Here is a 57,671-nt window from a genome sequence, read left to right as displayed (position 1 = left end):
CAGGAGTTATGTCCATGTCCAAGGCTGAAAGCAGAATCTTTTTGAAAGCCTTAGGAGATTGGCATGCGATTAAACTGGCCAAAGTTACTAAAATAGATTCCTTTTCAGACAGATTGGAATGCTCAAACACTTCCCCATATGCAAAATTATTAAAAATTTCATGAAATTCAGGGTCATTTTTCTTGATTCTTTCAAAATTGGCAAATAATTCTTTCATGAAAATATTTTGAAAAATGAATTATAAAAAAGTTAAGGATATTTTCCATCATGACGGAATTAAATATACTGGACTGATTCAATAAAGAGAAAAGTCAAGAAATTTCTAAAAAAAAATGTGAAAAACAGCCCCATTAAAAATGAGAACTCAGATAGGGGCCATTAATCACACCATATTTTGTCATACGTTTTTATTTTATTTGTAAAATCTTTTTGTGGGAAAATTACAAATAAACAGGCATATGTCCCACCCTCCTGCCCAAAAATTATAATGAAACATTCCTCATCATAATCTAAGCCTAATTATTTGAATATGCAAAGTGTTTCGTCCTTATTCATATCATGATATAACTCCGCCTTATTCTCATCAAAGTCTATGACTTGTATCATAGAATAAATTTCATCATTCAGGTTAGGGTTTATGTCTTTGAGGATATTCGGATAATCATAGACCATTTCTTTGTTAAACTCTATTTTTTTCTCGTTTTCAAACAATGCCCCGTAATATATTTCAGCTTCCACTAAATCCTGGAACATGTGGCTTCCGAAAGATAATTCCGGCATATAGCCCACTTCACTATAGGACTCCTCCAGTATTGCTGAAAAGTGGCTGATGTCCGCAAATACCACGGGGATACCCAATTCCGGAGAAGACGTACCTATTCTTCCGGGAACTATTAAAATAGCTGTTTTATCATTGTTTTTACAATAGGTATTCACGTCACTGATTACACGGGATATTGAACTTTTTTGAGCATAAGGATATTCATAATATTTATGCGGATCAACATAACAGATAGTGTCAATTGTATTCTTTCGTGACATTCCCATGGAGGATTCCTTAATGTGGAAGAAAACGTTTTTATCCTCAGGCATTTCAATGGCTTCATTGTTTATTGAGACCTGAAGAGGGCGGCACTGCAGCAGGTTTATGTTATATGAATTGTCCTCCCCAACATTGACAGTATACTCAATGTCAACAGGATAGTCATATGCTGTTTGCAATGTTTTTAAAATCTCTTTCATCTCATCAATGAACTTATGATTCTTTACAATGCCCTCACAGTTTACAAAGACTATTTCACGGCGTTGGCCACGATCGCGAAACATTCTTTCGGCTTCACGGTCATGTTCGACAAGAACCCTTTTAGCATGCCTTGGAATTATATCCAGACCGTCATCGACAGGAATGTCGTGCAGACTGATGTTCTTTAAATCAATGACATCCAGATAATGCTGTGAGTACCTGTGTTTCTCTTTTATATCCTTGGTCAGGGTCACTTCAGGCTTGTCGAGATTGATGATTCTTGGATAATCCTTTTTGGTTCTGTCAACAGCTTTTGTACCCAGACCCATTACAAGCCTTAACATTCCTTTGCTGTTGTCCATGTCCGGGAGCGGGGAATATGGACTGTATGAAAATCCTACTCCAGCTGCGGTCGGGAAGAAATAGTCTCCATAGTAGGAACCTGAGACCCTTTGAACCAAAAGAGCCATCTGCTCATCAGTATCATCCAAATCATTTATTTTACGATATTCCAAAGCGGAAATGTTCATAGTACTTGAATATACTGTTTTTACCGCATCCTCAAAAGCGGCCAAACGCTCTTCAAGAGTTCCCCTGTTTACGCAGAACACTGATTCATATTTTCCCGCAAATGCATTTCCGTATCCGTCTTCAAGGAAACTGCTTGACCTGACGATGATAGGATTTTGCCCAAAATAATCCAATAGGTGAATGAATTCCTTTTTAATCGCATCTGAGAATGTACCCTTTTTAAGAGCCTCTTCGAGTTCCTTTCCATATTTATAATAACCCTCTTTGGTTCTTTGCTTTACCCTAAGGTCCCACAAGTCATTTGAAACAATATAGGTATAAAAAAGATCGGAACCTATGTAAAATGAATCATCGGGTTCAAAACTGTAATTGTATATGTCCGGACAATTCTTTTCGATTATTTTTCTAGCAAGCAGCATTCCGCAGGATTTACCTCCCACCAATCCGCTGCCGATACGGCGATCATAAATTGTGATATAATCCTCAAAAGTGAAGTATTCCTTGATTTTGGAAAGCATCCTTTCGTCTTTTGTCATCATCAGCTCACAGATCTTATCGCAATCCTCATCGATGTTTTTTCCTTCCTCATACTTCATTCTTACCTGAAGCATATACCTTTCCCAGCTGTCCAAAGTCTGGCCGTTCTGATATTTGTCCGAATCGTTGATTGTCTTGTAATATTTGCTGACTTCCTGACCATCCTTCAAAACTTTGACAAGACCCGTTTGAGGGTTGAACTTGTGTCCCAGAAACATTGTTTGGGAATATCTGTTCCATACCTTCAACGGGGAAACATATACTTCCTCCGGGGAATTTGAGTATACGTTAAGAAATAGCTGAGTGGTTTCACGGATTTTGGCAATGGCATCATATGAATGTCTTCCACGAATGATTGGGAAAAATGCCACAGTATCCAATTGGAACAGGAACGGGCAAGTAACCTTAAAGAAATTGCCCATCATCAAATCCGTTGACCAAACCGCCTGAAGGTCACTTAAACAGTCGAAAACATAGAACGCATCAAAGCCTTCCTTTTCTATAATCCTATGGACTTCCAATGTGAATGTCTCAAATTGGTTGTACGGATTCACTTGATATATCTTAATGCCGTCACGCTCTATCATGCAAAATTCCGTTTCAGGATTGTTCTCTTCTTGTTCAAGCAGTTTAAAATCTTCATCAGTCATCTCTATTAAAGGAGGATGATTAGCAAATCGAATGTAGATTAGGTTTCTGTTATCCTCTTTTGCCTGCTTTACATAAGGATTGACGAAGTAAGAAAATTCATTGAGATTAGTAACGTTCCATACTACATTATCCCCTAAACGAATGTTGTCCAAAGCCTTATCAAGGCCGGGAATTCCTGATTTAACTCTATCGAATGCTGCCATAATAATATCTCCTGATATCTGTTCTTTATTTTTTTAATACCTCACGTTCATCTCGAATTTAATATGTAACATATTTAATTTGATAGATTACCACTCCACATTCACTAATAATGCTTGCTCATCGGCACTCCTGTTAACTGTGAAGCTTCCATAGTCAATGCAACAAGATCCTGACGCTCAAGATTTTCTATATCGGTATTTCCTGCTTGTTGAGTTAATGATGTTACTTCCTGAGTCATTGCTTCAATATAATTTGCAACTTGCTGACCTTTTCTTACAGGGTCCAGTCTTCTTCTAAGCACCCTGTCCTGTGTTGCGATTCCTTTCGGACAGATTCCTTCAGAACAGCTTTGACAGACTTTACATCCTATGGATATTAATGCGGATGTAGCGATGTAGACTGCATCAGCACCTAAGGCTATTGCCTTTGCCACGTCAGCCCCTGATCTTATTCCTCCGGCAGCCACAAGGCTTACTTCGCTTCTTAAGTTTATATCCTTAAGAGCATCATCAGCCTTTACAATGGCTTCTATAGTAGGAATACCAGCATGTTCTGTAACCACTTCAGGTCCTGCACCTGTTCCTCCCTGCATACCATCAACGACAATTATGTCAGCACCGGCTTTTGCAGCAATTTTGACATCCTGCTCCACTCTTCCGGAAGCGAATTTTACGATGATCGGTATTTTCCAGTCAGTGATTTCCCTAAGCTGATTGATTTTCATTCCTAAGTCTTCCGGTCCGACAATATCCATGTGCCTGGCAGGACTTAATGCTGATGTTCCTTCAGGGATGTTTCTAACCCTGGCCACCTCTGCAGTCACTTTGTGTGAAAGCAAATGTCCTCCCATACCGGATTTTGCACCCTGGCCTATTTTTATTTCAACAGCTTCTGCATTGTTGAGATAGCTGGCTGAGACTCCGAAACGGCCTGATGCATATTGGGCAATCAATTTGTCGGCATAATGCCTCTCTTCCGGAAGCATACCTCCCTCACCGGTGTTGGTTATTGTACCTACCTTACTGCTTCCAATAGCTAATGCTATTTTTGCCTCTTTACTTAATGCACCGAAAGACATTGCTCCAATCATGATAGGAGTGTCTATTTCAATAGGATTTTCAGCAAACCTGTCTCCCAGAACCACAGATGTTTTGCATGTTTCCCTATATGAATCTATTGGAGGTCTTGACACCTGTGCAGGCAATATGCTTAAATCATCGAATGAAGGAATCTTTCTGGTTAAACCACAACCACGCACTTTATATGCTCCGGTTTGGCTTTTACGTTTGATTTCAACCATTGTTGAATTTGACCATACGCCCCGGCCTTCATCAGCAAGAGGCCTGACATATATAGCGTGTGTCGGGCACATCTCTTCACAGATTTTGCATCCTACACAATTTTCCTGACGTATCGGCAGAGGTTCATCATTGATTACTTCATAAACGTTATGAGGGCAATTTGAGTAACAGCTGTAACAGTTTTTACATGCTGACTGTTTAGGATGGTCGCATAAATACCAGCAGCATCCTGGCCTATCATTATTCTGTTTACATATCTCTATTTTCCTTTCAACAGTGAATGACATCTAATTTACCCCCTCTTCCATATCCATTAACGGTTTGAATACCGGACAGACTGAATATTTTGTTCCTCCGGATTTGACAACCGCATCAATTTCACTGGTTAGCTTTGCATAAGGTTTCCAGGCCAAATGATCCTGCTTATCCACAATAAGGGCTTCAGTTATAATCTTGTTGGTCAGCAGATAGTCCAATAATGTTGTAACAATGGAACCGTCCTGACCCTGACTGTGTTTCAAGGATTTGACGGACAACACTTTAATGAAGTCTCCGATTGCTTTGGAATTGTCATTGCGCAAATCTTCAGGTATGAAAGTTCTTGGACAGACTGTAAAGCATGCATGACAATCTTCAGAGCATTCTCCTTTCATCCTTGGTTTTGTATCATCAATTGTTATCAGATTATCCGGACAGGCATATTCACATGCTCCGCAGAGCACACATGCCCCTACATCAATAACGTTTGACCTTAAATCCAGGAATTGGGACTGTGAAATTTCATTATTGATTGATTCGTCGGATTTGTTTCTTTGGTATAAAACCGGACGCGCCAAGAATTCTCTTTTTTCAATTTCTTCAAGATTTTTGTTGATTTTGGTTTCGGCAATTTTGGTAAGCAATTTAAATTGTGATTCGGTGAGCTCTTTTGCCTCGATGAACTCCTGTTTAATTGCTCCGTTGACTATCTCCTCGCCTTTTTCAGTTCTGATAATTAATGTTGACCATCCGTCATCTGACCCTATGGACCCTATTGAGATGTCAGATGTTTCGGATGTCAGTTCAACGCAAATGTTACAGTTTTTTCTGATGATCCTCTTAGCTACAGATAGAGGTATTTTAACTGTTTCTTTAGTTTTCAATAATAAGGATACGAATCCTTTGTCAATTTGGAATTTTTCAATATCATCCATTTTCAAATCGTACTCTTTCAAGAGATTTACGAAGTATTTATATGAAAAATTCTCCATACAAAATAAGCCCAGCTTAACATCAATAGGGCTATCTGTATAATACTGCAGTTTGGATGCTGCCATTATCTCACATGGTGTTCCAACCATAGCTATTCTATGTTCGCTCATTTTTTTAGCTCCTATTGCATATTAACGATTTTTTTAAAATTTGCATAATCTACATCAGTCAGTTCAAAACCATATTTTGTTAGGATTTCTTTCAGATCTCTTTGATCTTCAGGAGTGGTTTTTTCCATAACAGCATTCTTTCCTAAGCTTTTTACATCACCAAGAACATAAATGCTTCCCCTCATAATTGATTCGCCGACATCATCGGTTACATCACCAAGTATTATGAGTTTACCTCCCATCATGAGCAATCCTGTCATGTATCCGCTGTTTCCGCCAATGATAACAGTTCCGCCTTTCATGATTTCTCCGGTTCTTGAACCTGTGCTTCCTTTTACAATTACTGTTCCGCCATAGATTCCCTGTCCTGCACCATCACCGGCAGTACCTTCTATAATCAATTCGCCTTCTGTCATATTATCTCCGGCAAACCATCCTGCATTACCTTTGATGTGTATCCTTGGTCCGTTGACCATTGTTCCTACAAAATAACCTGCAGAACCGTTGATTTCTATCTCCACATCTTCAGTTAAACCTGCACAGATATTGTGTCTGGATTCGGGATTATCAATAATGAGCTTATCATGAGATAGAGCCTGTTCTTTTATGGTGCGATTCAATTCTTTACCATCTATACTTTTTGCATCAATAACACATTCTTTCATCGATGAACCCCCTAATCAGATGGTGTAAGACCTTGTTTCGCCAGGTGCGATTTGCTCTATCTGGTCGGAATCAATTACATTATGCAATGCCATCTCTTCTGAGGCTATTGCAAAAATCTCATCAGTTTCCACCATTACACCTGGTCTAAGGCCAAGTTTGTCCTTTGCAATTCCAATTCCGTTAGGTGTTCCCACCAATATTGAAAACGGACCATCCAAATCAATTACAGCCTGGTCTAAAGCCTCTTCCAATTTATAGCCTTGATTAAGTTTATCTGCCATATAATGAACAATGCACTCTGTATCGTTAAATGATTCGAAAGTGTGTCCTTTTCTCTCTAAAGGATCCCTTATTTTCCAGTAATTGGTGATTTGCCCATTATGAACCACAGTTATATCAGGTATTATGTAACTTTGATATGGGTGTGCGTGATAACGGTCGACACCACTTTCAGTCGCAAAACGGGTATGTCCTATCCCATGTGTACCCATCCTGCTTTGAACATCAAATCTTTTTGCAATATCTTTTACTTTTCCGGTGTCCTTTATCATTTCAAATGAATGTGAACCGTTGATGACCCTTACATTTTCCAATTCGTCGATTTCTCTTATAAATGGGTGTAGACGGGAAAATTCGTCCAATGCTATTTTACATTTATATACATCGGAGTCGCCTACAGACTCAATCAACTCTTCTTCAAATATTGGACTTATCTGAGTTAATAATGATTTTAAATTGTCTAATGCTCCACGTCTTCTTTTTACTTCAATGTTTAATTGATAATAATTTTCAGGAAAATTTAAACTGCCGTAGATTGCATAACCTGCTGAATCAGGTCCCCTGTGCTGCAGTGATTCCAACATTGCAGTCAAGGTTTCACCTACGGGGTGAGTTTTTTTATCTTTGTATATTACGCCTGCTATTCCACACATTTTCTGCCTCCAAATAAAATAATTGGTAAAACGTATCAAAATATTTCTGATCTTGGTTGATTTTATTGAATCTGTATTTTCAGTTTTGATTCATCCATATGCCTAACAACCAATATCTCAAAATTACCATATGCCTTAAAAAAATAATAAAATCTTGATTTTAAACTTACAATATGCCTGCTAACTGTATCTTAAAATTACCATATGCCTTAAAAAAATAATTTTAAAATTTAATTCAACATCACTTCGATTAAATTCATACCTCCAAAAAATTTTAGATTGATCGGTGGCCAATTCAAAGAGAGGATTTCAGATTTGACCACCAATAAAGGAAACTTTATACGTTTAAATACTCATCTCTTTCATAATCGAATACTTGTATTCTATAAGCATCCCATTCGGCTCTTTTTATGTTATAGAATTGATTGAACACTTTTTCTCCGATAGCGTTTTTGATTACCTCATCCTCTTCTAAGGAGTGATATGCTTCCCATAAGCTTGTTGGCAGATTTGCAATTCCCCTTTGGTTGATTTCATCTTCGGTTAATGCGAATAAGTTTTCTTCGGTAGGTTCTCCAGGGTCGATTTTATTGTCCATACCGTCTAAACCTGCTTCAAGCAATGATGCAAATGCCAAGTATGGGTTACATGATGGGTCAGCTGATCTGCATTCGATTCTTGTACCTAATCCACGAGATGCAGGAATCCTTAATAATGTTGACCTGTTTTTAAAACCGTAAGCAATGTAACATGGTGCTTCGTAACCCGGCACTAAACGTTTATAAGAGTTAACTGTAGGTGATAAAATTGCTGATAAAGCCTGTGCATGTTTCAGCAATCCTCCAATGAAGTATAATGCATCCTGTGATATTTGATTTTCAGTGTCAGGGTCATAGAAAATGTTTTCTCCATTTTTGAATAAGCTCTGATTACAATGCATTCCGCTACCGTTAATTCCCAGGAACGGTTTTGGCATGAATGTTGCTTTAAATCCTAATTTGTTGACTAATGCTTTAACTGCCTCTTTGAAAGTTATTACAGCATCAGCTGTTTTTAAAGCGTCTGCATATTTGAAGTCCACTTCATGTTGGCCTGCTGCCACTTCGTGGTGACTGACTTCCACATTGAAATCCAATTTTTCCAAACCTAATACTATTTCCCTTCTAATGTCGGTACCTTGGTCTAATGGCTCTACGTCAAAGTATTCAGCATCATCTGCAGGTACGTAATTTCCATCTTCATCTTTTTTGATAATGAAGAATTCAGGTTCGGGACCCATATTGAATTGGTATCCTCTTTTTTCTGCTAATTGTAATGATTTTTTAAGTACACCCCTTGGATCGCCGTCATAAGGTTTTCCTTCTGTAGTGAAAATATCACATATGAATCTGCTTGTACCTTTTACTTCAGGTCTCCATGGAATTGTTGAGAAGGTGTCGATATCAGGTTTTGCAAGTAAATCACTGTCATTAATTGAAGCCAATCCTGCTACTGATGATCCGTCGAACAGTAATCCGTCGTTTACTATGTCTTCTACATCACTAGCTTTTTTAAGAGGTACTGCCATACTTTTTGGTAATCCATGTATGTCTGAGAACTCTAATTTCAAAAATTTTATATCATTTGCTTCAATTGTTTTAATTATTTGGTCTAATTTGTTATCTTCTGCTGACATTTTCTCACATCATTTTTGAGTATATTATCCACTTAGTTGAATAATATTGAAAGTGGAAACCCTTTGACTAAAGGAATTTTAAAAAAAATACCTAGTCGGAAGGACACTATCGGAAGGAATGTTCCTTCCGACTAATAAGTTTATCATTATTAATATATAAATATTTTGAATGACAGGGAAAATGAAAACTAAACTTAATCCGTTATTTTTATGAGTTTACAATCAAATCATAGAACATTTGCGGATTTGACATATCTCTTACGGTAGAAAGTAAATCTAAAATAAATCAGATGAAATTAAACTGAAAAAAGCAAGCATCAATCAAATCTAAAAGTAGAATAATACATGAAAAAATCGGTTAGTGCTAAAATCTTTCCCTTTCCTGATTGAAGGCATAAAGTTGAAAATTTAAAAAAAAAATAAAAAAAAGGAGTTATATTTAATAACTCTTAATTATCTCATTTGATTAACAAAGGAAATCAAATAATAAGGATTTAAGAATTTAATCTCCTTTATTCCAGTTTACAATACCATAAACAATACATAAAAGTGTGGATAATATAATTCCAAGATAAACTCCCCAAATCAATGGGTCCTCAATTCCTAAAATTCCCATTATGCATCACTTCCTTTTGTATCAATGTTTTCAAACGCTTTATCAATAACCTCATCTGCAGGAGGTTTGGTAAGTAAACTTACAACTATTGTGAATAAAGCTGAAACTGGAACCGCTATCAACATAACATCAATGAATGGCCATGGTGCAGTCGGCAGCAATGTTTCCACACCACAAACAAACTTACATATTCCAAGCCCTACTGCAGTCTTTTTGAATACGAAAGTCAGCCAGAATAAGCTGACAAAGGTTCCAGAAAGAATTCCAGCAATAGCACCAAGTCTGGTAATGCCTTTCCAGTAAAGTGCACCTAAAAATACCGGCAAGAATGCTGCTGCACAGATTTCAAAGAACAGGCTTGTTCCGAGTGCAACTACACTTCCAGGCAGTGAGTATGCCATTACCAATGCCAAGATGATAGCTATCAAAATACCTACTCTTGATATGCTTATCTGATCTAATTTCTGTTTGGATTTTTCTCTTATTGTACCGTAGATATCCACACCGAATGCAGTACCCTGTGTGTGCAGTTGTGAGGATATTGTTGACATTGCCGCTGCAATCAGGGACAACAAGAAGATGTATACAAACCATTCAGGCAGTGCCATTGTAATGAATGTTGGAATAACCTTATCAATGTTTCCTCCAACAACATCAACAGCAATCTTACCCAATTTGTCATAGAAATATACGTTTGAAAGTGATCCCACGATATATGCTGTGGTCGGCATGATTGCAATGAATATACCTCCGATTAAAACTGACCTATTCAATTCCTTATCGGATTTGACAGTCATGAATCTTACGATTAATGAAGGCTGTGCGAGCACTCCGATACCTACACCGATTAATGTGGATGATACAAGTGACCACCAGAATGGTGTTCCAAACTGTGGGAAGGCCGTCCATCCCGTACCGCCCGTTGCAAGCGCATCGGCAGGATATAAATTAACCATGTTTGTCAATGCAGTGTTTGCAGTATCGATTCCTCCAAGCAACCAATATACATACACAAGCAGGAATACCATTGCAACAACCATAATTGTTCCCTGGAGAGCATCTGTATACATTACACCACGTATACCACCAAACAATACATAGAATGTGATGATAATGGATAAAATAAGCAAAGCAATACTGAAATCAATCAATAAAGATGATTCTAAAAATCTTGCTGCCCCGATTAAAACTACAGCAGCATATAAAGGCATTGCACAGAAGATTATCAAACCTGAGAAATAATGGATGAATTTTGAGTCGAAACGTTTACCTAAAAACTCCGGAAAAGTTAAAGAATCCAAAGCATGTCCCATCCTACGGGTCCGTTTTCCTAAAAATACAAAGGCGATGAACACACCAATAATGATATTCAAGAAAGCCAACCATAAAACACTCATACCATATTCACTAGCAACTCCCCCAAAACCAACAATAGCCGCTGTCGAAATAAAAGTAGCCCCATAACTCATTGCCATAATAAATGGGTGTGTATCTTTACCAGCAATCATAAAGTCTTCAGAGGAATTAGTTTTTTTGTATGCATAATAACCTACAAATACAAGAGCGAATATGTAAATTATAAATACAATTGCTAAAATCATTACGTTCATAAATAATTACCTCTAAATATTAAAAATTATTAATATTACAATTATATATTATTAAAATGAATATATATAAATATTTTCACATAAATATACATTAATGTACTTTTAAGTACATTATGTCCAGTTTAATTTTAGTCGCTGAAAATGATATGCAATAAAAAATTAGCTGAAAAAAATAATAAATTTTTATAATATCAAAAGCAAATAATTAAACAGTATTAGAAAATTTGATAGAATAGGGATAAAATGTTTTGGAATGAAGAAACTGAATGTATGAACAAAGAAGAAAAGGAAAAACTGCAGCTTGAAAGACTTAAGAAAACTGTAAAGCTTGCATATGAAAATGTTGAATTTTACAAAAGAAGATTCGATGAAATCGGTTTAAAGCCGGAAGACATCCAAACTCTAAAAGACATTGAAAAGATTCCATTTACAACAAAAAGTGATTTAAGGGAAGCTTACCCATTAGGATTACTTGCAGTTCCTCGTGAAGAAATTGTAGAAGTGCACGCATCATCCGGAACAACCGGAAAACCAACTGTTACCGCATACACCCAAAATGATTTGGACATATGGGGAGAATGCATTGCACGTGGACTCAAGATGGCAGGAGCTGAAAAAGAATACATCATTCAAAACGCTTATGGATATGGATTGTTCACTGGTGGTTTTGGTATTCACCACGGTGGAAACAGAATGGGAGCGATTACCATCCCGATTTCTGCCGGAAATACTCAAAGGCAACTTGACACAATGGTCGATTTCCAAAGCGACATTTTAACATGTACCCCATCATATGCAATGTATCTTGGAGAATCAAGAGAAAAGGCAGGAATTTCACTTGAAGACATTAACTTAAAAGCCGGAATCCACGGTGCAGAAATGTGGACCGATGAAATGAGAAAAAGAATAGAATCCTCCTTAGGAATTAAAACCCACAACATATATGGTTTGACAGAAGTTATGGGGCCTGGTGTTGCACAGGAATGTCGCGAACAAAACGGAATGCATATCCAAGATGACCATTTCTACCCTGAAATCATTAATTCCGAAACTGGTGAAACTTTAGACTACGGTGAGAAAGGAGAACTTGTATTAACATCCCTAACAAAAACTGGAATGCCTATATTAAGATTTAGAACCAAAGATTTGACTTCACTCATTTCTGAAAAATGCGAATGTGGAAGAACAACCGTAAGAATGACAAGAATCACCGGAAGAAGCGACGACATGCTAAAAATCAAAGGTGTTATGGTATTCCCTTCACAAATCGAAAAGGCATTGCTTAAAATCGAAGGAATCAGCCCTAATTATATGATTCATGTAACAAGACCTGACATCCTGGATGAAGTGGAAGTGAAAGTTGAAGCTTCAAAAGAATTATTCTTTGATGAGATGAAAGAAATGGAAAGGGTTGAAAAACAAATTCAGGCATCCATCAGATCAGAAACCGGTCTTAGAGTTGATGTTACCATTTGTGAACCTGAAACACTTCCAAGAAGCGAAGGTAAAGCTGTACGTGTAATTGATGAGAGGAATTTTGAATAGGTGGTAAAATGGCAGTTAAACAAATTTCAATTTTCGTAGAAAACAAAGAAGGAAGAATAAAAAAAGCTATTGATACATTAGCAAGAGCAAATATTAATATTCGAGCCCTTTCAATAGCTGATACATCAAAATATGGAATTTTAAGATTAATCGTTTCCGATAATGAAAAATCTATCGAAGCGCTTGAAAAGGATGGATTTATTGTAAAAGAAAACGAGGTCATAATTTTAGCAGTTCCAGATGAACCAAACGGATTAAACTCAACATTAGCTGTTTTCGATGAAAAAGGCATTAACTTGGAATACCTTTATGCATTCGTTAGCAGCAAAACTGATGAAGCCATTGTTGTTATGAGATTGGAAAATATGGAAAAAGCTATTGGAGCTCTTAAAGATAGCAACGTTAAAATATTAGACGAAAACGACATTAAAGATTTATAGAAAAGAATTATCTCTTTTCTACAAATTATTTTTATTTTTTATTTCAACTATTTTTTCCAAGGACACTTCAGTCTTATATGCAATACTGCTCAATGCCCTGCTCAATTTCCTCATCTTTACCAACATTATACATATTTTCACCATATTCATGAATTAAACTCATCCTACCACCTAACAAATCACAAGTAACATTTCTTTCCAAAGTATCCTCAACAAACTTATCTGTTGTTAACCACACTTTTATTACAGAAACAAAGTTTAAAAAGTTTAATATTAGAATTAAAGGATAATTATTTAAATAAAATGGTTTTTTGAAGTAAATATTATGAAATTAAATCAATAAATTAAAATGAAAGCAATTTAACAAAAAATAGTGAAAATTTTAAAAAAAAATTATAAAAAAGTAAAGAAAAAAAGCTAAAATTCTTTTAGTAATTTAGCAATGTCTTCTCTTGAATATCCTAAACGGACAAATAGGCTTTTAAGTGGTTCATTATCAGGAATAGAACCTAACTCTTTCCAAGTTTTGAAATCGTTTTTCATGATTCCATTGATTAAAAGTTGAATAGTAATCAAATCTTCACTTTTAACTGCAATAAATGCATCTACATCCCCAAAAACATTTTCCGGATCAATTAATGTTAATTTTCCATTCCTATCTTTTTTTATAATAGCATTGTCAATTTTGTAAGCCATGATAACCACTCTTTATATATCTATTAAATTATTTGTTTAAATAGTATTTAAATTTTTAACCTTTAATTGAATTGTACCCACTTTCAATAGCTTTTAAATTCATCTCATGGAATTTAGGTTTTAAATTATTTTTCATTGCATCGATTACAGACTCTTTTGTCAATGGAAACTTATCATCAGCAGTGACAGCACCTAAAAGAACCATGTTTAAAGCCAATACGCTTCCAGCATCAATAGCCAATTTTGTACCGTCGATTGGAAGCACATGTTCAAAATTCTCTTTCAAGATTTTTGTTATGCTTTCCACACTAGGATAGGCCTTATCTGATGAAGAAGGAACAATCGGATGAGTATTATAAACGATTTTAGTATTGGCGTTTACCTTATCCAAACCCCTTATTGTTTCGATTGGTTCAAAGGAAAGCAACATGTCCGCACCTTGTTTAGGAATAATTGATGAATTGTATCCTCCAATCTTAAGTTCTGTGGAAACGGATCCTCCCCTTTGGGACATTCCATGAATTTCACTCATTACCACATCCAATCCCTGATTCATTGCAGCTTCTCCAATGATTGTGGATGTTTTAATAATTCCTTGGCCTCCTACGCCACAAATATAAATGTTATAATGATTATCCATATTATCACCTGCCTGCCTCTAAAGCGCCATACTTACAAACCTGAATACAAACATTGCACCCGTCACATTGTGACTTGTCGATAGTGATTTTTCCATTGATTTTTGAAATGGCAGGGCATGCCAATTCATTTACACATTTATCACAATAATTACAGTTTCCTTCAATGAAGTTGACCGGTGGCTTTTTGGTTAAGCCTTTAATTAATGTACATGGTGCTTTTGAAATAATAACGGCAGTATCATCTCTTTCAAATGCTTCCTTATATGTTTTTACTACCTGATCCAAATTAAACGGATTGATTACACGCACATAGTCACATCCGCAGGCCAGAGCCAATTTACGAACTGAAACTTCAGGAGCCTCATCCCCCATTCCATCAACTGGGATTCCAGGGTTAGGCTGACCTCCAGTCATTGCAGTGATTCTGTTGTCCAGCACTGTCAAAACAAAATTATGCTTATTGTGCACCGCGTTGATTAACGGGGAAATTCCGCTGTGGAAAAATGTTGAATCTCCAATGAAACTGGCCACCTTCTGGTCTGTTGAAACTGAAAATCCGCATCCGTCACCTACGCTTGAACCCATTGACAGGAGGTAATCCGCAGCATTATATGGCGGATTGATACCCAAAGTGTAACATCCGATATCTGAAGCGAATATCACATCGGAAGTCTTCAAGCCCAATTCATCAATCGCTAAGTTAATTCCATAATACATTGCCCTGTGAGGGCATCCTGCACATAAAACAGGAGCTCTTGACGGAATATCCTCACATAATTTTTCCAAATTGGAAGAATAGCTAATATCAGTTTCCTCTTTAAAGCTCAATATTTTATTTAATCCTTCTGCAACTACATCGGAATTGAATTCATGATAAAGCGGGAAAGTTCCATCCAGTTTACCATGGACCTGCACATCAAGATTATTTGCTCCTATGCATGCCAAGGTATCCCTTTCTATTATAGGGTCAACTTCCTCAACTATGAAAACTTCATCCAAATCTTTTAAAAATTCATGAACCTTATCCTGAGGGAACGGATATGAAAATCCCAATTTTAGAATGTTGACGTCCAAACCGTTGAATTTTACAACGTCATGGGCATAATTATATGCGCTGCTTGAAGCAATCAAACCATATTTTTTACTCTCGCTTGTGATTTCCCTGTTCAAGTCGCTTTTATTTGTAATTTCTTCAATTTTGTGAATTTTATCCCAAAGCCTTACATGCATATCCCCAGCAAATGCAGGAACTGGAACATATTTTGACGGATCCTTGTTGAAGTGACCCCTCTTCCAGTGGTTATCATTGTTTGATGAGTTATCCCTCACATCACCAAATTCGACAACACCTCTCATGTGAGAGACCCTAGTGGTTGTTCTGACAATGACAGGTATATTGAATTGCTCTGACAAATCAAATGCATATTTAACCATGTCCTTTACTTCTTGACAGTTGGAAGGCTCTAAAATAGGCACATTTGCCAATCTTGCATAATTACGGGTGTCCTGCTCGTTTTGAGATGAAAAAAGTGACGGGTCATCAGCTGACAGGATAACCATTCCGCCGTTGACACCGGAATATGCAGTTGTCATGAAAGAGTCGCTGGCAACATTCATGCCCACATGTTTCATGAATGTGAATGACCTGAGACCTGAAGCCGCGGCAGTTGCAGCAACCTCCATGGCGACTTTTTCATTGGTAGAAAATTCAAAATAAATATTAGCATCCTTAGCTAACACGGATAATACATTTCCAATTTCTGATGAAGGAGTTCCTGGGTATGTCGCTGCAATAGAAACGCCTGCTTCTATAACTCCCCTTACAGCAGCTTCATTACCTAGTAAAAATTGTTTTTCACCAGATACTCCTGTGACTAATTCTTTTAAATTCATTATACTTTCCTCAAAATTATCATTAATACAATATATTATATAATAGTTTAAGATATAAATATTATATTATAATGTTTTATAAACTTTTATAAATGGGGAGAAATGATGATTAAAGTTTATGTTTCAAGATTTAATAGCGAAATCGATGCCGAACAACATTTGGAGTGTTATGAAATCGAACAGACACCCAATATGAAAGTTCTTGATGCTTTGCAAGCTATTAATGAAAAATATGATGCTGATATTAGTTTTAGAAGCTCCTGCAGAGCGGGACAATGCGGTTCCTGCGGCGTTTTATTTAATGGAAACGGAGCTCTAGCCTGTCAAAAGGAAATCAAGGACGGTGCGATTATCGAACCTCTCAAGTTTCCGGTCATTAAAGACTTAATTGTTGATAAATCAAGTATTGAAGCAAAAGTTAAAGATTTGCAATTATCCCTTCAATGCGACCGCGAATGCAATGAACTTGATACAAGCATGACCAAAGAAGACACAAAAGACACCAAAAAGGTAAGAAGCTGCATTGAGTGTTACTCCTGCCTTTCATCATGCCCTGTCGTCAACATTGCAACAGAAGAATTCGGCGGCCCTTATCTGATGAGATACATTGATAAGTTTGAAACCGATCCGAGGGATAGCTTCGATAGGCTTAAGGAAGCGCTGGATGAAGGGCTGTACAAATGTACAAGCTGCGGCAAATGTCTGGCAGTATGTCCTAAAAACATCAATACTTTCGGCGATGCAATAGAGAAAATGAGAGCGATTGCAGTTGCAAACGGTTCAGGACCTCTTCCGGAGCATGTTGCATTCAAAGAAAACATCATGGAAACCGGAAGGTCCGTAAAAACGGATAAGGCTTCATTCATTGAAGAAGTGCAAAATGAAACCGGCTCAAAAGTGGCTTTCTTTACCGGATGTATGGTGGACTATAAATTCCCTGAAATCGGCCATAAATTAGTTAAAATCCTAAAAGAAAATGGAATCGATATTGATGTTCCTGAAGGTCAGGTATGCTGCGGTTCTCCGCTGCTAAGAACTGGCCAAGTAGATATAGTACAGGACCTTGTTGACAAAAACAAGGAAGTCTTTAAGGATTATGATACTGTAATTACAATCTGTTCCGGTTGCGGAGCTACATTAAAAAATAACCACCCTCAATTCGGCTCAAAATTAAATGTGATGGACATCAGCGAGTTTTTAGTGGACAAGCTTGATGAAGAAAAACTCAAAGAAGTCAATATGACCGTCACATACCATGACCCATGCCATTTGGCAAGAGGGCAAGGCATTAAGGACGCCCCTCGGGAAATAATCGAAAAGATACCTGGCGTCGAATTTAAGGAAATGCTATATCCTTGCCAATGCTGCGGTGCCGGAGGAGGAATCAAATCCGGAAAACCGGAAATTGCAATGGAATTATCCAAATCAAAAGCAGAGATGATTAAGGATACCGGTGCTGATGCAGTAATTACAATCTGTCCATTCTGCCAATTGAATCTGCAGGACGGATTGAATGAAATTGGATGTGATGATGTGAAATGCATGCACATTCTCGAATTATTGGATAAGGCTTACGAATAATTGAATTAGGAGTTGATTAAAATAGGAGATACTGCAGTGAGTGAAGAGAAAGTAGTTGAAACTACATCCATGGCTTCACCTGAAAAAAAGGAAGAAAGTGCTCCTGAGAAAAAATCAACATCCACAAAAAAAGCAAAATCCACAAAACAATCCAGAGGGACCGCCAGGTCAAAAATCGTAAGGGAACAGGAGGAAAAAGAGGTAAATCTTTTTAAGGAAAATATTTACATCGTTTTTGTTGAATGTGAAACCCCCGGAAATATCGGTTTTCTTGCAAGGACAATGGCCAACTTCGGATTGAAAAATCTAGTATTGATAAATCCACCAACATTAACAAATGAAGCGTATTATCAGGCAACACACGGAAAGTATATTGTCGAAGATGCGAAAATATTCCCAACATTGGATGATTTTTACCAATCACAAAGAATTGACTTTAAGGTTGCTTCAACAGGAATGGCTGGGGGCAGCTATAACCTCTCAAGAATTCCTCTCAGACCTGAAGAGCTTGGTGAATCCATGAACGTTTCAAATAAAATAGCAATACTCTTTGGAAGAGAGGGAAACGGACTTACAAATAAAGAGATTGAAGACTGCGACATATGCGTTTCCATTCCAACAGATCCGACTTACCCAATCATGAACATTTCACATGCCGCTGCAATAATATTTTACGAACTATTCAAAAATAAGCATGACTACGGAGTTCAAGGCCTTGAAGAAAGCAGCGAACTGGAAAAGGAATATCTTATTAAAGACATGCGCGATCTGATTGATAGTTTAGATATTCCCGACCATAAAAAAAGGAATGGTCTTAAAACATTCAACAACATTATTTCAAGAGCTTTCATTACAGCAAGGGAAGCTCATACATTTAAAGGCATATTAAGACGATTGAAAAACAAAATAGGTGAACAATGAGAAAAATAAGCTTTGCCGACATTAGCATTTTTGTATTGAAATACATCTTCAACTGGAGATTTTGGATAGCAGAGATAACAAAAAAATCCAAAATATATAAAAAAATAATTGACAAGATGCTTTTTGAAGATGATGAAATCATTGTTGTGCCGAATACAATCAACGTAAACAAGAAAATTGAATCAGAAGGTTCTGAATTCCTGCCGACAGACATCATCAAGGAAGTAATCAAACGCAGCGACGACATTGTCATCATGAATTCCTGCCTTTGCAGAACTTCAAACAACTGCGAAGATTATCCTCAGGACATCGGATGCATTTTCCTTGGACCTACCAGCAAAAAGATTCCAAAGAATATTGGAAAGCAGGCTACTGTTGAAGAGGCATTAGCTCAAGTCGATAAAGCTGATGAAGCGGGACTGAGCCATATCATTGGAAGAAATAAAATTGATACAGTATGGATGAATGTAAGGCCCGGAAAAGGGCTTTTAACAATATGCCATTGCTGCCCATGCTGCTGCCTGTGGAAAGTACATCCCAATTTAGACCCTGAAATCAGCGCCAAACTGCAAAAGCTTGACGGTGTTGAAGTGAAACTTCATGAAGACAAATGCAGACTGTGCAAAAAATGCCTTGATGAAGTGTGCATGTTTAAAGCCATCGGCATAAACGATAACAAAATCACAATTAATTATGATAATTGCAGAGGCTGCGGCCTTTGCGTCAATACCTGTAAATTTGATGCCATTACAATTAGCTACACTGATGAAACCATTGAAAATGTAGTTAACAGGATGGATAACTTAATTGAAATTAAAGAATTATAAAAATATTTGCGTGAAAAAATGGCGATTTTAAGCGATAAAACTATAAGAGAATATTTAGAGGAAGGTAAAATTGGTTTTGAACCTCTTTTAAATGAAAAACAAATACAACCATCTTCCGTTGACATGAGATTGGGAGATGAATTTAAAGTATTTAAAGTTATCAGAAAACCTTATATTGACCCTAAAGATGAAGAGGACATTGCATCCTACATGGAATCAACCGTTGTGAATGAAGGTGAAGCATTCATAATTCATCCGAACGAATTCGCATTGGCCACCACATTGGAGTATGTTAAAGTGCCTGATGACCTGGTTGCAAGAGTCGAAGGCCGTTCCAGTATGGGGAGATTAGGTGTTACAATGCATGTTACAGCCGGTTTCATTGATCCTGGCTTTGAAGGCAAAATCACTTTGGAGATATCCAACATCGGTGCAATGCCTGTTGCATTATATCCCGGCCAAAGGGTATGCCAAATAGTGTTTGAAACAATGACAACCCCCTCAGAAACACCATATGGCCATCCTGATAGAAACAGCAAATATATGGGTCAGACCAGACCTGAAAGCAGTAGAGTTAAATTAGATTATGAATTGAAAAAATAATGGAGTTAATACTTATGAATCACGACAAAATGACAAATATTAGTGCAAAAAGAGGTTTTTTATGGCCGTCCTTTGAGATTTACTCCGGAGTATCCGGTTTTACCGATTACGGTCCTCTCGGAGCAAGCCTAAAAAATAACATCATGCAGAAATGGAGAAAACAATACGTTTCCGGTGAAGGATTTTATGAAATTGAAGGCCCTACCGTAATGCCTGAAGAAGTTTTGAAGGCATCAGGACACGTGGACAACTTTACCGATCCTATGTGCAAATGTGAAAGCTGCGGAGAAGTGTTCAGAGCAGACCACATCATTGAGGAAGTTATCGGAGAGGATGTTGAAAGCCTGGAAAATGAAGAGCTTGACCAAATCGTTATTGACAACGACATTGTTTGCCCGGAATGTGGTGGAAAACTCTCAAACATCTGGAATTATAATCTTATGTTTAAAACATCCATCGGTGCAAAAGGGGATAAGGTAGGTTATATGAGACCTGAAACTGCACAGGGAATATTCATTTTATTCAAACGTCTGGAAAGATTTTTCAGAGGAAAATTGCCTTTCGGTGCAGTGCAACTTGGAAAAGCATACAGAAATGAAATTTCACCAAGGCAAGGAGTCATCAGACTCAGGGAATTCACACAGGCCGAAGCTGAAATCTTCCTAAATCCAAAAGATAAAACCCACCCTAAATTTTCACAAATCGAAGATGTCGTTTTGCGCTTAAATTCACAGGAAGTTCAGGAAAATGATTTGGAGCCATTGGAAATCACTGCTCGCGAAGCACTTGATAAAGGAATTGTAGCTAACGAAATGTTGATTTACCAGTTATACTTGGCCCGTAAGTTTTTGACTGAAATTGGAATCCCTGAAGATGTTTTAAGATTCAGACAACACCTTAAAGGAGAAATGGCTCACTATGCACTTGACTGCTGGGATGTTGAAGTCAAAACCGACAAATACGGTTGGGTTGAAATTATCGGAATTGCAGACAGGGGAGACTATGACTTGTCATCACACTCCGAGTACAGTAATGACGATTTGAACGTATTCGTGGAATATGACGAACCTAAAAAGGTTAAAAAAAGCATAGTAAAACCTAATTTATCCAAATTCGGACCTATATTCAAAGGGGATTCACCAAAAGTAAAACAGGCCATTGAAGATACTGACGTTTCTGAAATCAAAGCCGCAATCGAAAAAGACGGTAAATTCACCGTTGAATTGGATAAAACCTACGAAGTGACTGAAGATTTACTTATCTTTGAAGAGGTTGAAGAGGATATAACCGGAGAAAAGATAATTCCCCATGTGATTGAACCTTCATTCGGAATTGACCGTATCACCTACTCCGTATTGTTGCATTCATTTACCGAAACAGATGAAAAGGATTACTTTAAATTCAATAAGTCTGTAGCTCCGGTTCAACTTGGAATCTTCCCGCTTGTCAATAAAGAAGGTCCTCGTGAAATTGCACTGGATTTAACAGAACAGTTAAGGATGGCAGGATTTACTGTTGAATATGATGCAACAGGAACCATCGGAAAAAGATATGCCAGAGCTGATGAAATCGGTATTCCATTAGCGATAACAGTTGACTTTGATACTTTAGAAGACAATCAGGTAACTGTCAGGGACAGGGATACAGAAGCTCAGGAAAGAATTCCAATAGATGAATTGAACGAATATCTTGAAAAATATTACAAATGAGTTTAAAACTCATTTATTTCTTATTTTTAAAATTTTCAAATAGATTATTAGCCCATCTGATTGAATCTTCATCATCTGAAGTTAACAATCTGTTTTGGTCAAAATAGCCATCATCCTTAAACAGTCCCAAAATCATCATTTGATTGGTTACAATCAACAGAAAGTTATTTTTACCGCTGAAGGACTCCAATTTACTAATTTTTGAATTATTTTTAAATGTTTCAAACACCAAATCGGATACAATCAAGTCAATGCTCTTCTTTTCCAAGCACAAGTTATTTAATTTCTCGTTAAATTCCTCATAATAAAAAGGCAGAATGCATTTGACATCATTTGCCGCGTCCAGTGCATCTGCAATATACTTATATGCCCTATATACGTCAAAACCATCTGATTCGATGATATTCGCCTTTTCAAGTAGATTCATCTCTGCAATCGACTTTTCAGGAATCATGCAAACAATGTGCTTATCCAGAATATTGAAAAATTCGTTCAGGACTTTGATGACACCATTCAGCTCCAATACATTTCTAACCTTCAATTTGGTTGAGTTGGACAAGAAATATTTATTCGATTCCCGATACAGGTAGTCTTCGACTTCAAGATCATGCATGTTGCTTGAAATTGAACTGTAGCTGAGCCCGGTCATGTTATTCAACTCTTTCATGTTTAATTCCTGTTCATACAAAGTCGCTAAAATTTTCAGCCTCACCAGGGAGTTGGTTAAATATTTAACCTCTTTTGAAATAGTTTCATAGATTTTTAAAATACTGATATATTCTTCCACATTAATCACCTATGCAGTATTACATATCATAATATTTTTATTACTAAAAATATAAAATCTTGTGAAGTGAACAGATATGATAAATAACACTTGAGAAAACTTTAAATGAAAAAATAATCAGTTATTTTTTTAAAATAAAAAAAACAAAATAACATCAAATAAAACAAGTTCGTGATAATATGATTGATACACATATCCATGCAGATTCAAGAAGCGGAGAAGATTTTAGGGAAATGTTTTTATCCGGAATCGACAAGGCCATAACCTGCAGCTATTATCCCTACAGGATAGATGCAGAAATTATCCTTTTAAATCATTTAAACAGGATTTTGGAGTTTGACACAAGGAGGGCCTTGGAATACGGGATTGATTTGAAAGTGGCATTGGGAATCCATCCTACAAATACAATAGCAAAACCTGAAATAATATACGAAAACATTTATGACTGGATAAGCAATGGCCAGATTGTAGCCATCGGTGAAATAGGTCTTGAAGATTTGACTGAAGATGAAATAGCCATCTTTAAAAAACAGCTTGACATTGCAGATGAAACCGGCTCCAAAGTCATCATCCACACCCCAAGGAAAAACAAACTTGAAGTGCTGAAGGAAATCATGGATATTGTACCTCAACATCTGGATGAAAAGCAGGCCGTTATTGACCACATCAATCATGATGTTATTGGCGAAGTCATTGACAGCGATTATATGCTCGGCCTGACCGTTCAGCCACAGAAACTTGATACAAAAGGCGCAATTGACATTTTAGAAAATTACGGGTTTGACAGATTCCTATTGAACAGCGATATGAGCAACAAACCTTCAGACCCCCTTTCAGTTCCTAAAACAATCCGCGAACTGAAAAGGTTAGGTTTCAAAAATAGCGAAATCGAAAAGATTTCACACAAAAATGCGGAAAAATATTTCAGAATATAAGCTAATGAATTTTAAATGGTTGGAACATGAATCTGATTAAAAAACTCCCGATTCCAATGGCCGGATTGATTTTGGCCATATTGTCTTTGGGTAATCTCCTGCAGGACATTAACCCTCATTTAAGATACCTGTTTGGAGCAATAGGAGTCCTGCTTATTGTTTTAATGATTCTGAAAGTGATTTTATATCCTCAGAACATCAAGAATGACTTCAAAAACCCAGTTATTGCCAGCAGTTCCGGTACCTTTTCAATGAGTTTGATGCTTTTATCTACATACCTCATTGAATTTACGCCTGAAATTGCATGCGCTATATGGATAATTGGAATTAGCTTGCATATTCTGCTAATGATTTACTTCACATATCATTTTATTGTACGAAACTTTGATATTTCAACAGTCTATCCTAGCTACTGGATAGTGTTTGTCGGAATAACTATGGGAGCCATCACTGCAGGCATACATGGACTTGATGAAATTGGATTCATATGCTTTTTAATAGGATTTGCGGCAATGCTTGTGACATTGCCATTGGTAATCTACAGATACATAAGATACCGAAATATTCCTAACATGAATAAGCCTTTAATTTGTATTTTCACTGCATTAATAAGCATACTGATAGTCGGATATCTGAATTCCTCACCATCCCCTTCAAAAGAATTTTTAACCATACTCTATTCGATTGCATGCATATTCTACATTTTTGCATTCTATAAGCTTATCGAATACAGGAACCTGGAATTTTATCCCAGCTTTTCGGCATTCACATTTCCATTTGTAATAAGCGCACTTGCAACAAAAGGAATCTTAAAAATAAATAGTCCAAATTACTTTTTACATTTAATCCTGACTATAGAAACGGCAATAGCCCTGATAATAGTGATTTATGTTTTAATCAGATATGTGAAATTCTTAAAAAAATAGTAAAAGAAGTAGAATTGAATCTACTTAACCCTTATTGACCAGTCTCACTTTTTTAGGAGAAAGGATAATTAAATTTTTCTCTTCTGAACGTGACAACAACAATGCCTGAGCACCATATCTTGCCCTCATTTGTTTAATTTTATCTCCAGCTAATTTGAAGTTAGCAGGACTTTCCTTTTCAAGAAATGACAGATCCAAAATGACAGGATTTTTCTCTTCGATTATCTGGTCAACAACATAGTTAATGTCATCAATGGTTTTTGGCCTTATTAGAATCACTTCATAAAAAGACTGTTCAGGAGTAATCACATAATCATCATCGAAATAATCATACTCAGTGACGTCTTGCTGTGATTTGGACCAGGAGTCATTTTGTGAAGCATTGTTTTGCTGTTGTGCATGGTTATTAGATTTTGTGAAGTTGTTAATAAATTCGGTTAAATTAAAGCCTTCCCTATCTTTTTTCTCACCGGATTCAGTTTCTTCAAAACCTAAACTTCTTTTTAATGTGTCTGTAAAGCTCATTTAAATTACTCCTTCAAATATTCAAGAATCGCATCTAACAATTTAGAAGCTCCATTATTATAAACATCTTCAGCAGGTAAGTTATATTTGGATTCAAAGAATTCTGGGCATAAATCCAATTCAGCATTCTTAAGGTTGATTGATAAACCGACGACTTTGGTAGGTTCAACAGCTTCAATAGCCTTAATCTCTTCAGTAATACCTCTTGGCTCTCTATATGGGTGATTTGGTCTGTGTCCAACAATAACTGCATCAGGAGCAGCACCGATTAAAATGGCTGCAGACAATCCTCTTGGATGAGGATTTCCCTTTTCAGTTAAGCTGGATTGTCCTTCAATAAAAATAATGTCTGGTTGTTTTGTATCTTCAACGTATTTGATTGCAGATAATACTGCTGCCGGAACATCCATGGCAGACAGGCTTCCTGCCCTGAAGTTAAAGTCAGTAGGTTCTTCAAGTCCCATTTCGTCAGTGGATATGATTGCCGGTTTCAAGCCTTTTTCCACACTTGCAAGACCGAGCATTTTGGTTGTGGTTCTTTTACCGCATTCCTGGGAAGTTCCTCCAACGAAAATTACCGGTGCTTTTGGCTTGTATGAAATTTTAGGCAAAACTTCGCATGATTTTTCAGGAGCAACACCTGCAATTTTTTCAACAACATCTAATCTAGGGCCAATTTCTTTAATGACAACATTTTTTGCATCAGCAAATTTCTGTAAGGACAGGTTTTCGCTAACAGATAAAGACCTGAATGATGTGATTACGTTAAGTCCGGCATCAATAGCCTGAACAGCATATTTTAGAGCTGCGCCTTCTGCACCTATCGGCAGCATTATGACCAATGACTTTGCATCAGTTGCCATTTTCAAACAGTTTTCTAGGCTATCTGACACCATTTGGCCACAAAACTCTTTTCCCTGTTTTCTTTCATCATCATCTATGAATCCTACTGTCTCGATACCTTCAAGATTGGAGAATTTTTCTCCTCCGCCTCCGCAGCCCACTACGATAAACGGATTTAAATCCTGAATCTCTTTTACTGAATTTACTGAATACAACAATTTCACCCCTATAACTTATAATTTATAACAACCATGTAAATTTATTATCCTAAGTTTTTTAAAAATAATTTTAAAAAAAATGTTATTATTATTAATTATAATTTTTCACATTAATAAATGTAAATGTTTTTAGGAGATTTATTTTGAAAAAATCAATTAGGTTATGATTATTAAGAAGGCTCTTTTATTTGAATTTTTCTCTTTAAATTTTCGAATTGTGATTTAACTACCTAACTTATGTTTTCTGACAATAATCGGTTGAAAAACTATTCTTCAATCAGATTTGAGATTTTTTCCTTTTCCTTTAAGATTTCATCCTTTGGAAAATTAGGATACTTGCTTAGATATTCATCATATACCTTCAGAGCCTCATCGTATTTTTCCATTAATTCAAGTGACTGGCCATAATATGCGTAATAAACACTGATTAAGTTATAATCATCAAATTTCATTTCAGAAACTCTTTTAAAACCTTCCAACGATTCATTGAATTTGCCCAACTCCGCTAGAATCTTTGATTTTGTGATTTTTATAAATATGTCATGCGGATTATTTTTTAAAATTTCATCTGCATATGCTAATGCATTTTCATAGTCCCCATTAATCATGTGCATCTTACATAACTGGCCTAAAAGCATTACATCTTCAGAATCATATTCCAAAAGTTCTTCTAGGCCCCTTATCGCATCATCATGTTTTCCTAGTTCAAAATAGCAAATATTTTTTTTTGCAAAACCATCATTAAATCATTGTTGTTTTCTAAAGCTCTGTCAAAATAATATAATGCTACATTATAATTCCCCAAAAAGTAATATGCATATCCCTTATTGCTTAAAGCATCAACATTATTCTGATCTTCTTTTAAGAATTTATAAAAACAATCAATTGCAAGTTCATATTCATCCAAATTCATGCATGCCACTCCTTTATAATAATCTATTGCAACATCCTGAAAGACAATTTTCTGAACTTCATCAAAACATTTAAAGGACATTTCTTTGTCATATAATTCCGAATAATAGACCCCATTCCAAAGTATTAAATCAAGATGATTATATTTATCTAGATTCAATATCTTATCGATATAATATATGGCCTCCCTAAATTGAAAATCCTCAGCATAACCTTATGATCTCTTCAAATACTCTTTTATAATCCCTTTGGATATGAATTTATATAATTTATTTTTTATCATGGAGCTCCACTCGTATTATTCGTTGAATTATTTTTTTGTTCATCTTCTTCTAAAAAGTCTATAATGTATAATAAATGTTAGTAATTTCCTATTTTAATCTTCTTTTTTTAGAGAGTCCCATCACATACCAAACCACTAATGTGATGAGAGTCACTGCCAGATATTTTATCCAGGTGTTATTTGTTGTAAATATGCTCCAAAGCATTGGAATGGTTGATAAGTCAGTATTGAATAATATTCTTAAACAAATTTCAGCGACAATAAATGAAATCAAAATTGGAAAAATAACTATGCGGAAATATGAAAATGAAGGCAAGCTAGTACGGTATTCAAGTGAAAGACTTTCAAATTCCTTTCGAATCTCAACAAAAACAAAAAGTATGACAAATGGGAAGAAATCTAAAAATCTGCTTGTATTATAAAATGCAGATAATGATAGGCAGATTACAAATATTCCAATATAAATTAAGAATGAAATGATAATTAATCTATTATTTTTTTCTTTAAAACTCATTAACAAACACTTCCCTGTTACGGATTATTATCTATATAATATGGAAAAATCACATGTTTAAAAAATAAAATTTTCATATGATAATCAATAAATTCTCCTACAGTAGACCAATACATTGTATTGTATACAGATTCGAGTGTTCCATACCTATCAATAGTATGGGAACCATAATCGAGTGCCCCACCATTGGCTTTTGCAAGATTCATTAAATACTTGTCAAAACCTGAATTTACAGATTGTTTTGTAACATGGCGAACTAAACGACCATCTGATAAAACAATACTTCCAACACGTGCTGCCGTACCTTTTAATAGAGATGATACACCTCCAGACGGAATCATTGATGTCCCCACGTCAAATATAAAATGGGTCGCTCGATTATAATTCCAACCTCTGTTTAAATCATCTATATTCTTCTTTAGATACAATATCATCTCATAATAATCTCCTATTTAATTAGTTAAATCAGAAGCAATTAACTTTAATATAAACCAAATAAAACTAGAATCGAAAAATGCTCTTAAAATAATTTCACATAAAACTGCTGATATAATAAAAGGAATCCAGTATACATGGCAATTAACTTTAAATGAACTGAAATTATCATGAAAATATTCCTGATATAAAGCTGTAAAATCTAACTTTAAAATACTCCCGAGATATAATAATAATAATGGAAATGCCATTATAAAACGTCCATCGTTCAAAATAAATGATACTAATAATAAAATTAAAAAAACAGCAATATAAATCACTAGTGTGATTAATTTCAATTTATCCCTTTCTTTTTCAAAAGACATGTTTTTACCTCAGTCAATGAAAATATTATCAATAATTGTTTGTCCAATAACATATTCATAAAAAATATATTTTTTTATATAATCATTTAATTCTTTTTTGGTAGTGCCATACATTGTATTTGAAATTGCTTCTATTGTCCCATATCGTACAATAGTGTATGGATTATACTCAATAGTGCCCCCATTAGATTTTGCAAGGTTCATCAGATATTTATCAAAACCGGAATTCACAGATTTTTTTGTAATATGTCGAACAATATGACCATCAACAGAAATGATTTTCCCAACACGTGCTGCCGTACCTTTTAATAGAGATGATAAAGCTCGGCATAGTATCCGTATCCTATTATTGCAGCTGCAGTGATGAAAAATATTGCAAAGCCTAATATTACCTTTGTTTTTGGTTTCATTTTAATCACTTTCATGTTTTTTAAAGAGTCTGTGTAACATTTAATGGATTACAGTTTCATGTGCGTATATTAATTTACTTTTGTATTTTTTAACTTTGATGAATAACCTCCATCATGGTTTAAAATAATATTTTAAAACCCTTTTGCTATGGTAATTAATATGCTTCCAACAGCCATTAGACATAGGATTACTATGATAAATTTTATAAGGCCAGAAGCGGTTCTTATCTCGAATGGGAAATATTTATTTGCAATATGTGGTGAAACTGCTATATAACAGATTAAAAGTGATAAAATAACACATATAGTAGTGTTTAATAGTGGAATAGTATTGTAAAGAATGGAATCTAAAAAATTATGTAATGCCATGCCTAACATTAACGCAGTCCCCATAAGAGGAACCCAAAAGAAAACAGGATGATACCCTAATACTTTTTTACAATATTTATTTCCAAATATGTCTTCAGATACTAAAATCCGGCTGTTATTATTGAATACATTTGTTCTCCACAATGTCAAAATACCTACAAAAAGAACGGCAAAAGAAAAACCAACAGCGGAGGTAATGCCACTTTCAATCAAACCGAAGCCAAATACTGCAATGGAAAAACCTAAATAAAATGAAAACAGCAGTAGATTTCCGCTTTGATAAGAAGCACCATTAAAATTGGGATCATAAATACCTATTTTTCTATCGACCCAATCTCCTTTATAAATTACAATAGTATAATAAATAGTTAATACAATAATCCCTAATAAAACAAAGAGGCATTTATTAATGTCTTTAAAAAAAATATAAAGGATAATCATAGATATTGGTATACTCGCACCGCATACAAGCAATGTTCTTAAAGCTGACTTTCTTCGTTCCTCTTTAGTGTTAATGTCCCAAGTCATGAATTCACCTCATTTCTAAAAAGATAATTATTAAAGTATACCTAATGATATCTAAATTAATATTAAAATATCTAATGAAAAAAACACCATTATAAGAATATATTTTAATCAAAAAAACACAAAATAATTAACATAAACATAGAGGAGAATCAACATGAGAAAGCCTTATGTTATACTTATCGGAAGCGCATCAGGAATCGGAAAATCAACAATTGCCGCCGAACTTGCCAAAAAACTGAATATAAAGCATTTGATTGAAAGCGATTTTATAAGAGCGGTTGTGCGCGGAATTATCGGCAAAGAGTATGCTCCAGCACTCCATAGCTCATCTTATGATGCTTATAAGCATATCAGAAACAAAAGCAGATACAAAAATTATGACGAACTTGTATCTGCAGGATTTGACGACCATGCATCATATGTGATTCCTGCATTGGAAAAGATCATTCAAAGGGCGATTACCGATTATGACGACATCATTATCGAAGGGGTGCATCTGGTGCCGGGACTGATTAACACCGAACAGTTCGAAGACTATGCAAACATCTACTTTTTCATATTGTGTTCCGATGAGGAAGCGCATAAAGAAAGATTTGTGAAAAGGGCTGTCGAGATTCACAGAGGCGGAAAACAGCTGGATTTCTTCAAGGAAAATAGGATCATTCATGACCACCTGTTATCCCAGGCACGGGCCAATGATGTTAACATAATCCAAACAGAATCAATCGAATCGACCTTGGAAAAGATCCTATCCGTTATCAACAGGTCCTGCACTACGGTCAAACTGATCAATAACATTGACGAGCTGGAGGATGTAATCGACATCATAATCAACAAAAATAAAGGCACCCTGGAGAAAATCACCTACAACATCAAAGGGTTCAGGGAACCTTTAATCAGAAACGTCGGCGTGTCCGATAGTGCATCCGCCAAAATGTTTATAAAAAACATCAATGAAAATAAAGATAAAAAGGAATACTTATCACAATTATACGAATTATCGGAGTATAGGAAAACCACTATCTGTGCTTCAAACCAAGAAAGTTTAGATAAGATCATCAGAGAATTAAAAGTGAAGGAGTATGTTATAGATGAATGAAGATAACCTTGCTGAAATGATTATCAAATGTCCTGCATGCGGAATTGAAGGGGTCGCAAAATCAATAATGAAGGAACTTGACATTCCTCATTTTGGAAAAGTTTTGGAAACAACAATACAATGTCCCAAATGTGGATACAGACACAGCGATGTAATAGCTTTAGAGCAGAATGACCCTGCCAAATATGTCATTGAAATAAATAAGAACAATTTATCCGTTAGGGTCGTCAGGTCACAGTCCGCCACAATTGAAATACCTGAAATTGGCGTTAAAGTCGAACCCGGACCAAAATCCGAAGGATTTGTAACAAACGTAGAGGGCGTTCTTATCCGATTTGAGGATGCAGTTAAAAAAGCTTTGAATTTGTTTGAAGATGCACAGTCACAAGAAAATGCAAAAAACACTCTTAAACAAATTGAAGATCTTAAAAAAGGAAACGGAACCGCCACTTTAATAATGTTGGATCCATTCGGTCAAAGTAATATCGTGAGCGAAAAGGTTGAAGTCTCTGAAATTCCCGAAGAGGAATTGAAACAGTTAAAAACAGGTTTCTACCATATTGAAGAATAAAAAAAAAGAAGAAAAATTATTCTTCTTCTGTTTCTTCATCATCTATAGGTGCCTGGAAGGTGAAAGTGTCGTCTTCCACAACATCTTTTAATTTTAAAGTTTTTTGTACATCCATAGCTAATGCGTTACAGTCAGCTTTGATAGCTTCCAAGTGTAATAAAATTCTTTCTTTTTCTTGATTGATTCTTTCAATGTTAGTGTATGGGTAAGTACATTCCTTAAACATTTCATACTCGATTGTGGTGTATGGGTAATCGTTTAATTGTTTACATACATTTTTTAAGACAGAATAAAGGAAATTGTTCATTTCCACTTTTACCCTTTCCCTAATCATTTTGTCATCATCAAGATTTTCTTTCATTAAACGTACAACTTCGGCTTTAGCGAAAGGTAATTTTTCTTCGTCTTCTTCGACGAATTCTTCAGAATTTGCATCAATCATTTCTTCAGCCATGATTACACCTCATTTATGTTTATTCAATAATATTGATTCACTCTACGAATTTCTAAAAAAAATATCATGTCATCAATATCTAACGATATATTTGACCTAACTTTTATTTAAAGGTTTTGTTTTAATTGAAAAATTGAAGCATTATTTTAGGGTTTTATCACGTACTATATAAAATAATTAATCATGAAATTAATAATTTTGATACTTGCGAAATTTGAAAAAATCGTTTGAAAAAAATAAAAAGAAGTAGCTTAAAAGCTACTTTAAATTCATCTTTTTTTAAGCATATTGTCAGTACTGAAAACAATTGAAAACAATAGAACCATTATTAATAACATTATAGGATTAGCAGTACTGTGTTTTTGGATAACTGGCATTGGAGAATCAATATTTTGAGATTTCACAGGATTATCAGTGATTGATTGATTTTCAATGATTGGTTTATCCTCATCTGTGTCATTAGTGCTGTTTTGAACTACTTTAACAAGGACACCATCCTCATTATCGCTATCATTAGTATCAAAGGCATCACTTGTCACGGAAACAATATTTTCAAATATTCCTTCACTTATAGGTTCAAACACTATCAATAAAGTTTCTTCACCACCTGACACCAACTCATCAATGTACCATTCATTCTTGAGAGGGTCGTATGAACCTTTGCTTTCCTTGAATGACCTCAAAAGTAAAGAACTGTCAAACAATTCTGTGACTTTAACATTTAATGCGTTGTCCGGACCGTTATTAACGACCTTAATGGAATATTCAATCAAATCTCCAACTTTGTATTCATATTTGGAAACTGTTTTTGAAACTGATAAATCCGCTGCAGGCGGAACATCGATGCTTTTTTCAACTTCATTGTCTGACAAATCAGGATCCTTTTCACTGCCATAAACAATAGCTGAATTAACAATATTGCCTGTTTCAATAATCCTACAGATAATATCCAATGTTTTTGTCTCGCCAACTTTCAAATCGCCAATTTCCCAGATTCCTCCAATATATTCACCATCACCGTCTGATTCAATGTATTCCAAAGAATCTGGTAGGATATCTTCAACAATGACTCCTGTTGCATCATTAGGTCCATCATTTGAAACTGTCAGTGTCCATTTTACGAATTCTCCATAGTTTGCACTTGAAACATTAGCCATCTTTTGAATGCTTAAGTCTGAAAGAGGTGATGCCTCAATGAATGATTCATCATAGTTGTTTGACATGTCAATATCGAATTCGCCGGCTATCGCGGATACATTGTTCACAATAACTCCCAAACCGTTAACATAACATGTGATGTTGAGATATTCACAGTCTCCTTTATTTAATGAATCTATATTCCAGACACCATCTCCATAAACCCCTTTTGTGGATTCATAGTTATGGAAAATTAGATTTTCAGGCAAATTATCTGAAATGAGGATATCAGTTGCTTTGTCGGGACCATTATTTTCAACCTTAATCATCCAAGTTACAATGTCTCCAAAGAAAGGACTCACATTATCTGCCTGTTTTGAAACGCTGATATCTGCGGCAGGAGCTATACTGACAGATTCATTATCCTCATTATTTGTCATGTTGCAATCATATTCCCTTCCGGAAACTCTTGCAATATTTGTCATGTTTCCTGTTTTGTTCACTTTACAGACCAGTTGCAATGTTTCGATTTCATTTTTCTCAAGGCAGCATAAGCTCCAGATGCCTTCATCGAAAAATCCTTTAGTTGCTGTGTAATCAACCAATATCAGTCCGTCAGGAAGAATGTCTTCAGCTATAATATCGGTTACCTTGTCAGGTCCGTCATTTGAAACAGATATGATCCATTTAATTAAATCCCCATAATTGGCTTCGCTAACATTAACTGTTTTGACAATTGACAAATCACCGGATTTATCGATAAATACTGTATCTGAAGCGTTATTGTTTGACAAATTATAGTCAAACTCATTGGCTGATGCTGATACTGCATTAGTAATATTTCCTGTAGCATCAACTATTGAAATAAGATTCAATCTAACTGACTTGCCAGCGCCCAAGGACTTAATTAACCAAGTTCCTGTTTCAGCATCATAATTACCGCTTGCATCAACGACTGTTAAATCATTAGGAAGAATATCCCTGACTACAACATCATGGGCCACGTCAGGACCTCTATTAAAGACCACAACACTCCAGCAAACCATATCTCTGAAATTAGGATTGGAATCATTTACAAGCTTAACCACTTCCAAATCACATGCAGGAGCAACACTGATAACATCCTCATCAAAATTATTGGACAAATTCCAGTCAAACTCTTTGGAATTGACATTCACATGATTAGCAATTTCACCAGTCTCATTCACACAGCAGACAAGAGTCAACTTAACTGACTTGCCCACACCCAATGACTTAATCAGCCAGAATCCTCTTTTAACATCATAATTGCCAGTAGCATTAATGAAAATCAAGGATTTAGGCAGAATATCACTGACTTTTATATCATGAGCCACATCAGGACCATTATTCAAAACAACAATGTCCCATGCAATCACATCGCCAAAATCGGGGTTTGGATTGCTTGCTTTTTTAGTCACTGACAAATCAGCGGCTTTTGGAACATCAATTTGCAATTCATCATGATTATTGCTCAAATTATTGTCAAACTCCCTTGAAGTGACATCGACAATATTTTTTATCTCTCCAGTCCCATTTACCCTGGAAATAAGAGTCAGATTTACAGACTTGCCTGCACCCAATGAGTTTACAAACCAACTATTATTTTTTGCATCATAATATCCGGTAGCATTAACATATATCAAGGATTTAGGAAGGATATCCTGCACTCTGATATCATGAGCAGCATCAGGACCCCTATTAAAGACCACAACACTCCAGCAAACCTGATCTCCGAAATCAGGATTGGAATCATTTACAAGCTTAACCACTTCCAAATCACATGCGGGAGCAACACTGATAACATCCTCATCAAAATTATTGGACAAATTCCAATCAAATTCGTTAGCGGAAACATTGACTGCATTTTTTATTGTTCCTGTTTTATTAACCTTGCAAACGATAGTTAGCTTAACTGACCTGCCAACATTTAAGGAGTACAGTAACCAAGCATTGGTTTTGACATTATAATATGATGTGGCATTGACTAAAACCAATGACTCCGGAAGAATGTCTGACACCTTGATATTATGGGCAACATCAGGACCGTTATTCGAAACAACAATCTTCCAACTGATTAAATCCCCAAAATTCGGATTGGAATTATTGGCTGATTTAGTAACCTTCAAATCACAGGCAGGAGCAACATTAATGACTGATTCATCAAAATTATTGGATAAATCCCAATCAAATTCATTAGAGGAAGCATTGGCAGCATTTTTTATTGTTCCTGTTTTATTTACTTTGCAGACAAGAGTCAACTTAACTGACTTACCGACACCTAATGACTTAATTAACCAAGTTCCTGTTTTTCTATCATAATTACCTGTAGCATCGACAAATATTAAAGATTCCGGAAGCTTATCATTCACTTCAACATCATGTGCAACATCCGGACCGTTATTCAAGACCACAACAGTCCAGCAAATCAAATCACCGAAATTAGGACTTGAATTGTTAACCTTTTTAGTTACTTTCAAATCAGCGGCTTTTGGAACAACAATTTGCAGTTCATCATGATTATTGCTCATATTTGTGTCAAATTCATTTCCTTCGACGTTCGCTTTATTTGTAATCACACCAGTCTTGTTGACTAAAGTAGTTATCTTAACAATGATTGTTTGACCCGCATTTAGGGAACCAATGTTTAAAACTCCTGTTTTTGGATTATATTTTCCATTGGTGTTATCCTTTTGCCAAACCAAAGCTTCCGGCAACACGTCATGAACAACAACTCCGGTTGAATTATTCGGACCAGCATTAGTTACATTAAGTGTCCAAACAACTGAATCACCATATGATATGCTCTTTTTGTTAACTGATTTTGAGATTTTATTGTCGGTTTTTGGAATAACATTAAATGTTGTAGTGTTTGTTATTTCCTTATAATAATTGTCTTCATAGTGTTTTGCAGTGACATAATATTTTCCAGGCCTTAAATTGCTAAGCTTGAATGAAACTTGACCCAAGTAACTGGAATTTAAAGACCTATTGTACACTACAGAACCGTCTTCATATTTGACAGTCATTAAAATCCTCATATTATATTCACGGTCATCCTGATATAGTTTACCGCTATTTGTTGCACCGGAAACTGGATGTTGTCCGTCAATTTCTATTTTATCAAAATCGGCAGCATTATAAATTGCATTTGATACAGCCAGATTATCATAGTCAGCAATGTTGTTTCCGCCATAAATTACTGATTTAATTGTTTCAACATCACCATAGTAAATGTCACGAGCCTGAATCGGCAATGCATAAACCCATGCCTGATTCTGATACAATGTGTTGTTGATTAATTTGAATTCGACACCGTATTTATCAAAGTAAAGGGCACTTCCGTTTCTTGCGGTATTGAGTTTGAAAATATTGTTTTGGGCCAATGCCTTGGTACTGTTTACATAGATTGCTCCACCCAATCCATCATTCAATTTAGTGACATCAGGTATTGCTTCATTAGCTATGAATCTGGAATTCCTTATTGTTGTATCATTTCCTTTAATGTAGACTGCTCCTCCATCAATGTTTGCAATATTTCTTTCGAAATCTGAATCTATTATTTTAACATCAAATGCTTCAATGTTAACGGCACCACCATATTGGGATGCATAATTGTCTTCAAAAGTTGAATTTTCAATTTTTATATTGAATCCGTCAAGTTTGACTGCACCGCCTAATGGAGCCTGATTTCCAATGAATTTTGAGTTTGTTATATTCAAATCCATGAAATCATGATTTAACCAGATTGCAACTGCACCACCGTATTTTTTTGCGGTGTTATTTATTAAAGTACAGTTATTAAGGTTTCCGGATGCGTGATAGGTTAATGCTCCTCCGAAATCTGCACTGTTATTGATGAATATGCAATTGTAATATGATGATCCATTCCTTACACAGCCTGCACCACCATGGGAAATGCTTCTTGATGATTGGGCCTTATTGTTGATGAATGTTGAATTTACGACAATCCCGTATGAAACATTTGTATCCAAACCGATTTGTATTGCTCCGCCATAGCATGCCTTGTCATTATAAACGCTGTTAGAATCAAACCTGCAGTTTATGATTTTGAAATGCTGGCCAAAAGCGCCCAATGCACCGGCGGCAGTGCCGGCAACATTATTCGTGAAATTACAATTTTTAACTGTCAGACCTTCAGCAACTTGGGGAAGATATGATGTATATACTGCACCAGACCCCCCGCTGGCATGATTGTTTTCAAAAACACAATTGTCCAATGTAATATTTCTGGCATTTATCCTGATAGCTCCTCCCTTATCATCCGTGAATCCGTTTATAAATTTCAGATTGCTTAATACTGATTGTGAACCTTTTTCATATATCCTAAAAATATTTGTTAAGTTTTCACCGTCCAATGTAGCCTGTGAAGGTGAAGTTATGGTTAATCTCTTATTGATTACAACCGATGCATTTTCACCATTCGCTCCATATTCTCCATTTAATTCTATCTTGTCTCCGTTACGTGCTATATTAACTACATTCTGAATATCTTCAAAAGTACCTCCATTCATTGTATAAATATTAAAGGGCATTTCATCTTCTTGAGAATCTTTTAGTTTATCTTCCATGTCTAAATCCAATTCCATTTCATTTGTATCATTTAAATCGGCAGCATATGCCTCTTGCATGTCTAATCCGGCAGATGCCAACATCATTAAAATGATGAGCAATGAAATTAGGAAAGGTTTGCCAATAACTATCTTTTGAATATCTTTTAACATTTTATTACCTCTGGCGAGGACAATATAACTACTATTAATTAACAAAAGCTATTAATCAGCAATTAAACTTTTTATTTTCTATTAATATTTAAAAAGAATAAATTCTAAATCTTAAATTTGAAAAATAACTAAAATTTAAAGGTTAACTATATATTAGAAACCTTTCACAAAGAATTTTTTTAATCAAATCCCATGCCAAAATTCAAGGATATTCTTCAATTCAATGAGGAAAATATACTTTTTTAAATCTGTTGTGAAATTAACTGAAAATAAAAGATAATCTTTTTAAATCCTCAAAAAATCTATTAAATTAAAAATTATTTAAATTTTTTGTTACAAACGAATATACTTTCTTTAAACGAGAAAATATCAAGTTATAATCTAAATTTAATATAACAACATGAAAAAAATATTTTATTGAGAAAGTTGATATATTAAAATATAATTGAACATCAAGGGATAGGAAAATGAAAAAAGGAATTGTGATAGTACTCATGGCATTACTGATAATTGCACCAGCAATACATGATGTAAGTGCATCAAAAACTGTATTTTTAACTTCAGATTCTCTTAATGACCATGATACTGATTTAAATATGTTAAATTCGATTAAAGATTATATCGAAGAAATAAGTGGTGGAAACCTACAGGTAATAGTCGATAATGAAGCTCCTGCACCTGGCGAAGGGTGGAGAGCAATACAGGTAACAAGTGACGTGAGCGTTTGTTTTTCAGCATCCGATGCTGGAAATTATCTGCAGCTGGCACAGGCAACAACCAACTCAAATAAGACAATCGTATTTGTTAATACCGGAGATTATGATTTGGACAATCATACCAATTTCCTCAGAAGGGCATGGGATGACAACTATTCAAATGAATCACTTGCAGGAATGCATGATCCTGGAACTTTCATAAAAAATGCCGGAATTTTTTACATCCAGCCTACTAAAGAATTCCCGGAAAACGTCGACGACGGAAATCTGGTCAGATCCAATGATGAAATGAACAGGAGAATTGCTGAACAGATTGTGGAAATTGTTAACAACAGTGGAGATGTGAACAAAACATTAAGCGATGATTTGATTGTAACAAACAAGATTTCCCCGGCTGGAATGGCTAATGCAAGCAAAATGCTTGTACATAGTGGGGATAAAGAAATGAAAGGACCATACGGGTCATATTCCACACCTCAATTGCTATACCAAATTAGTTCTTATTTGGATGGAAGCGGAATTGACATACCTAAAGAATATAGCGAACCGGAAAATCCTCTTGGAATTTCATACTTAACAAAAGACACATATTCTATTTATGATTACTTCAAAATGGGCGGAATCGTTAAAAAATATATGGATGAAAATGGAAGAGCACCCGATTCCATTGAGTATGAAGGAGCCCACATAAGTTACTATGATCTGGTCTATAACTTTGCAAAAATAACACAGAACCACAGTGATGCAAAACATATGGGCTTTGACAGCGAATATCACTTCGAAAAAGTAAACGATTCAATATTACTTAGAATATTCCCATTTGTTTTAGTAATTTTCGTATTGTTGGTTGCATATAAACTATATGGAATGTTCAGAAGACGTTTATAAAATAGAGGGCTAAAATAATGAAAAGATATATCTCAGAATTAATCGGAACAATGGTACTTGTCCTATTCGGATGTGGAAGTGCAGCAATAGCAGGTTCCCAATTAGGAACACTAGGCATAGCATTAGCATTCGGATTGTCAATTGTGGCTATGGCTTATGTTATTGGCGACATCTCAGGATGCCACATCAATCCTGCAGTTTCAATAGGCATGTGGATTGATGGCAGATTGGATGAAAGAGACCTTGCCATGTACATAGCGTTCCAATGCATAGGAGCAATAATAGGCATTGCTCTTTTAGTGACAATTATCAATTCAGCACCGAATCTTGGAGTATATGCTGCAACAGGATTGGGTCAGAACGGATTCGGTTCAGCGTCAAGCGTTGGATTGAATGTGACCGGAGCCATCATTGTTGAAATTATCCTAACATTCGTATTCGTATTTACTGTGCTTGGCGTTACTAAAAAAGTAGAAAACGGAGCCGTTGCAGGTATCGTGATTGGTTTGACACTTGCATTCGTGCATATAATGGGCATTCCATTAACAGGCACTTCAGTCAATCCTGCACGAAGTTTGGCACCTGCATTATTCCTTGGTGGTCAGGCCCTTGAACAGGTTTGGGTATTTATTCTAGCTCCAATCGTTGGTGCCATTATTGCCGGTGCAGTATACAAAGAGTTGACTTCAGAGGATGATTAATCCTCTAACCTTTCTTTTTTTAAATCCTGATGCTTCCAACATATGTATGGCCTTTGACATCTTCAAAATTAGCTTTTTTATTGAATTTGAAAGTATCCTCATTGGACACATACAGATGTGCAAGAGCTATTCCCACATCAATTGAATTCCATTTTTTCATGAACTGACGCTTTATGATATTCTGCTTTGCCTTATATACATCAAAACCATCATCGGAATGCTTGAAATACCATGGCTGTGAATTGATGGATGACGGAGCAAGCTGAGCCGGAACCAGCCTTTCATCTTCAGCATCACAAATTTCAGATAAGGATTTCCTTTTGAATTTGTCTCTAGACCTGGTCAAATCGTCTGATTTGCCAAAAGCGATTGATATTACAAAATCGGAACTCTTCTTTTTTGGTGAAGCCAATCCAACCCAGCAACTGCCTATGCCGATGCCCTGAAGATAAAGGCATAGCTGTTGAAATATAAATCCCATATCCATGTAATTTTCCTTTTTATCCACATATACCGCCAGATAATATGGGGCGGAAAAACGTGCGCGATTAGTGACTTCATCAAGTGTCAAAATATCATAATGATAATCGATATCATCATTTAAAGGTTTGGCATGTGACATGAATTCATGGATCGGATTCATGTCCAGTTCATCATCCAGATACTTTCGGCAGGATTTTCTAACGTAAATTTGTTCTTCCAGATTCATTAGAATTAATTATAATTTTGATTATTAAATATTATTTGGTAAAATATTATAATGAAATTAAAATTTAAATAAGATTTAACAAATACATAATTATAAGGTGAATATATGAAAATTGTAATTGCAATTGGAGGATCAATTTTACTTAAAGAATATGATTGTAAGAAATTCCAAGAGTACAGTGCCATATTAAAGGATTTAACCAAAGAACATGAACTGTTCGTTGTTGTTGGAGGTGGAAAACCTGCAAGGGAATATATCAGCGTAGTTCGTGATTTGGGAGCCGGCGAGGCACAATGCGATGATATTGGAATTGAAGTTACAAGAATCAATGCAAAACTGATGTTGGCCGCACTTGGCGATGCTGCTTATCAAAGAGTGCCTCACAATTTCCAGGAAGCATTGGAGTTTTCAGCAACAGGAAAAATAATCGTTATGGGCGGAACCGAACCTGCACACAGTACAGATGCAGTTTCAGCAATCTTAGCGGAATTTGTTCAGGCAGACAAACTCATTAACTTAACTTCCGTTGACGGAATGTACACCAAAGACCCTAACAAATTTGATGATGCAGAACTCGTTCCTGAAATCACAGCAACAGATTTGCTTGAATTTTTAAGCGGCAAGGACGTTAAGGCCGGAACCTATGAATTCTTCGATACAACTGCAGTTCAGATGATTAAAAGATCAGATTTGGAAACCGTCATAACAAACGGTTTTGAACCTGAAAACCTAATCAAAGCAGTCAATGGAGAAAACATAGGAACAAGAATTATTAATGAATAGGTGATTCAGTGGACAATCTTGTAGATATCGGCTTAAATCTGATGCATTCCTCATTTAAAAAGGATAGAGTGGAAATCATCGAGGAAGCGAAAAAGGTTGGTGTAAAGCAGTTCATCATCACAGGAACCAATGTGCATTCAAGCCAAATGGCTGCCGAATATGCATCTAAATATCCCAGAACCCTATTTTCAACTTCAGGCGTTCATCCCCATGATGCAAAAACATGCAACGGGCACACAATGTTTGAACTTGAAAAGATATCTAAAAATGATTGTGTTGTTGCAATAGGCGAATGCGGTCTTGACTATAACAGAAACTTTTCACCGCAGGACCTTCAGAGAAAATGGTTTGAAGCTCAAATTGAAGTTGCTGAAAGAACAGGTTTGCCTTTATTTTTACATGAAAGAGAAGCGCATGAAGATTTGTATAATATCCTAAAAAGGCATGACAGCGTCATTGAAAAATCAGTTGTGCACTGTTTTACAGGAACAAAACAGGAAGCTCAAAATTACATTGATTTAGGTTGCTATATCGGAGTTACAGGTTGGATATGTGATATGAAAAGGGGAAGGAACTTGCAAGAGGCTGTAAGTGTTATTCCTCCTGAAAAATTGATGATTGAAACGGACGCTCCGTTTCTAATACCTAAAAACTTTGATAAGAAACCTAAAAAGAATAGAAACGAACCTAAATATTTACCTCATATCCTCGAAACAATTGCGCTCTGCATGGGACTTGATGCAGAGGAACTTGCAAATCAAGTTAATAAAAATACCAAAGAATTTTTTAAAATATAGGAAGTGATAGAATGGCAGTAGAACCTCATAAACATTGTCCAATTTGCGGAACTCCAATTCCGTTAAACGAACTTGTATGCTCACCAGATTGTCAAAAAGTCTGGGATGCAAGATTAAATCAGAGAAAAAGGTCCCAAATAATATTATATGTTGTAATTGCAATATTCTTAATAATATGGGCAGTGATGACTTTTATGAAGTAATGATAAAATGATTTTAACATCCTCTAATACATTAGTTACAAAAAAGATAGTCGAATATAAAGGATTAGTTACTGGAGAATCCTTAATCGGCGCAAATATCTATAAAGATTTATTTTCAGGAGTACGTGATGTTGTAGGTGGAAGAACATCACAATATGAAGAGGAATTGCAAAAAGCACGAGACATTGCTTTTGAAAGTATGGAAGAAAAAGCGGAAAGCCTAGGGGCTAATGCAATTATCGGACTTAAACTATCTTATGATAATCTTGGAGGCACTATGGGAAACACAATTCTTGTAACTGCCTACGGCACTGCCGTTAAATGTGAAGACGATGAAGTTTAAAATAAAAGGAAAGCAGCTTAAAGACTTGAAAAAACCCCTGCTATGCATAATAGTCGGTACGATAGCTGGCAGTTTGAACTACGAGTTTTTCATGCACTATAATATAGCCATTTACGGCTGGAATTTTGGGCTGATTTTTGCACCTCTAGTCGCGGGATATGTCGAAACCATAGCCGCAGAGGAGTTTATCGGTGAAGACACCGGTGCGGTTAGTGCGTTTATTCTTTTCATATCAACTACAATTTACAGTTTTATTTTGACAAATCCTTCATTAGGTTTTAATTTCATTACATTCGGTACAATAATCATCATATTACAGGCAGCTTTTCCAACATTGATAAATTATCTTCTGATTGTCTTTGGATTACGTTTGGCTACCCGCATCTGGAGAGGTATAAAAAAGATAGTCAAGTCCATATCTGATAAAATTAAACGTTTTAAATATAAATATATTCTCAAAGAGCCCTATGAACCTGAAACCGAAACAATTATAGAATATGATGAAGCTAAATGCAGTCAAATGATTAACAGCAAGAATTTCATTTTTTTGACTGGTACAAATGAATTTTACAAACATATCATAAATCTGGGTCACTTCGCCGCTACAGTAATAATAGAAAAAGACAAACATTTGGTTCATTCAGATCCACTACGGGCAGAATTAAACACATTAAATTCTCTCAAAATAGGTAAGGATGAATGTTTAGTCAAATTAACAAATAATATTAAAGCAGCAGGCGGAAATGGCGTGATTGATTTGGATATTCAATACTCCTTGATTGGACTTGGCGGTGACAGCTATCAGGTTACCGCAATGGGAATGGGAGTGTATTTGAAATAGGTGATAAACATGAATCCAGAAGATTTTATTAGCCAGTTAATTTCTGAAACAGGAATAACAAAAGAGCAAGGCGCTGCAGCCAATGGTATTTTTGAAAGTACCTTTTTGGCTGGAAACAAAAACAAAGACTTCATTATTGCCCAAATAGTTGAAAAACTGGGTGTTGATGAGTCCCAGGCAAACATAATCTACAATGCCGCCATTGGAATACTCACAACAGGAGTCATATCTAAAATTAAAGGAATTTTCAAAAAGTAAGGAGAATACCTCCTTATTTTTAATTTTTTGAAAAATACAAATTAAAAAAAAAACATTAAGGAAGGTTAGAATATGGATGGTGAAGGGAACATAATCATTCCTATCATTGGATATGTGGTTGCGCTATTATCCCCAATATTGGGTCTTGTTTACGGAACAATACTATTTTTCTTCAAAAAGGACGTTGAACTATATCGCAAACACGGGAGATTCATAATATACTTTGCTATTGCAGTATTTATCGCCAGTTTAATAGTAGCATTTGCAATGGGATTGTTTAAATAGTTAAATGAGTTATTCAATCTCATTTAATCTTTTTTTAAACTCATCATTTTTCTTACAGTTGCTAATAGCTTTTTTCAAAATGTCTTTTTCTTTATCAACATCACCCTGTTTTTGATAAATGTTTATGAGGGCTTCATATGCCTTTTGAGAATCTGGCAAAGCGAAAATAACCTGTTTGTACAGTTCCGCAGCTTCATCTAATTTGCCTTTTTTCTCCAAGTATTGGGCTTCATTCATCAAATCCTTGATGTTGTCGAATTTGCCTTCACGTTTAGGTTTAATTTTTCCTTCAACATTTTTTAACTTATCGAAAATACTGTCTGCCTTATCTGAATCAAAATTTTCTCCAACTTTTCTATCTCCACTCATTCAATCACCTCATGGTAAAATTCCCAACATTTTTAATGCCATGTACAGTACCAATACTGAAAATATTATTTTTAACTTTTTTTGAGGAACCCTATGTGCCATTTTAGCTCCAAGCGATGCCATCGGTACGGAAAAACATGCAATTAAAACAAAATTGATAATGCTCACATATCCTATTGAATATGGGAATGTGCTGACACCCCAACCGGTAACCATATAGGACAAAAACCCTCCAATAGCAGTCAGGCAAATGAATATTGAAGAGGTTCCGATTGCTTCAATCATTGAAAATCCTAGAAGTGCAGTTAAAATGGCTATTAGAAATATGCCTCCGCCAACACCTAGAAGTCCTGATGAAAATCCCACAAGCAAACCGATTATTCCAATTGTAATCCAATTGAATGGAATTTTAGCTTCTTCCCTTTCTTTATTGATGTTGACAATATTGTTTACAGTTATGAACAGAAGCAAAAGACCGAAAATGATTTCAAGAACTCTTGAAGGCAGTGCTGAAGCTACAAGACCGCCCAATGCACCCCCGATAATACCGAAAATGCCCAGTCTGACTCCTGGCTTTAAGATATTGTCCATTGTTCTTGTGTGCCTGTATGCGCCGCTTAAAGATGTGGGAATAATGATTGCCAAACTAGTTCCGAAAGAAATGAGTATTGCTAAATCTGGCTCAACTCCAATGTATTTAAGGAGGAAATATTGCAGAGGAACTATTAAAAATCCCCCGCCCACACCCAAAAGACCGGATGCGAATCCTGCACAAATACCTATTAAGATTAACCCTATGAAATATTCAATTGGAAACATAAACATCATTTATTTAAAGTATTAATATTAAATTATTGTTAATGAAACTTAATAAAACTATCCTGGTTGGATTTATATTCATATTGCTTGCCGGAGTAATCTTTCTAACTGATGTATTAAATCCATTTATTAGGCCAATAACCTATTTATTCCTAATGGGTTCATCAAAAGGAAAAGACATTATGTTTTTTGGTCTTTTAGGTCTGTTTTTGATATTGTCACAGCTAATCGATAAAGAATTTGATGTGACAAGATATTTGAAAATCTCAATAATTACAGGATCTGTTTTATTGGTTTTGGGAATTGTTCTGGAAATCGTATTCAGGCTGCAAATGGGAATTAAGCTCAACACCATTTTTGCATCCATGTCCAGCACAATGAGCACTACAAGCATTTTGCATACCCACCTGTTAAAGTCCATTTTAGGAGCACTATTAACCCAGATTATAGGACCTTTTATTCAAAGCAATATTAACACGGGCATTGGCCTATATTCATATGTTCCAAACATTGCTTTTCTAATTATTTTATTGATTCCAGTATTGTTTGTAACCTTAATCATGGCAATTCAAAAACGTCCATGGTTTACGACATTTTTAATTGCTTTCTTTTCCAGTTGCCTGATTATCGGAGCTATTGATGGAGGTCTGTTCGGAACCCCCGCACTTGTCGGTATTTTAGGCCTTTATTTAGTCTACAGAAATGGGTATTACTTAAATTATGTTGTGGGCACTATTTTAAAGGACAAAAACATGCTCGAACAAAATGAACTGATTAAACCCAGTTATAAAAATGTGGGTTTAAGTAAAAAAAGATTCCTGATTAATTGGATTTGGCCATATTTTCTCATAATACTGATTATAATTTTACGCTTTACAGTAGCATTTGCAGGCGCAGAACCCGACTATTATACCGTAACAATTGGAAATCCAAGTGACAATATTGATTTTGGCGACATTCCAATGGAAAAAATTAATGAAACAACATACCATGTTAACTCTGATTACAACGAAATGGAATTACTTAACGATTTAAAAGTTCCTTTGAAAAATTCGTGCGATTATTATACCGTTTCCTGGAATATCTATTCCTATCTGTGATATTAATTAAGAAAACCATATTTTTTACCCCTCACAGCAGGATTCATATGCTTTTTTAACCAAACATTAATCCCCCCGTGTACCAGATTCAACACACAGATTATTGTTTTTGATAGTTAATCGAAACAATTAACTAATTTATCCTAGAAATACTGACAGAAAATTAAATAAATATTATTTTTTTAAAAAAATTAATATCATTAACGAATCTTTTCTAAACAGATTAATAATATCCTTAGTAAATATCAGTTTTATAATTACTGCACTTTATATAGACAATTAAAAATTCAAAAAAAACCAACATGAAAATTAACAATAACTGCCTTTCCGAATTATTAAATTCATTAAATATAACTGGATTTGATAAAGGCTCATTTGGAAACTTTAGTATGAATGGAACCAACTTTAACTTTGGTAACATGAGCGGAAATGGTTCCAGCTTTGACTTTTCCAAAATAATGGATATACTCAAACAATTTATGGGAGACAACAGCACATCCAGTGATTCACCTTCTGAAAGTGCAACTTCAGCACCTGCTCCAACAGTTAAAGCTGAAGTAAGTAGTCATGCTACTGCACAACCAATATTAGCTCTCTTAGTTGTATTAATTGCAATTGGAGCTAGCCAATTTAGAAGATTTAAAAAATAGATAACGACAAAAATTAATGTTTTGAATTTAATTCAAAACACTATTTTTTTTATTTTTTTATTTAATTTCCATCTACCTAAAATTTTTCACATGATATTTAGTTCAAATTCTATGAGAAATCTCCCCACTTAATTTTTTTAAAGTTGCCTGACTGTTGCATCATATGATGGTTCATCTTATAGTGAGAGGTGCATTTCAACTGTAAACTCTTTAAATTAGAAACAAGTGGAAATTCATCCTTTTAAGAACAAATAAAGCACAATAATCCAATAAATAAAAAACAATGAGTTTTTCTTAACAATTTTAAAAAATGTGGAAAAAATATTAAGTTACTCGGAAAAAATTCTCATACTGTAAAAGAAGAACAATAGCTGAAAATTGAATTAAAAAATTACAATAAAACCTTTTTAATAATTCAAGCCAAAGAACTCATTTTTCACTCATTAAAAGAATATAAACATCATTTATTCAACATGCATAAATTTTAGCAAAAAATAAAAATGACATCCATTTCAACTTATCTTGGAACAAAACTTTATTCAAGGAACTAATTTAAACTGAGCAAAATAGAGAAAAAAGTCTGTTTTTACAAAAATATATTAATTTAAAAAATATAATTAAACATATGAATTTCAGCATTATTATACCGACTTATAATGAAGAGGAATATCTTCCCATTCTGTTAGAAAGCATAAAGGAGCAAGATTTTGATGATTATGAAATAATCGTTGCTGATGCCAACTCAACCGATAGAACAAGAGAAATAGCAGAGGAATACGGTTGTATTATAGTTGATGGAGGTCTTCCGGCTGTGGGTAGGAATAATGGTGCTCGCGTTGCAAAAGGAGAATATCTGCTTTTTTTAGATTCCGATTTGAAGCTTACTGAAGACTATTTAAGAAATGTCGTATATGAGTTTAAAATGGAAAGGCTCGGAATAGCAATTACTCAAATGATGCCACTTTCCACTAAAGTTGAGGACAAGATATTCCATGACCTTGCAAATTATTTCATGATTGGCGTTGAAAAAATCAAACCCCATGGCGCAGGATGTTATGGAATAATTGCAAAAAAGAAATTGCATGATGAATGCGGAGGATTTGATGAAAGCCTAACATTTGGAGAAGACACAGATTATATTGAAAGATTGGCTGAAAAAGAACGCTTTAGAGTGCTTAGAAATGCAAAAATTGGCGTTTCAACCAGAAGACTTGAAGAGGAAGGAATCACTACCCTAATCCAGCAATATGGAAAAAGTACCGTTAATGACTTTTTAGGCAAAAGAACAGAAGCGGATGAATTGAACTATAACTTTGGCCATGCACATGAAACACTCACCACAACTGAATTGTCAAGATTAGAAAGAAGTGCTGAAAAGATTAATAGCATTAAAGAAGGTTATGATGAATCCATCCAAAAAATAAACTCAACAAGATCCCGTTTTAAAGTTAAAAAGAAAAGGGATAAAAAAGTAGTCTTTTACTGCGTCTGCGGTGAGGGAATGGGCCATGCAATAAGAACCGGAGTCATAGTTGATAGAATCAAGGATGACTATGATGTTTACATATTTTCAAGCGACAGGGCTTATGAATACCTGAACTCCAAATTCGATAATGTTTATAAAATCGGAGGATTCAATACCGTCTACATTAACAACAAGGTAAACGATCTTAAAACTTTTGCTGATGCCTTAAGGAGAAATCCTACCAATATAAAAGTAGGATATAAAACATTATACAAAATGGCAAGAACACTAAGGCCAGATGTTATTGTAACCGATTTCGAAATCTATGCAACAATGGTTTCAAAGCTTTTAGATATTCCATTAATCAGCCTGGATAACATGCATATAATTACTCAAGCAAAAATCGACTATCCGAAAAACCATTATGCAGAAATGATTAAAGCGAAGGGCGTGATTAAAACATATGTCGTAAAGCCAAAAGTGCATATACTGACAAGTTTCTTTTATCCGAAAATAAGGCCTAGAAAAAATGCGGTGATATATCCTCCGATTATACGTGAAGATATTCTAAAGCTCGAACCTGCTGATGGAGATCATGTTATCGTTTATCAGACAAGTAAGGAAAGTGTTAAACTTGTTGAAAGGCTTAAATTGCTTAAAGATGAAAAATTCATAGTTTATGGATTCAATAAAAATGAAACTGATGAGAATTTAACTTATAAAGAGTTTAATGAAGATGTATTTTATGATGATTTGGCTTCATCAAAGGCAGTAATCTGTAATGGAGGATTTACATTCATTTCAGAGTCCATTTGCCTTAAAAAACCGATTTATTCAGTTCCTGCTATCGGCAACTTTGAACAAACATTGAACGGATTTTATGTGCAGAAACTAGGTTACGGCGAATATCATGAAGTGATGAGTGCTAAAAAAGTTAAATCATTCTTAACAAGACTTCCAAAATACAAAAAAAGACTGGAAAATGTTAAAAAGACAAACAACGATGGCATTGTCTGGGAATTAAAATATAGAATTGATAAATATTCAAAGTGATTGAAAATGATAACTTGCAGCGTCTGTGGACATTTAAATGACCCTTCAAATGTAGTGTGTGAAAACTGCGGGTCCGATTTATCAGACAGTCCTGACTTGATGGATTATGATGATGAGGACTTTTGGTAAAAAATATGTCCAAATAGCTTATGAAAATAATTATATTAAAATAAAAAAAAGAAATAAAAAACGAGTGCCTATAAAGTTACACCCATTTCTAATTGTTCAGTTAATTCTTTGTATCTGTTACGGATTGTTACTTCAGTAACTCCCGCAATATCCGCCACGTCTCTTTGTGTCTTTCTCTCACCTAAGAGAACAGATGCGATATATAAAGCTGCAGCTGCTACACCTGTAGGTCCACGACCTGAGGTTAATCCTTTTTCCATTGCCTTTTCGATGATTTCGATAGCTTTGGATTGGGCTTCACCAGATAATCCTAATTCTGAAGCAAATCTTGGAACATAATCAACTGGAGAAGTTGGCGGTAATTTAATGTTTAACTCACGGGTCAGGAATCTGTAGGTACGACCCACTTCTTTTTTGGTAACCCTAGATACTTCCGCAATTTCATCTAAAGTACGTGGAACGTTACAACGTCTGCATGCGGCGTATAATGATGCTGCCACAACTCCTTCAATACTTCTTCCCCTAATTAACTTTTGGTCTACTGCACTTCTATATACTACACTTGCAGCTTCCCTTACACTTCTTGGAAGACCTAATCTTGAGGAATCACGGTCAAGTTCGCTTAATGCAAACGCCAAGTTTCTTTCGGTTGCACCGGAAATTCTGATTTTTCTTTGCCATTTTCTTAATCTGTACCATTGAGCTCTGTTTCTTGCAGGAATATCACGACCGTAAATATCTTTATTTCTCCAATCAATCATAGTACTTAAACCTTTATCGTGAATAGTGTATGTAATTGGAGCTCCTACTCTTGTACGTTTGTCCCTTTGTTCGTGGTCAAATGCCCTCCATTCAGGACCCATATCAACAAGGTTTTCATCAATGACTAATCCACAACGAGCACATACAACTTCAGCTCTTTCATAGTCACCGATTAATTCAGTAGAACCACATTCAGGACATACGGTTTGTTTATCTTGATTGTACACATCATCCTGTGCATTAATGTTTTCTGCAGTTTTGCGACCCCTCTTAGGAATCTCATCTACTTTTTCTGTCGTGGTCTCATCCTCCTTTTTCTAGATTTTTTGGATTTTTGTTTTGATACAAATAGTTTTTCACCACAGTTTTTAGCAATTTCATCCCTATTCGCAGATCTGAATAATCTGATAGAGATATAAGGCTGCTTTGTTGGCCCAAATACATAGCCGACCTTACCTATTTTATTCTTATTACTATCGAAAACGATTGCACCTGGTGAAGGTGTTTTGGTAGATCTAGCTATTAATTTTCCAGAATTTGCAATATGCAAACTATTACCTAAAAATTTCATAAAATCAAACTTAAAATCAAATCTGTATCGGTTATATATTAAAAGAAACTAGTATATAAACTTATCGATATACTTATATATAAACATTGTTCTATATTTAAAAGTTTTACTATTTTTATCTGAGCCCTACTATCTCGGCCAAGGTCCTGCCATCATTAATATCCCTGATGATTTTTGACTCTTTCAATTTAACAGACAATGCCGCAACCATAGTTTGGGCAAACAATTCCTGAGGAATGACAACAATGCCGCTCTCATCAGCAATAAAGAAGTCGCCAGGATTGATTTTAAAGCCATCAACGTCAATAGGTTCATTTAAACTGCCTAAACCTAAAGGTGAACCTGCATTAGGACAGAAATTACTTGCAAAAACTGGATAATCCATGTATAAAAGAGCATCTAAATCACGTGCTGAACCATAAATTACTGTTGCTTTGATCCCGTTATCACGTGCACAGGTAGAAGCGAGTTCCCCCCAAATTGCCTTTTCTTCACCATTAACCTTGAAAAATAAAATATCGCCGGGTTTTGCTTCGTCAATTGCCAATGCTGATGTTCCCCAATCATCGCAATCTGTTTCAGCGGTGAAAATTGAACCCCAAACCTTCTGATTGTTAACCGGTTTGATTGACTGAATAACGCCAGACCTTTTTGAAATTGAGTTGTATGCATCTGAAACCTGACAAGCTGAAACATTATCCAATAGGGATTGCAAATTGATATATTCCTCATAATTTTTACCATTGAACCTCAAATCATCGATGGACACATTATCAAGGTTAATTTTACCTACATCAACACGTTTTTTAAGATTCTTATTTTTATTTAAAACATCTTTCGGACTTATTGACATGAACTCACCAATTTTTTCTCCTTAGTATAGTATATTATACGACAAGATTAAAATAGATTTCACTTCACATAACACATTTTATATATTAGTTCGGCTATAATATTAATTGTAGTATTTATGAAAAAATACTTAATTATTATATGCTCAATTAGAGTTTATTTACATTATTCATTATTATAATTATTATTAATTTAATCAAAGACAGGAGAAAATCAATTATTAAGGGAAATAAAAGTTAAAAGATGTTTTATAAATTTTAAACAACATTATAAATATTGGAAAATAGTAAACCTTAATATTACAACTTCCTGAATGTATTGACTCTTTTTTTAGTGTATAATAGGTCACTTGACTTAATAAAAAATATGTTTATCGTATAATTTATGCAAGTTTACCTTCTAAAAATCATATAATTTTTAGATTTACATAAATTACCCGATTGATAAGCTTAGGAGGCTTTAAAATGGGAAAAGGTGAAGAATTAACTACAACAAAATATTTAATACATGCTCAAATTAATGCTAATGGTATTGTAGAAAAACCAGATGTTGTTGGTGCTGTATTTGGGCAAACTGAAGGTTTACTTAGTAATGATTTAGATTTAAGAGAATTACAAAGAACTGGAAGAATCGGAAGAATCCAAGTTAACATCCAATCAAACAGTGGAAGAGCAAAAGGTGAAATCGTAATTCCTTCCAGTTTAGATAGAGTTGAAACCGCTATCCTCGCAGCATCTCTTGAAACAATTAATCGTGTTGGTCCTTGTGAAGCTGAAATCCAAACTACAAAAGTTGAAGATGTAAGGGCTGTCAAAAGGGAGCAAGTTGTCAATCGTGCAAAAGAAATTTATAAAAACATGGTTGAAAGCGTTGGTCCAACCAGCATGAGAATGATTGAAGAAGTAAGGGAAGCTATGAGAGTTCATGAAATCTCCGAATATGGTGAAGATCGTCTTCCTGCAGGTCCTAGCATCCACACATCTGATGCAATCATTGTTGTGGAAGGACGTAGCGACGTTTTAAACTTACTTAAATACGGCATTAAAAATACAGTGGCTGTTGAAGGCGTAAGCGTACCACGTTCAATTGGTGAACTCAGTAAAAAAAGAACTACAACCGCATTTGTTGATGGTGACAGAGGCGGAGAACTCATCTTGAAAGAACTCTTGCAAATCGGAGATGTCGACTACATCACACGTGCTCCGAAAGGAAAAGAAGTTGAAGACCTGGGAAAAGATGAAGTTTTAGTAGCACTCAGGGATAAAGTACCAACTGCACAGTTCTTAGCTACCAGCAATATCCTTAATGATAACCACAATAAAAAGGAAAACAACAGAAACAACGGCAGAAACAATAAAAAACAAAGATATAACAACAACCGCCGTGAAGTTGTTGTCGAACCGGTTATCGAAGATGATGAAGTAAGCTTAATGAAAGATATGCTTAAAGAATTCGAAGGCACCGGCAGCGGAGCCATTTTAGATGAAGCATTAAACGTAACCAAAGAAGTTGAAGTGGAAAACATCTATGAAGAAATCAAAGACATAGAAGGTACTGCAGATACTGTCATATTTGATGGGGTAATCTCCCAAAGACTTGTTGACGTGGCTTCCAAAAAAGGAATCAACAAATTGGTTGCTTTCAAAACTGTTAATATAGTTAAAAAACCACAAGATGTGAAAATCATAACTATAGATTAAATTTTACCTAAGTGAGAATTTAATTAAATTCTCTCTTTTATCAAAAAATCAAGTGGAGGAGAAAAATGAATATTAATATGGAAAACTATTACAGTACTAGGAAAAACGTTTTTGAAAGAATTCAGGATGCCAGTACTGCAACTAAGATACTAATGTCATTTCTTATGGCATGTTTTACTGGTATAATGGCACAAATCATTATCCCACTCCCATGGACTCCAGTTCCTGTAACTGCACAAACATTTGCAGTGTTATGCTCTGGATTAGTTTTAGGTAAAAAATACGGATGTTTAAGTCAAATTTTATATATTGTTTTAGGTATTGCATTCATTCCTTGGTTTGGAGGAATGACCGGCGGACTCGAAACATTTTTAGGTTCAACATGCGGATTCTTTATAGGATTTGTTATTGCATCATACTTCATTGGAGCAATAACCGAAAAGTATGCAAAAGCACGTAGTTTTACAAGAATGGCTGTTGTAATCGGAATTGCAAATTTCGCTTTAATTTACATCCCAGGTCTTATAGGTCTTGCATTATGGTATGGATTAACCCAAGGCGCAACCATTGGCGTTGTTGATCTTTTAATGATGGGTCTCGTGCCATTTATCGCAGGGGATATTGTAAAAATATTAGGTGCTGCATCTGTATCTAAAGCATTTTTACCAAAAGATTAATTTTTTAATCTTTTCTTTTTTTATTATTTATCTGATTAATATGAAACTTATTTTAAGGGGACATCATCTATTATGCCTTAAGGGTTTTCAGGGTTACGGATACGATGAAAACTTCACCGCAAACATGACTGAGGTTAATGAAAAAAGAAAGCTGTCCGATACGCAAATCAGCTTAACAAACTCACCCGACGATATTTGCAAGGCTTGTCCCAATCTAAAGGATAATATTTGTGGAAACGAACTTCAAAACGAAAAAATTGTGAATATGGACAATGAGGTTCTGAAAAAATTGGATGTTTCAAAAGAGCATAATTCTCTCGAACTGTTCGAAAAAATCGATGAAATTTTCAATAATGAAGAAAGCGTTTCTAAAATCTGTTTTGAATGTATGTGGCATGAAAAATGCCTATTTTATCAAAAATTATCAAATAACCGATAGATTTAAATACTACATGATAAATATATATTAAATGTTGTATATCATACGACGAAATAGTCCCGTGGGGTAGTGGTAATCCTTCTAGGCTTTGGACCCGGAGACGGCGGTTCGACTCCGCTCGGGACTATTTAAAAAACTATTTTTTATTGATATTTTATGAAGAAGCTATTGCTTATTGGAATTGATACAAGAAGTATGCTCAATAGTGCATTAAAGCTAGACTATGAAGTGTTTTCTACAAGTTATTTCTCCACATCCGACAATCCCATCATCAAAAATCAGAAGATTATACTAAATGAAATCGATGGTGAAAGCTGTGGCGTCTTTGAAAATCAGTTCAATCCCCAAAATCTGATAGGCATGTCCCGAGATTACATCGATGAAGTTGACTACATCATACCTATTTCTGGTGTTTCACCAAGTGATTTTTCAAAAAAGGATCAAAGGAAAATTTTAGGGACAAAAGATGTCAGAGACATTGAAGACAAATTCAGATTTTTCAAAAAAATCGAAAATGAATTCCTAACCCCTATGACTTTTAGGTTAAGTGATATAGGTGAAGCATTTGAAATAAATGAAAATCATGAAGACATTCAATTTATTTTAAAACCCGTTAAAGGAAGTGGAGGGTATGGCATAAATCTCTTAGATAATGTTGAAGATATGCAATTTGAAGACGATGAATTCATCTTGCAGGAGTATATAACTGGAATCAATCTAAGTTCATCACTTTTAGCTACACCGCAGGATGCAAAATGCATAATCAGTTCAAGATTGCTAACAGAAAATGACTTTGAAAAAAACAGCAGTTTCATATATGTCGGAAATATTCTACCTTTAACTGAGAAATCAATAATGGCCAAAGTCAAAGACATGGATGAACTGAACAGTCAGATGAAAAATACCTCTGAAAGCCTGGCCAAAAAATTCAGTCTGCTTGGTTCAAATGGTGTGGATTACATACTTAACGATAAGGGATTATATGTTATCGAAATAAATCCCCGTCTTCAGGGAACATTTGAATGTGTGGAAAAATCATTGGGAATAAATATGCTTGAGGCGCACATCAGGGCATGCCAAGGCGAAATTATAGAAATTCCAAAACCGCAATATTACTCCTATAAAAAAATCATCTACTCACCAACAAGAATGAAATACGAAAAAATAGATTTGGGCAATATCTATGACCTGCCACATATCGGATCAATAACAGAAAAGTCAGAGCCATTGCTGACAATAATTGATAAAGATAAAGATTTTGAAAAATTATATGAAAAAGTAGAATTAACTAGCAAAAAAGTAAATGAAGTTGCTAGAACAGCCCAACTAGATGGCAAATAAATAATATTAAACCTAATGTTATCATAAAAGTGGTAATAATCATTGCACGAGTCATCCAGATAAATACTTTGGCTTTATTATCCGGGTCTTTCATAAATTGGTCTATTGGATTTCTTTTCATTTTTACACCGTTTTCTGGAATTTACAGTAATAAAAAATTTTTACAATAACTAAATTAAAATATCTGTTTTAAAAAATTAATTAAAATTTGAGTTTTAAATAAGAAAATAAATAAAAATAAAAGAAAATGAGAAGTAAGAAGAAAAATTTAAGCTTCTGCATTTTGAGCTGCTTCAGCAGCAGCTGCAGCCTTTTCATTTTTCTCCATAGTTGACCTAATCATTTTCAATCTTACGAAGTTTTCCCTTTCCATTTCTTGGAGTCTCATATCAATATACTTTTCAGTATTTTGGAATCTTGGAATCATAATGTGTTCTAAAGCATTTACTCTACGTTTAGTAGCTTCAATCTCTTCAGCGAGTAGATAAATAGTTTTTTCTACTTCACCAAGTTCAATTAAATACTTAAGAGATTCCTCGAATTTCTTTGCAGCTTCGTCTAATTGTATGGTAGTGTCAGAGAAACCGTAACCTCTGTCAATAATGGACCTTTTTTCCATTTTTACATCGGTTACAGGTACAGCAACACCCATAACACTTCTTGATGAAATTTCAACATCAATAGATTCCTTAACGGATAATGCTGCTTTTCTAACAGCCAAGTCACCCATAGCAATTTGAGCTTCAAGTAAAGCGTCGTTTGCTTCTTTTAGACTTAATTCTGCATTTTCACGAATACCTTTGACACGATCCAAGATATCAAAAAACTCTTTAATTAAAGCATCCCTTTTCTCTTTAAGCAAACCATGCCCTTTAACAGCAAGTTTTGTCCTATTTTTAAGGGATAATAATTCCATACGAGTTGGATTAATTCCATCTATAATATCTTGTGCCATTTAATCAC

60 protein-coding genes and 1 tRNA gene (1 of these 61 running past the window's edge) are annotated in these 57,671 nt (G+C 35.2%); 29 read left to right on the top strand and 32 right to left on the bottom strand.

Features of this window, described 5'->3' with window-relative positions; translation table 11 throughout:
- From E7Z77_RS02090 to E7Z77_RS02055, 9 genes are all read right to left on the bottom strand, one after another.
- Nucleotides 1–217, bottom strand: the start of a protein-coding gene (locus tag E7Z77_RS02090; RefSeq protein WP_292749637.1) for a carboxymuconolactone decarboxylase family protein. 503 nt of this gene lie to the left of the window's left edge; the window shows 217 of its 720 coding nt (coding positions 1–217); its start codon is at nucleotides 215–217; its stop codon lies off the left edge, out of view.
- Between the two features lie 302 nt (nucleotides 218–519).
- Nucleotides 520–3,165, bottom strand: a complete 2,646-nt coding sequence (locus E7Z77_RS02085) for a PEP/pyruvate-binding domain-containing protein (protein WP_292749635.1) — start codon at nucleotides 3,163–3,165, stop codon at nucleotides 520–522.
- A 104-nt stretch (nucleotides 3,166–3,269) separates the two neighbouring features.
- The gene (locus E7Z77_RS02080) at nucleotides 3,270–4,754 is read right to left on the bottom strand and encodes a glutamate synthase-related protein (RefSeq protein ID WP_292749633.1); all 1,485 of its coding nucleotides are present in this window, start codon (nucleotides 4,752–4,754) and stop codon (nucleotides 3,270–3,272) included.
- Complete coding sequence (locus E7Z77_RS02075) at nucleotides 4,755–5,828, bottom strand: Coenzyme F420 hydrogenase/dehydrogenase, beta subunit C-terminal domain (RefSeq protein WP_292749631.1); 1,074 nt, start codon at nucleotides 5,826–5,828, stop codon at nucleotides 4,755–4,757.
- A gap of 11 nt (nucleotides 5,829–5,839) precedes the next feature.
- Nucleotides 5,840–6,493 carry a tributyrin esterase gene (locus tag E7Z77_RS02070; RefSeq protein WP_292749629.1) on the bottom strand — a complete coding sequence of 218 codons (654 nt, stop codon included), beginning with the start codon at nucleotides 6,491–6,493 and terminating at the stop codon, nucleotides 5,840–5,842.
- A 15-nt stretch (nucleotides 6,494–6,508) separates the two neighbouring features.
- Complete coding sequence (locus tag E7Z77_RS02065; RefSeq protein ID WP_292749627.1) at nucleotides 6,509–7,426, bottom strand: glutamine amidotransferase; 918 nt, start codon at nucleotides 7,424–7,426, stop codon at nucleotides 6,509–6,511.
- A 337-nt stretch (nucleotides 7,427–7,763) separates the two neighbouring features.
- Nucleotides 7,764–9,101, bottom strand: a complete 1,338-nt coding sequence (gene glnA, locus E7Z77_RS02060) for a type I glutamate--ammonia ligase (protein ID WP_292749625.1) — start codon at nucleotides 9,099–9,101, stop codon at nucleotides 7,764–7,766.
- A 502-nt stretch (nucleotides 9,102–9,603) separates the two neighbouring features.
- A complete protein-coding gene (locus E7Z77_RS09795; protein ID WP_366510228.1) occupies nucleotides 9,604–9,717 on the bottom strand; it encodes a symporter small accessory protein in 114 nt (37 codons plus the stop codon).
- A complete protein-coding gene (locus tag E7Z77_RS02055) occupies nucleotides 9,717–11,327 on the bottom strand; it encodes a sodium/solute symporter (RefSeq protein WP_292749623.1) in 1,611 nt (536 codons plus the stop codon). Before E7Z77_RS02055 ends, E7Z77_RS09795 begins: the two co-directional genes overlap by 1 nt.
- Before the next feature lie 243 nt (nucleotides 11,328–11,570).
- Between E7Z77_RS02055 and E7Z77_RS02050 the strand changes: the two genes are divergently transcribed.
- Nucleotides 11,571–12,872 (top strand): phenylacetate--CoA ligase, encoded by a 1,302-nt coding sequence (locus E7Z77_RS02050; protein WP_292749621.1) that lies wholly within the window; start codon nucleotides 11,571–11,573, stop codon nucleotides 12,870–12,872.
- Nucleotides 12,873–12,880: 8 nt separating this feature from the next.
- Complete coding sequence (locus E7Z77_RS02045) at nucleotides 12,881–13,312, top strand: amino acid-binding protein (RefSeq protein WP_292749619.1); 432 nt, start codon at nucleotides 12,881–12,883, stop codon at nucleotides 13,310–13,312.
- A 73-nt stretch (nucleotides 13,313–13,385) separates the two neighbouring features.
- Here E7Z77_RS02045 and E7Z77_RS02040 read toward each other — a convergent pair whose 3' ends face one another.
- From E7Z77_RS02040 to iorA, 4 genes are all read right to left on the bottom strand, one after another.
- On the bottom strand, nucleotides 13,386–13,550 hold the full coding sequence (locus E7Z77_RS02040) for a hypothetical protein (RefSeq protein ID WP_292749617.1): 165 nt from the start codon (nucleotides 13,548–13,550) through the stop codon (nucleotides 13,386–13,388).
- Nucleotides 13,551–13,729: 179 nt separating this feature from the next.
- On the bottom strand, nucleotides 13,730–14,008 hold the full coding sequence (locus E7Z77_RS02035) for a hypothetical protein (RefSeq protein WP_292749615.1): 279 nt from the start codon (nucleotides 14,006–14,008) through the stop codon (nucleotides 13,730–13,732).
- A 55-nt stretch (nucleotides 14,009–14,063) separates the two neighbouring features.
- Nucleotides 14,064–14,648 (bottom strand): indolepyruvate oxidoreductase subunit beta, encoded by a 585-nt coding sequence (locus E7Z77_RS02030; protein ID WP_292749613.1) that lies wholly within the window; start codon nucleotides 14,646–14,648, stop codon nucleotides 14,064–14,066.
- 4 nt (nucleotides 14,649–14,652) lie between these two features.
- The gene (gene iorA, locus E7Z77_RS02025) at nucleotides 14,653–16,542 is read right to left on the bottom strand and encodes an indolepyruvate ferredoxin oxidoreductase subunit alpha (RefSeq protein ID WP_292749611.1); all 1,890 of its coding nucleotides are present in this window, start codon (nucleotides 16,540–16,542) and stop codon (nucleotides 14,653–14,655) included.
- Between the two features lie 105 nt (nucleotides 16,543–16,647).
- On the opposite strand from iorA, the gene tfrB reads away from it, so the two are divergent.
- From tfrB to glyS, 5 genes are read left to right on the top strand one after another with little or no spacing between them, the layout of a single operon-like run.
- Complete coding sequence (gene tfrB / locus E7Z77_RS02020; protein WP_292749609.1) at nucleotides 16,648–18,123, top strand: fumarate reductase (CoM/CoB) subunit TfrB; 1,476 nt, start codon at nucleotides 16,648–16,650, stop codon at nucleotides 18,121–18,123.
- A 12-nt stretch (nucleotides 18,124–18,135) separates the two neighbouring features.
- The gene (locus tag E7Z77_RS02015; RefSeq protein WP_292749608.1) at nucleotides 18,136–19,044 is read left to right on the top strand and encodes a TrmJ/YjtD family RNA methyltransferase; all 909 of its coding nucleotides are present in this window, start codon (nucleotides 18,136–18,138) and stop codon (nucleotides 19,042–19,044) included.
- A complete protein-coding gene (locus tag E7Z77_RS02010; RefSeq protein ID WP_292749606.1) occupies nucleotides 19,041–19,871 on the top strand; it encodes a 4Fe-4S binding protein in 831 nt (276 codons plus the stop codon). Before E7Z77_RS02015 ends, E7Z77_RS02010 begins: the two co-directional genes overlap by 4 nt.
- Nucleotides 19,872–19,889: 18 nt before the next feature.
- Nucleotides 19,890–20,474: a dCTP deaminase gene (gene dcd, locus E7Z77_RS02005; protein WP_292749604.1), complete on the top strand. Its 585-nt coding sequence runs from the start codon at nucleotides 19,890–19,892 to the stop codon at nucleotides 20,472–20,474.
- A gap of 14 nt (nucleotides 20,475–20,488) precedes the next feature.
- On the top strand, nucleotides 20,489–22,183 hold the full coding sequence (gene glyS / locus E7Z77_RS02000; RefSeq protein WP_292749603.1) for a glycine--tRNA ligase: 1,695 nt from the start codon (nucleotides 20,489–20,491) through the stop codon (nucleotides 22,181–22,183).
- 13 nt (nucleotides 22,184–22,196) lie between these two features.
- On the opposite strand, the gene E7Z77_RS01995 is transcribed toward glyS, so the two are convergent.
- Nucleotides 22,197–22,970, bottom strand: coding sequence for a transcriptional regulator FilR1 domain-containing protein (locus E7Z77_RS01995; RefSeq protein ID WP_292749602.1), 774 nt, complete (start codon nucleotides 22,968–22,970; stop codon nucleotides 22,197–22,199).
- 179 nt (nucleotides 22,971–23,149) lie between these two features.
- Here E7Z77_RS01995 and E7Z77_RS01990 point away from each other — a divergent pair, with 179 nt between their 5' ends.
- Nucleotides 23,150–23,905, top strand: coding sequence for a TatD family hydrolase (locus tag E7Z77_RS01990; RefSeq protein WP_292749600.1), 756 nt, complete (start codon nucleotides 23,150–23,152; stop codon nucleotides 23,903–23,905).
- A gap of 26 nt (nucleotides 23,906–23,931) precedes the next feature.
- Entirely contained in the window at nucleotides 23,932–24,831 is a 900-nt protein-coding gene (locus E7Z77_RS01985; RefSeq protein ID WP_292749598.1) for a TDT family transporter, read from the top strand.
- Nucleotides 24,832–24,855: 24 nt separating this feature from the next.
- On the opposite strand, the gene E7Z77_RS01980 is transcribed toward E7Z77_RS01985, so the two are convergent.
- From E7Z77_RS01980 to E7Z77_RS01940, 9 genes are all read right to left on the bottom strand, one after another.
- Entirely contained in the window at nucleotides 24,856–25,356 is a 501-nt protein-coding gene (locus tag E7Z77_RS01980) for a cell division protein SepF (RefSeq protein ID WP_292749596.1), read from the bottom strand.
- A 5-nt stretch (nucleotides 25,357–25,361) separates the two neighbouring features.
- Complete coding sequence (locus tag E7Z77_RS01975; RefSeq protein WP_292749594.1) at nucleotides 25,362–26,414, bottom strand: DUF1611 domain-containing protein; 1,053 nt, start codon at nucleotides 26,412–26,414, stop codon at nucleotides 25,362–25,364.
- A gap of 269 nt (nucleotides 26,415–26,683) precedes the next feature.
- Entirely contained in the window at nucleotides 26,684–27,079 is a 396-nt protein-coding gene (locus E7Z77_RS01970; protein ID WP_292749592.1) for a tetratricopeptide repeat protein, read from the bottom strand.
- A 38-nt stretch (nucleotides 27,080–27,117) separates the two neighbouring features.
- Nucleotides 27,118–27,411, bottom strand: coding sequence for a tetratricopeptide repeat protein (locus tag E7Z77_RS01965; RefSeq protein WP_292749590.1), 294 nt, complete (start codon nucleotides 27,409–27,411; stop codon nucleotides 27,118–27,120).
- Nucleotides 27,412–27,700: 289 nt separating this feature from the next.
- A complete protein-coding gene (locus tag E7Z77_RS01960) occupies nucleotides 27,701–28,126 on the bottom strand; it encodes a hypothetical protein (protein WP_292749588.1) in 426 nt (141 codons plus the stop codon).
- Nucleotides 28,127–28,143: 17 nt separating this feature from the next.
- A complete protein-coding gene (locus E7Z77_RS01955; protein ID WP_292749586.1) occupies nucleotides 28,144–28,467 on the bottom strand; it encodes a hypothetical protein in 324 nt (107 codons plus the stop codon).
- Between the two features lie 111 nt (nucleotides 28,468–28,578).
- Nucleotides 28,579–28,926, bottom strand: coding sequence for a hypothetical protein (locus tag E7Z77_RS01950; RefSeq protein WP_292749584.1), 348 nt, complete (start codon nucleotides 28,924–28,926; stop codon nucleotides 28,579–28,581).
- 9 nt (nucleotides 28,927–28,935) lie between these two features.
- A complete protein-coding gene (locus E7Z77_RS01945) occupies nucleotides 28,936–29,130 on the bottom strand; it encodes a hypothetical protein (protein WP_292749582.1) in 195 nt (64 codons plus the stop codon).
- A 338-nt stretch (nucleotides 29,131–29,468) separates the two neighbouring features.
- The gene (locus tag E7Z77_RS01940) at nucleotides 29,469–30,233 is read right to left on the bottom strand and encodes a hypothetical protein (RefSeq protein WP_292749580.1); all 765 of its coding nucleotides are present in this window, start codon (nucleotides 30,231–30,233) and stop codon (nucleotides 29,469–29,471) included.
- Nucleotides 30,234–30,387: 154 nt separating this feature from the next.
- Between E7Z77_RS01940 and E7Z77_RS01935 the strand changes: the two genes are divergently transcribed.
- Together E7Z77_RS01935 and E7Z77_RS01930 are read left to right on the top strand one after the other, a co-directional pair.
- Nucleotides 30,388–31,332 carry a 3H domain-containing protein gene (locus tag E7Z77_RS01935; protein WP_292749578.1) on the top strand — a complete coding sequence of 315 codons (945 nt, stop codon included), beginning with the start codon at nucleotides 30,388–30,390 and terminating at the stop codon, nucleotides 31,330–31,332.
- Nucleotides 31,325–31,903 carry a ZPR1 zinc finger domain-containing protein gene (locus E7Z77_RS01930; protein ID WP_292749576.1) on the top strand — a complete coding sequence of 193 codons (579 nt, stop codon included), beginning with the start codon at nucleotides 31,325–31,327 and terminating at the stop codon, nucleotides 31,901–31,903. Before E7Z77_RS01935 ends, E7Z77_RS01930 begins: the two co-directional genes overlap by 8 nt.
- Nucleotides 31,904–31,919: 16 nt before the next feature.
- Here the strand turns inward: E7Z77_RS01930 and E7Z77_RS01925 are convergent, their stop codons facing one another.
- Nucleotides 31,920–32,360 carry a hypothetical protein gene (locus E7Z77_RS01925; protein ID WP_292749853.1) on the bottom strand — a complete coding sequence of 147 codons (441 nt, stop codon included), beginning with the start codon at nucleotides 32,358–32,360 and terminating at the stop codon, nucleotides 31,920–31,922.
- Nucleotides 32,361–32,626: 266 nt separating this feature from the next.
- Nucleotides 32,627–38,257 carry a hypothetical protein gene (locus tag E7Z77_RS01920; RefSeq protein WP_292749574.1) on the bottom strand — a complete coding sequence of 1,877 codons (5,631 nt, stop codon included), beginning with the start codon at nucleotides 38,255–38,257 and terminating at the stop codon, nucleotides 32,627–32,629.
- 467 nt (nucleotides 38,258–38,724) lie between these two features.
- Here E7Z77_RS01920 and E7Z77_RS01915 point away from each other — a divergent pair, with 467 nt between their 5' ends.
- Both E7Z77_RS01915 and E7Z77_RS01910 read left to right on the top strand, forming a co-directional pair.
- Complete coding sequence (locus E7Z77_RS01915; protein ID WP_292749572.1) at nucleotides 38,725–39,861, top strand: adhesin; 1,137 nt, start codon at nucleotides 38,725–38,727, stop codon at nucleotides 39,859–39,861.
- A 17-nt stretch (nucleotides 39,862–39,878) separates the two neighbouring features.
- On the top strand, nucleotides 39,879–40,562 hold the full coding sequence (locus tag E7Z77_RS01910) for an MIP family channel protein (protein WP_292749570.1): 684 nt from the start codon (nucleotides 39,879–39,881) through the stop codon (nucleotides 40,560–40,562).
- Nucleotides 40,563–40,581: 19 nt separating this feature from the next.
- Here the strand turns inward: E7Z77_RS01910 and E7Z77_RS01905 are convergent, their stop codons facing one another.
- Nucleotides 40,582–41,271 (bottom strand): nitroreductase family protein, encoded by a 690-nt coding sequence (locus E7Z77_RS01905; protein WP_292749568.1) that lies wholly within the window; start codon nucleotides 41,269–41,271, stop codon nucleotides 40,582–40,584.
- A 105-nt stretch (nucleotides 41,272–41,376) separates the two neighbouring features.
- Between E7Z77_RS01905 and pyrH the strand changes: the two genes are divergently transcribed.
- From pyrH to E7Z77_RS01870, 7 genes are all read left to right on the top strand, one after another.
- Entirely contained in the window at nucleotides 41,377–42,054 is a 678-nt protein-coding gene (gene pyrH, locus E7Z77_RS01900; RefSeq protein ID WP_292749566.1) for a UMP kinase, read from the top strand.
- Between the two features lie 8 nt (nucleotides 42,055–42,062).
- Nucleotides 42,063–42,851, top strand: a complete 789-nt coding sequence (locus E7Z77_RS01895) for a TatD family hydrolase (protein WP_292749564.1) — start codon at nucleotides 42,063–42,065, stop codon at nucleotides 42,849–42,851.
- 11 nt (nucleotides 42,852–42,862) lie between these two features.
- Nucleotides 42,863–43,054: a DUF2116 family Zn-ribbon domain-containing protein gene (locus E7Z77_RS01890; RefSeq protein ID WP_292749562.1), complete on the top strand. Its 192-nt coding sequence runs from the start codon at nucleotides 42,863–42,865 to the stop codon at nucleotides 43,052–43,054.
- Nucleotides 43,055–43,061: 7 nt separating this feature from the next.
- Nucleotides 43,062–43,397 carry a heavy metal-binding domain-containing protein gene (locus E7Z77_RS01885; RefSeq protein WP_292749560.1) on the top strand — a complete coding sequence of 112 codons (336 nt, stop codon included), beginning with the start codon at nucleotides 43,062–43,064 and terminating at the stop codon, nucleotides 43,395–43,397.
- A complete protein-coding gene (locus E7Z77_RS01880; protein ID WP_292749559.1) occupies nucleotides 43,387–44,238 on the top strand; it encodes a hypothetical protein in 852 nt (283 codons plus the stop codon). Before E7Z77_RS01885 ends, E7Z77_RS01880 begins: the two co-directional genes overlap by 11 nt.
- Before the next feature lie 9 nt (nucleotides 44,239–44,247).
- The gene (locus tag E7Z77_RS01875; RefSeq protein WP_292749557.1) at nucleotides 44,248–44,496 is read left to right on the top strand and encodes a hypothetical protein; all 249 of its coding nucleotides are present in this window, start codon (nucleotides 44,248–44,250) and stop codon (nucleotides 44,494–44,496) included.
- A gap of 72 nt (nucleotides 44,497–44,568) precedes the next feature.
- On the top strand, nucleotides 44,569–44,781 hold the full coding sequence (locus E7Z77_RS01870; protein ID WP_292749555.1) for a hypothetical protein: 213 nt from the start codon (nucleotides 44,569–44,571) through the stop codon (nucleotides 44,779–44,781).
- A gap of 9 nt (nucleotides 44,782–44,790) precedes the next feature.
- Here the strand turns inward: E7Z77_RS01870 and E7Z77_RS01865 are convergent, their stop codons facing one another.
- Nucleotides 44,791–45,150: a hypothetical protein gene (locus tag E7Z77_RS01865; protein ID WP_292749553.1), complete on the bottom strand. Its 360-nt coding sequence runs from the start codon at nucleotides 45,148–45,150 to the stop codon at nucleotides 44,791–44,793.
- A 9-nt stretch (nucleotides 45,151–45,159) separates the two neighbouring features.
- Complete coding sequence (locus E7Z77_RS01860) at nucleotides 45,160–45,969, bottom strand: sulfite exporter TauE/SafE family protein (protein WP_292749551.1); 810 nt, start codon at nucleotides 45,967–45,969, stop codon at nucleotides 45,160–45,162.
- Nucleotides 45,970–46,010: 41 nt separating this feature from the next.
- Here E7Z77_RS01860 and E7Z77_RS01855 point away from each other — a divergent pair, with 41 nt between their 5' ends.
- The 4 genes from E7Z77_RS01855 (at nucleotide 46,011) to E7Z77_RS01840 (ending at nucleotide 50,366) form a co-directional block, all read left to right on the top strand.
- On the top strand, nucleotides 46,011–47,069 hold the full coding sequence (locus E7Z77_RS01855; protein WP_292749549.1) for a hypothetical protein: 1,059 nt from the start codon (nucleotides 46,011–46,013) through the stop codon (nucleotides 47,067–47,069).
- A gap of 419 nt (nucleotides 47,070–47,488) precedes the next feature.
- The gene (locus E7Z77_RS01850; protein WP_292749547.1) at nucleotides 47,489–47,719 is read left to right on the top strand and encodes a hypothetical protein; all 231 of its coding nucleotides are present in this window, start codon (nucleotides 47,489–47,491) and stop codon (nucleotides 47,717–47,719) included.
- A 625-nt stretch (nucleotides 47,720–48,344) separates the two neighbouring features.
- Nucleotides 48,345–50,237 carry an MJ1255/VC2487 family glycosyltransferase gene (locus E7Z77_RS01845; protein ID WP_292749545.1) on the top strand — a complete coding sequence of 631 codons (1,893 nt, stop codon included), beginning with the start codon at nucleotides 48,345–48,347 and terminating at the stop codon, nucleotides 50,235–50,237.
- 6 nt (nucleotides 50,238–50,243) lie between these two features.
- Nucleotides 50,244–50,366 carry a zinc ribbon domain-containing protein gene (locus tag E7Z77_RS01840; protein WP_292749543.1) on the top strand — a complete coding sequence of 41 codons (123 nt, stop codon included), beginning with the start codon at nucleotides 50,244–50,246 and terminating at the stop codon, nucleotides 50,364–50,366.
- Nucleotides 50,367–50,434: 68 nt separating this feature from the next.
- Here the strand turns inward: E7Z77_RS01840 and E7Z77_RS01835 are convergent, their stop codons facing one another.
- From E7Z77_RS01835 to E7Z77_RS01825, 3 genes are all read right to left on the bottom strand, one after another.
- Complete coding sequence (locus E7Z77_RS01835; RefSeq protein WP_292749851.1) at nucleotides 50,435–51,373, bottom strand: transcription initiation factor IIB; 939 nt, start codon at nucleotides 51,371–51,373, stop codon at nucleotides 50,435–50,437.
- A 38-nt stretch (nucleotides 51,374–51,411) separates the two neighbouring features.
- On the bottom strand, nucleotides 51,412–51,699 hold the full coding sequence (locus tag E7Z77_RS01830; RefSeq protein WP_292749541.1) for a Gar1/Naf1 family protein: 288 nt from the start codon (nucleotides 51,697–51,699) through the stop codon (nucleotides 51,412–51,414).
- A gap of 115 nt (nucleotides 51,700–51,814) precedes the next feature.
- Nucleotides 51,815–52,552 (bottom strand): RraA family protein, encoded by a 738-nt coding sequence (locus tag E7Z77_RS01825; RefSeq protein WP_292749539.1) that lies wholly within the window; start codon nucleotides 52,550–52,552, stop codon nucleotides 51,815–51,817.
- A gap of 463 nt (nucleotides 52,553–53,015) precedes the next feature.
- On the opposite strand from E7Z77_RS01825, the gene dnaG reads away from it, so the two are divergent.
- The 5 genes from dnaG (at nucleotide 53,016) to E7Z77_RS01800 (ending at nucleotide 56,708) form a co-directional block, all read left to right on the top strand.
- Nucleotides 53,016–54,251, top strand: coding sequence for a DNA primase DnaG (gene dnaG, locus E7Z77_RS01820; RefSeq protein WP_292749537.1), 1,236 nt, complete (start codon nucleotides 53,016–53,018; stop codon nucleotides 54,249–54,251).
- A gap of 71 nt (nucleotides 54,252–54,322) precedes the next feature.
- On the top strand, nucleotides 54,323–54,928 hold the full coding sequence (locus E7Z77_RS01815) for a biotin transporter BioY (protein ID WP_366510232.1): 606 nt from the start codon (nucleotides 54,323–54,325) through the stop codon (nucleotides 54,926–54,928).
- Nucleotides 54,929–54,968: 40 nt separating this feature from the next.
- Nucleotides 54,969–55,367: a DUF1284 domain-containing protein gene (locus E7Z77_RS01810; RefSeq protein ID WP_292749533.1), complete on the top strand. Its 399-nt coding sequence runs from the start codon at nucleotides 54,969–54,971 to the stop codon at nucleotides 55,365–55,367.
- A 55-nt stretch (nucleotides 55,368–55,422) separates the two neighbouring features.
- Nucleotides 55,423–55,494 (top strand) — tRNA-Gln (locus tag E7Z77_RS01805).
- Nucleotides 55,495–55,523: 29 nt separating this feature from the next.
- A complete protein-coding gene (locus E7Z77_RS01800) occupies nucleotides 55,524–56,708 on the top strand; it encodes an ATP-grasp domain-containing protein (protein ID WP_292749531.1) in 1,185 nt (394 codons plus the stop codon).
- Between the two features lie 268 nt (nucleotides 56,709–56,976).
- On the opposite strand, the gene E7Z77_RS01795 is transcribed toward E7Z77_RS01800, so the two are convergent.
- A complete protein-coding gene (locus E7Z77_RS01795) occupies nucleotides 56,977–57,663 on the bottom strand; it encodes a V-type ATP synthase subunit D (protein WP_292749529.1) in 687 nt (228 codons plus the stop codon).
- Between the last annotated feature and the right edge of the window lie 8 nt (nucleotides 57,664–57,671).

The organism is Methanobrevibacter sp. (genome assembly GCF_015062985.1).
Lineage (GTDB): Archaea > Methanobacteriota > Methanobacteria > Methanobacteriales > Methanobacteriaceae > Methanocatella.
Note: the sequence above shows the minus strand (reverse complement) of the source record. Positions and strands in the feature narration are given on the sequence as shown.

What these genes read in the sequence shown, in the direction of transcription:
- E7Z77_RS02085 (WP_292749635.1), bottom strand. Translation starts at nt 3,165, where the DNA reads ATGGCAGCATTCGATAGAGTTAAATCAGGAATTCCCGGCCTTGATAAG.
- E7Z77_RS02080 (WP_292749633.1), bottom strand. Translation starts at nt 4,754, where the DNA reads ATGTCATTCACTGTTGAAAGGAAAATAGAGATATGTAAACAGAATAAT.
- E7Z77_RS02075 (WP_292749631.1), bottom strand. Translation starts at nt 5,828, where the DNA reads ATGAGCGAACATAGAATAGCTATGGTTGGAACACCATGTGAGATAATG.
- E7Z77_RS02070 (WP_292749629.1), bottom strand. Translation starts at nt 6,493, where the DNA reads ATGAAAGAATGTGTTATTGATGCAAAAAGTATAGATGGTAAAGAATTG.
- E7Z77_RS02065 (WP_292749627.1), bottom strand. Translation starts at nt 7,426, where the DNA reads ATGTGTGGAATAGCAGGCGTAATATACAAAGATAAAAAAACTCACCCC.
- glnA (WP_292749625.1), bottom strand. Translation starts at nt 9,101, where the DNA reads ATGTCAGCAGAAGATAACAAATTAGACCAAATAATTAAAACAATTGAA.
- E7Z77_RS09795 (WP_366510228.1), bottom strand. Translation starts at nt 9,717, where the DNA reads ATGGGAATTTTAGGAATTGAGGACCCATTGATTTGGGGAGTTTATCTT.
- E7Z77_RS02055 (WP_292749623.1), bottom strand. Translation starts at nt 11,327, where the DNA reads ATGAACGTAATGATTTTAGCAATTGTATTTATAATTTACATATTCGCT.
- E7Z77_RS02050 (WP_292749621.1), top strand. Translation starts at nt 11,571, where the DNA reads ATGTTTTGGAATGAAGAAACTGAATGTATGAACAAAGAAGAAAAGGAA.
- E7Z77_RS02045 (WP_292749619.1), top strand. Translation starts at nt 12,881, where the DNA reads ATGGCAGTTAAACAAATTTCAATTTTCGTAGAAAACAAAGAAGGAAGA.
- E7Z77_RS02035 (WP_292749615.1), bottom strand. Translation starts at nt 14,008, where the DNA reads ATGGCTTACAAAATTGACAATGCTATTATAAAAAAAGATAGGAATGGA.
- E7Z77_RS02030 (WP_292749613.1), bottom strand. Translation starts at nt 14,648, where the DNA reads ATGGATAATCATTATAACATTTATATTTGTGGCGTAGGAGGCCAAGGA.
- iorA (WP_292749611.1), bottom strand. Translation starts at nt 16,542, where the DNA reads ATGAATTTAAAAGAATTAGTCACAGGAGTATCTGGTGAAAAACAATTT.
- tfrB (WP_292749609.1), top strand. Translation starts at nt 16,648, where the DNA reads ATGATTAAAGTTTATGTTTCAAGATTTAATAGCGAAATCGATGCCGAA.
- E7Z77_RS02010 (WP_292749606.1), top strand. Translation starts at nt 19,041, where the DNA reads ATGAGAAAAATAAGCTTTGCCGACATTAGCATTTTTGTATTGAAATAC.
- dcd (WP_292749604.1), top strand. Translation starts at nt 19,890, where the DNA reads ATGGCGATTTTAAGCGATAAAACTATAAGAGAATATTTAGAGGAAGGT.
- glyS (WP_292749603.1), top strand. Translation starts at nt 20,489, where the DNA reads ATGAATCACGACAAAATGACAAATATTAGTGCAAAAAGAGGTTTTTTA.
- E7Z77_RS01990 (WP_292749600.1), top strand. Translation starts at nt 23,150, where the DNA reads ATGATTGATACACATATCCATGCAGATTCAAGAAGCGGAGAAGATTTT.
- E7Z77_RS01985 (WP_292749598.1), top strand. Translation starts at nt 23,932, where the DNA reads ATGAATCTGATTAAAAAACTCCCGATTCCAATGGCCGGATTGATTTTG.
- E7Z77_RS01980 (WP_292749596.1), bottom strand. Translation starts at nt 25,356, where the DNA reads ATGAGCTTTACAGACACATTAAAAAGAAGTTTAGGTTTTGAAGAAACT.
- E7Z77_RS01965 (WP_292749590.1), bottom strand. Translation starts at nt 27,411, where the DNA reads ATGTCCTTTAAATGTTTTGATGAAGTTCAGAAAATTGTCTTTCAGGAT.
- E7Z77_RS01960 (WP_292749588.1), bottom strand. Translation starts at nt 28,126, where the DNA reads ATGAGTTTTAAAGAAAAAAATAATAGATTAATTATCATTTCATTCTTA.
- E7Z77_RS01955 (WP_292749586.1), bottom strand. Translation starts at nt 28,467, where the DNA reads ATGATTCCGTCTGGAGGTGTATCATCTCTATTAAAAGGTACGGCAGCA.
- E7Z77_RS01950 (WP_292749584.1), bottom strand. Translation starts at nt 28,926, where the DNA reads ATGTCTTTTGAAAAAGAAAGGGATAAATTGAAATTAATCACACTAGTG.
- E7Z77_RS01945 (WP_292749582.1), bottom strand. Translation starts at nt 29,130, where the DNA reads ATGAACCTTGCAAAATCTAATGGGGGCACTATTGAGTATAATCCATAC.
- E7Z77_RS01940 (WP_292749580.1), bottom strand. Translation starts at nt 30,233, where the DNA reads ATGACTTGGGACATTAACACTAAAGAGGAACGAAGAAAGTCAGCTTTA.
- E7Z77_RS01935 (WP_292749578.1), top strand. Translation starts at nt 30,388, where the DNA reads ATGAGAAAGCCTTATGTTATACTTATCGGAAGCGCATCAGGAATCGGA.
- E7Z77_RS01930 (WP_292749576.1), top strand. Translation starts at nt 31,325, where the DNA reads ATGAATGAAGATAACCTTGCTGAAATGATTATCAAATGTCCTGCATGC.
- E7Z77_RS01920 (WP_292749574.1), bottom strand. Translation starts at nt 38,257, where the DNA reads ATGTTAAAAGATATTCAAAAGATAGTTATTGGCAAACCTTTCCTAATT.
- E7Z77_RS01915 (WP_292749572.1), top strand. Translation starts at nt 38,725, where the DNA reads ATGAAAAAAGGAATTGTGATAGTACTCATGGCATTACTGATAATTGCA.
- E7Z77_RS01910 (WP_292749570.1), top strand. Translation starts at nt 39,879, where the DNA reads ATGAAAAGATATATCTCAGAATTAATCGGAACAATGGTACTTGTCCTA.
- E7Z77_RS01905 (WP_292749568.1), bottom strand. Translation starts at nt 41,271, where the DNA reads ATGAATCTGGAAGAACAAATTTACGTTAGAAAATCCTGCCGAAAGTAT.
- pyrH (WP_292749566.1), top strand. Translation starts at nt 41,377, where the DNA reads ATGAAAATTGTAATTGCAATTGGAGGATCAATTTTACTTAAAGAATAT.
- E7Z77_RS01890 (WP_292749562.1), top strand. Translation starts at nt 42,863, where the DNA reads ATGGCAGTAGAACCTCATAAACATTGTCCAATTTGCGGAACTCCAATT.
- E7Z77_RS01885 (WP_292749560.1), top strand. Translation starts at nt 43,062, where the DNA reads ATGATTTTAACATCCTCTAATACATTAGTTACAAAAAAGATAGTCGAA.
- E7Z77_RS01880 (WP_292749559.1), top strand. Translation starts at nt 43,387, where the DNA reads ATGAAGTTTAAAATAAAAGGAAAGCAGCTTAAAGACTTGAAAAAACCC.
- E7Z77_RS01875 (WP_292749557.1), top strand. Translation starts at nt 44,248, where the DNA reads ATGAATCCAGAAGATTTTATTAGCCAGTTAATTTCTGAAACAGGAATA.
- E7Z77_RS01870 (WP_292749555.1), top strand. Translation starts at nt 44,569, where the DNA reads ATGGATGGTGAAGGGAACATAATCATTCCTATCATTGGATATGTGGTT.
- E7Z77_RS01865 (WP_292749553.1), bottom strand. Translation starts at nt 45,150, where the DNA reads ATGAGTGGAGATAGAAAAGTTGGAGAAAATTTTGATTCAGATAAGGCA.
- E7Z77_RS01860 (WP_292749551.1), bottom strand. Translation starts at nt 45,969, where the DNA reads ATGTTTCCAATTGAATATTTCATAGGGTTAATCTTAATAGGTATTTGT.
- E7Z77_RS01855 (WP_292749549.1), top strand. Translation starts at nt 46,011, where the DNA reads ATGAAACTTAATAAAACTATCCTGGTTGGATTTATATTCATATTGCTT.
- E7Z77_RS01850 (WP_292749547.1), top strand. Translation starts at nt 47,489, where the DNA reads ATGAGCGGAAATGGTTCCAGCTTTGACTTTTCCAAAATAATGGATATA.
- E7Z77_RS01845 (WP_292749545.1), top strand. Translation starts at nt 48,345, where the DNA reads ATGAATTTCAGCATTATTATACCGACTTATAATGAAGAGGAATATCTT.
- E7Z77_RS01840 (WP_292749543.1), top strand. Translation starts at nt 50,244, where the DNA reads ATGATAACTTGCAGCGTCTGTGGACATTTAAATGACCCTTCAAATGTA.
- E7Z77_RS01830 (WP_292749541.1), bottom strand. Translation starts at nt 51,699, where the DNA reads ATGAAATTTTTAGGTAATAGTTTGCATATTGCAAATTCTGGAAAATTA.
- E7Z77_RS01825 (WP_292749539.1), bottom strand. Translation starts at nt 52,552, where the DNA reads ATGTCAATAAGTCCGAAAGATGTTTTAAATAAAAATAAGAATCTTAAA.
- dnaG (WP_292749537.1), top strand. Translation starts at nt 53,016, where the DNA reads ATGGGAAAAGGTGAAGAATTAACTACAACAAAATATTTAATACATGCT.
- E7Z77_RS01810 (WP_292749533.1), top strand. Translation starts at nt 54,969, where the DNA reads ATGAAACTTATTTTAAGGGGACATCATCTATTATGCCTTAAGGGTTTT.
- E7Z77_RS01800 (WP_292749531.1), top strand. Translation starts at nt 55,524, where the DNA reads ATGAAGAAGCTATTGCTTATTGGAATTGATACAAGAAGTATGCTCAAT.
- E7Z77_RS01795 (WP_292749529.1), bottom strand. Translation starts at nt 57,663, where the DNA reads ATGGCACAAGATATTATAGATGGAATTAATCCAACTCGTATGGAATTA.